This window comes from Allobosea sp. P5_A5 (assembly GCF_056400625.1).
The window spans coordinates 1-51,391 of sequence record NZ_JBFUKY010000017.1; the positions used below are offsets into that span (position 1 = coordinate 1).

General features: G+C 66.2%; 46 protein-coding genes, 3 pseudogenes and 1 riboswitch. Of the genes and pseudogenes, 20 read left to right on the forward strand and 29 right to left on the reverse strand.

The window, feature by feature from the left end:
• The first annotated feature begins 261 nt into the window (after positions 1-261).
• The 4 genes from AC1DR6_RS21825 to thiC all read left to right on the forward strand — a co-directional run bounded on the left by AC1DR6_RS21825 (position 262) and on the right by thiC (position 4,062).
• On the forward strand, positions 262-1,269 hold the full coding sequence (locus AC1DR6_RS21825; protein ID WP_476831376.1) for an OmpA family protein: 1,008 nt from the start codon (positions 262-264) through the stop codon (positions 1,267-1,269).
• A 114-nt stretch (positions 1,270-1,383) separates the two neighbouring features.
• Positions 1,384-1,629 (forward strand): hypothetical protein, encoded by a 246-nt coding sequence (locus AC1DR6_RS21830; RefSeq protein WP_476831377.1) that lies wholly within the window; start codon positions 1,384-1,386, stop codon positions 1,627-1,629.
• Between the two features lie 87 nt (positions 1,630-1,716).
• On the forward strand, positions 1,717-1,875 hold the full coding sequence (locus AC1DR6_RS21835; RefSeq protein ID WP_476831378.1) for a hypothetical protein: 159 nt from the start codon (positions 1,717-1,719) through the stop codon (positions 1,873-1,875).
• Positions 1,876-1,974: 99 nt separating this feature from the next.
• Positions 1,975-2,077, forward strand: a riboswitch (TPP riboswitch).
• Between the two features lie 77 nt (positions 2,078-2,154).
• The gene (gene thiC, locus AC1DR6_RS21840; protein WP_476831379.1) at positions 2,155-4,062 is read left to right on the forward strand and encodes a phosphomethylpyrimidine synthase ThiC; all 1,908 of its coding nucleotides are present in this window, start codon (positions 2,155-2,157) and stop codon (positions 4,060-4,062) included.
• A gap of 63 nt (positions 4,063-4,125) precedes the next feature.
• Here the strand turns inward: thiC and AC1DR6_RS21845 are convergent, their stop codons facing one another.
• On the reverse strand, positions 4,126-4,995 hold the full coding sequence (locus AC1DR6_RS21845; protein WP_476831380.1) for a hypothetical protein: 870 nt from the start codon (positions 4,993-4,995) through the stop codon (positions 4,126-4,128).
• A 334-nt stretch (positions 4,996-5,329) separates the two neighbouring features.
• On the opposite strand from AC1DR6_RS21845, the gene dnaK reads away from it, so the two are divergent.
• Both dnaK and dnaJ read left to right on the forward strand, forming a co-directional pair.
• Positions 5,330-7,243 (forward strand): molecular chaperone DnaK, encoded by a 1,914-nt coding sequence (dnaK, locus tag AC1DR6_RS21850; RefSeq protein ID WP_476831381.1) that lies wholly within the window; start codon positions 5,330-5,332, stop codon positions 7,241-7,243.
• Between the two features lie 154 nt (positions 7,244-7,397).
• Positions 7,398-8,531: a molecular chaperone DnaJ gene (dnaJ, locus tag AC1DR6_RS21855; protein WP_476831382.1), complete on the forward strand. Its 1,134-nt coding sequence runs from the start codon at positions 7,398-7,400 to the stop codon at positions 8,529-8,531.
• A gap of 78 nt (positions 8,532-8,609) precedes the next feature.
• Here the strand turns inward: dnaJ and AC1DR6_RS21860 are convergent, their stop codons facing one another.
• The 6 genes from AC1DR6_RS21860 to AC1DR6_RS21885 form a co-directional block, all read right to left on the reverse strand.
• Complete coding sequence (locus AC1DR6_RS21860; RefSeq protein WP_476831383.1) at positions 8,610-8,801, reverse strand: CsbD family protein; 192 nt, start codon at positions 8,799-8,801, stop codon at positions 8,610-8,612.
• Positions 8,802-9,101: 300 nt separating this feature from the next.
• Positions 9,102-9,896, reverse strand: coding sequence for a MetQ/NlpA family ABC transporter substrate-binding protein (locus AC1DR6_RS21865; RefSeq protein WP_476831384.1), 795 nt, complete (start codon positions 9,894-9,896; stop codon positions 9,102-9,104).
• Between the two features lie 169 nt (positions 9,897-10,065).
• Positions 10,066-10,731: a methionine ABC transporter permease gene (locus AC1DR6_RS21870; protein ID WP_476831385.1), complete on the reverse strand. Its 666-nt coding sequence runs from the start codon at positions 10,729-10,731 to the stop codon at positions 10,066-10,068.
• The gene (locus tag AC1DR6_RS21875; RefSeq protein ID WP_476831386.1) at positions 10,721-11,845 is read right to left on the reverse strand and encodes a methionine ABC transporter ATP-binding protein; all 1,125 of its coding nucleotides are present in this window, start codon (positions 11,843-11,845) and stop codon (positions 10,721-10,723) included. Before AC1DR6_RS21875 ends, AC1DR6_RS21870 begins: the two co-directional genes overlap by 11 nt.
• Positions 11,846-11,852: 7 nt before the next feature.
• Positions 11,853-12,020, reverse strand: coding sequence for a hypothetical protein (locus AC1DR6_RS21880; protein ID WP_476831387.1), 168 nt, complete (start codon positions 12,018-12,020; stop codon positions 11,853-11,855).
• Positions 12,017-12,262 carry a hypothetical protein gene (locus AC1DR6_RS21885; RefSeq protein ID WP_476831388.1) on the reverse strand — a complete coding sequence of 82 codons (246 nt, stop codon included), beginning with the start codon at positions 12,260-12,262 and terminating at the stop codon, positions 12,017-12,019. The genes AC1DR6_RS21880 and AC1DR6_RS21885 overlap by 4 nt, the downstream gene beginning before the upstream one ends.
• 419 nt (positions 12,263-12,681) lie before the next feature.
• Here AC1DR6_RS21885 and AC1DR6_RS21890 point away from each other — a divergent pair, with 419 nt between their 5' ends.
• Positions 12,682-13,071 carry a hypothetical protein gene (locus AC1DR6_RS21890; protein WP_476831389.1) on the forward strand — a complete coding sequence of 130 codons (390 nt, stop codon included), beginning with the start codon at positions 12,682-12,684 and terminating at the stop codon, positions 13,069-13,071.
• A 101-nt stretch (positions 13,072-13,172) separates the two neighbouring features.
• Entirely contained in the window at positions 13,173-13,658 is a 486-nt protein-coding gene (locus AC1DR6_RS21895) for a copper chaperone PCu(A)C (protein ID WP_476831390.1), read from the forward strand.
• A gap of 100 nt (positions 13,659-13,758) precedes the next feature.
• Here the strand turns inward: AC1DR6_RS21895 and AC1DR6_RS21900 are convergent, their stop codons facing one another.
• Positions 13,759-14,688 (reverse strand): dihydrodipicolinate synthase family protein, encoded by a 930-nt coding sequence (locus AC1DR6_RS21900; protein ID WP_476831391.1) that lies wholly within the window; start codon positions 14,686-14,688, stop codon positions 13,759-13,761.
• Between the two features lie 24 nt (positions 14,689-14,712).
• Complete coding sequence (locus tag AC1DR6_RS21905) at positions 14,713-15,399, reverse strand: fumarylacetoacetate hydrolase family protein (protein ID WP_476831392.1); 687 nt, start codon at positions 15,397-15,399, stop codon at positions 14,713-14,715.
• Positions 15,400-15,612: 213 nt separating this feature from the next.
• Here AC1DR6_RS21905 and AC1DR6_RS21910 point away from each other — a divergent pair, with 213 nt between their 5' ends.
• Entirely contained in the window at positions 15,613-15,822 is a 210-nt protein-coding gene (locus AC1DR6_RS21910) for a cold-shock protein (RefSeq protein ID WP_476831393.1), read from the forward strand.
• 233 nt (positions 15,823-16,055) lie between these two features.
• On the opposite strand, the gene AC1DR6_RS21915 is transcribed toward AC1DR6_RS21910, so the two are convergent.
• Both AC1DR6_RS21915 and AC1DR6_RS21920 read right to left on the reverse strand, forming a co-directional pair.
• Complete coding sequence (locus AC1DR6_RS21915) at positions 16,056-17,294, reverse strand: multidrug effflux MFS transporter (protein WP_476831394.1); 1,239 nt, start codon at positions 17,292-17,294, stop codon at positions 16,056-16,058.
• Between the two features lie 142 nt (positions 17,295-17,436).
• A complete protein-coding gene (locus AC1DR6_RS21920) occupies positions 17,437-18,066 on the reverse strand; it encodes a glutathione S-transferase family protein (RefSeq protein ID WP_476831395.1) in 630 nt (209 codons plus the stop codon).
• 123 nt (positions 18,067-18,189) lie between these two features.
• Between AC1DR6_RS21920 and AC1DR6_RS21925 the strand changes: the two genes are divergently transcribed.
• Positions 18,190-18,954 (forward strand): hypothetical protein, encoded by a 765-nt coding sequence (locus AC1DR6_RS21925; RefSeq protein ID WP_476831396.1) that lies wholly within the window; start codon positions 18,190-18,192, stop codon positions 18,952-18,954.
• A 1-nt stretch (position 18,955) separates the two neighbouring features.
• On the opposite strand, the gene AC1DR6_RS21930 is transcribed toward AC1DR6_RS21925, so the two are convergent.
• The 3 genes from AC1DR6_RS21930 to AC1DR6_RS21940 form a co-directional block, all read right to left on the reverse strand.
• The gene (locus AC1DR6_RS21930) at positions 18,956-19,930 is read right to left on the reverse strand and encodes a lysylphosphatidylglycerol synthase domain-containing protein (protein WP_476831397.1); all 975 of its coding nucleotides are present in this window, start codon (positions 19,928-19,930) and stop codon (positions 18,956-18,958) included.
• A gap of 195 nt (positions 19,931-20,125) precedes the next feature.
• Positions 20,126-22,411 carry an NADP-dependent malic enzyme gene (locus AC1DR6_RS21935; protein ID WP_476831398.1) on the reverse strand — a complete coding sequence of 762 codons (2,286 nt, stop codon included), beginning with the start codon at positions 22,409-22,411 and terminating at the stop codon, positions 20,126-20,128.
• 113 nt (positions 22,412-22,524) lie between these two features.
• The gene (locus tag AC1DR6_RS21940; RefSeq protein WP_476831399.1) at positions 22,525-24,384 is read right to left on the reverse strand and encodes a methyl-accepting chemotaxis protein; all 1,860 of its coding nucleotides are present in this window, start codon (positions 24,382-24,384) and stop codon (positions 22,525-22,527) included.
• Positions 24,385-24,455: 71 nt separating this feature from the next.
• On the opposite strand from AC1DR6_RS21940, the gene mutS reads away from it, so the two are divergent.
• The gene (mutS, locus tag AC1DR6_RS21945) at positions 24,456-27,182 is read left to right on the forward strand and encodes a DNA mismatch repair protein MutS (RefSeq protein ID WP_476831400.1); all 2,727 of its coding nucleotides are present in this window, start codon (positions 24,456-24,458) and stop codon (positions 27,180-27,182) included.
• A gap of 216 nt (positions 27,183-27,398) precedes the next feature.
• On the opposite strand, the gene AC1DR6_RS21950 is transcribed toward mutS, so the two are convergent.
• From AC1DR6_RS21950 to minC, 4 genes are all read right to left on the reverse strand, one after another.
• A complete protein-coding gene (locus AC1DR6_RS21950; protein ID WP_476831401.1) occupies positions 27,399-28,835 on the reverse strand; it encodes a M20 family metallopeptidase in 1,437 nt (478 codons plus the stop codon).
• A gap of 154 nt (positions 28,836-28,989) precedes the next feature.
• The gene (gene minE, locus AC1DR6_RS21955; RefSeq protein ID WP_476831402.1) at positions 28,990-29,253 is read right to left on the reverse strand and encodes a cell division topological specificity factor MinE; all 264 of its coding nucleotides are present in this window, start codon (positions 29,251-29,253) and stop codon (positions 28,990-28,992) included.
• The gene (gene minD, locus AC1DR6_RS21960; RefSeq protein WP_476831403.1) at positions 29,250-30,068 is read right to left on the reverse strand and encodes a septum site-determining protein MinD; all 819 of its coding nucleotides are present in this window, start codon (positions 30,066-30,068) and stop codon (positions 29,250-29,252) included. Before minD ends, minE begins: the two co-directional genes overlap by 4 nt.
• Positions 30,069-30,102: 34 nt before the next feature.
• Positions 30,103-30,840, reverse strand: a complete 738-nt coding sequence (gene minC, locus AC1DR6_RS21965; RefSeq protein ID WP_476831404.1) for a septum site-determining protein MinC — start codon at positions 30,838-30,840, stop codon at positions 30,103-30,105.
• A 155-nt stretch (positions 30,841-30,995) separates the two neighbouring features.
• On the opposite strand from minC, the gene AC1DR6_RS21970 reads away from it, so the two are divergent.
• Positions 30,996-33,323, forward strand: coding sequence for a heavy metal translocating P-type ATPase (locus AC1DR6_RS21970; RefSeq protein ID WP_476831405.1), 2,328 nt, complete (start codon positions 30,996-30,998; stop codon positions 33,321-33,323).
• 25 nt (positions 33,324-33,348) lie between these two features.
• On the opposite strand, the gene AC1DR6_RS21975 is transcribed toward AC1DR6_RS21970, so the two are convergent.
• The 4 genes from AC1DR6_RS21975 to AC1DR6_RS21990 all read right to left on the reverse strand — a co-directional run bounded on the left by AC1DR6_RS21975 (position 33,349) and on the right by AC1DR6_RS21990 (position 36,247).
• Positions 33,349-33,570, reverse strand: coding sequence for a hypothetical protein (locus AC1DR6_RS21975; protein ID WP_476831406.1), 222 nt, complete (start codon positions 33,568-33,570; stop codon positions 33,349-33,351).
• Positions 33,571-33,979: 409 nt separating this feature from the next.
• Positions 33,980-35,290 carry a sensor histidine kinase gene (locus AC1DR6_RS21980; RefSeq protein WP_476831407.1) on the reverse strand — a complete coding sequence of 437 codons (1,311 nt, stop codon included), beginning with the start codon at positions 35,288-35,290 and terminating at the stop codon, positions 33,980-33,982.
• Positions 35,283-35,945, reverse strand: coding sequence for a response regulator transcription factor (locus AC1DR6_RS21985; protein WP_476831408.1), 663 nt, complete (start codon positions 35,943-35,945; stop codon positions 35,283-35,285). Before AC1DR6_RS21985 ends, AC1DR6_RS21980 begins: the two co-directional genes overlap by 8 nt.
• The gene (locus AC1DR6_RS21990) at positions 35,942-36,247 is read right to left on the reverse strand and encodes a PepSY domain-containing protein (protein WP_476831409.1); all 306 of its coding nucleotides are present in this window, start codon (positions 36,245-36,247) and stop codon (positions 35,942-35,944) included. Before AC1DR6_RS21990 ends, AC1DR6_RS21985 begins: the two co-directional genes overlap by 4 nt.
• 119 nt (positions 36,248-36,366) lie before the next feature.
• Between AC1DR6_RS21990 and AC1DR6_RS21995 the strand changes: the two genes are divergently transcribed.
• Positions 36,367-37,203: a hypothetical protein gene (locus AC1DR6_RS21995; protein WP_476831410.1), complete on the forward strand. Its 837-nt coding sequence runs from the start codon at positions 36,367-36,369 to the stop codon at positions 37,201-37,203.
• 121 nt (positions 37,204-37,324) lie between these two features.
• On the opposite strand, the gene AC1DR6_RS22000 is transcribed toward AC1DR6_RS21995, so the two are convergent.
• On the reverse strand, positions 37,325-38,293 hold the full coding sequence (locus tag AC1DR6_RS22000; protein ID WP_476831411.1) for an ornithine cyclodeaminase family protein: 969 nt from the start codon (positions 38,291-38,293) through the stop codon (positions 37,325-37,327).
• Between the two features lie 143 nt (positions 38,294-38,436).
• Positions 38,437-39,045, reverse strand: coding sequence for a TetR/AcrR family transcriptional regulator (locus AC1DR6_RS22005; RefSeq protein ID WP_476831412.1), 609 nt, complete (start codon positions 39,043-39,045; stop codon positions 38,437-38,439).
• Positions 39,046-39,239: 194 nt separating this feature from the next.
• On the opposite strand from AC1DR6_RS22005, the gene AC1DR6_RS22010 reads away from it, so the two are divergent.
• From AC1DR6_RS22010 to AC1DR6_RS22025, 4 genes are all read left to right on the forward strand, one after another.
• Positions 39,240-39,734, forward strand: a complete 495-nt coding sequence (locus AC1DR6_RS22010) for a (2Fe-2S)-binding protein (RefSeq protein ID WP_476831413.1) — start codon at positions 39,240-39,242, stop codon at positions 39,732-39,734.
• On the forward strand, positions 39,731-40,789 hold the full coding sequence (locus tag AC1DR6_RS22015; RefSeq protein ID WP_476831414.1) for an FAD binding domain-containing protein: 1,059 nt from the start codon (positions 39,731-39,733) through the stop codon (positions 40,787-40,789). Before AC1DR6_RS22010 ends, AC1DR6_RS22015 begins: the two co-directional genes overlap by 4 nt.
• Positions 40,779-43,052: a xanthine dehydrogenase family protein molybdopterin-binding subunit gene (locus AC1DR6_RS22020; RefSeq protein ID WP_476831415.1), complete on the forward strand. Its 2,274-nt coding sequence runs from the start codon at positions 40,779-40,781 to the stop codon at positions 43,050-43,052. Before AC1DR6_RS22015 ends, AC1DR6_RS22020 begins: the two co-directional genes overlap by 11 nt.
• A gap of 172 nt (positions 43,053-43,224) precedes the next feature.
• Positions 43,225-43,608 carry a hypothetical protein gene (locus AC1DR6_RS22025; protein ID WP_476831416.1) on the forward strand — a complete coding sequence of 128 codons (384 nt, stop codon included), beginning with the start codon at positions 43,225-43,227 and terminating at the stop codon, positions 43,606-43,608.
• Between the two features lie 918 nt (positions 43,609-44,526).
• Here the strand turns inward: AC1DR6_RS22025 and AC1DR6_RS22030 are convergent.
• Both AC1DR6_RS22030 and AC1DR6_RS22035 read right to left on the reverse strand, forming a co-directional pair.
• Positions 44,527-44,670, reverse strand: coding sequence for a hypothetical protein (locus tag AC1DR6_RS22030; RefSeq protein WP_476831417.1), 144 nt, complete (start codon positions 44,668-44,670; stop codon positions 44,527-44,529).
• Between the two features lie 274 nt (positions 44,671-44,944).
• A pseudogene (locus tag AC1DR6_RS22035) lies at positions 44,945-46,306 on the reverse strand (MFS transporter).
• 92 nt (positions 46,307-46,398) lie between these two features.
• On the opposite strand from AC1DR6_RS22035, the gene AC1DR6_RS22040 reads away from it, so the two are divergent.
• Positions 46,399-47,295, forward strand: coding sequence for a LysR family transcriptional regulator (locus AC1DR6_RS22040; RefSeq protein ID WP_476831421.1), 897 nt, complete (start codon positions 46,399-46,401; stop codon positions 47,293-47,295).
• 289 nt (positions 47,296-47,584) lie between these two features.
• Here the strand turns inward: AC1DR6_RS22040 and AC1DR6_RS22045 are convergent, their stop codons facing one another.
• Complete coding sequence (locus tag AC1DR6_RS22045; RefSeq protein ID WP_476831418.1) at positions 47,585-48,514, reverse strand: amidohydrolase family protein; 930 nt, start codon at positions 48,512-48,514, stop codon at positions 47,585-47,587.
• A 10-nt stretch (positions 48,515-48,524) separates the two neighbouring features.
• On the reverse strand, positions 48,525-49,823 hold the full coding sequence (locus AC1DR6_RS22050; RefSeq protein ID WP_476831419.1) for an MFS transporter: 1,299 nt from the start codon (positions 49,821-49,823) through the stop codon (positions 48,525-48,527).
• Between the two features lie 267 nt (positions 49,824-50,090).
• Here AC1DR6_RS22050 and AC1DR6_RS22055 point away from each other — a divergent pair.
• Both AC1DR6_RS22055 and AC1DR6_RS22060 read left to right on the forward strand, forming a co-directional pair.
• A pseudogene (locus AC1DR6_RS22055) lies at positions 50,091-50,198 on the forward strand (helix-turn-helix domain-containing protein); the annotation flags it as partial.
• A 76-nt stretch (positions 50,199-50,274) separates the two neighbouring features.
• A complete protein-coding gene (locus AC1DR6_RS22060; RefSeq protein ID WP_476831420.1) occupies positions 50,275-51,009 on the forward strand; it encodes a LysR substrate-binding domain-containing protein in 735 nt (244 codons plus the stop codon).
• Between the two features lie 147 nt (positions 51,010-51,156).
• Here the strand turns inward: AC1DR6_RS22060 and AC1DR6_RS22065 are convergent.
• Positions 51,157-51,391, reverse strand: a pseudogene (locus tag AC1DR6_RS22065) (IS5/IS1182 family transposase); the annotation flags it as partial.

The following is a 51,391-nucleotide window of genomic DNA, read 5'->3' on the forward strand; positions in this document are numbered from 1 at the left end:
GCCCCCGCACCGGGTCAACCTGCTCGCCCCGTCCCGCCCGTGGGTCAGCCCGGCGGCCCCGCTCGGCCGGGAGCCGCGGCCCCTCTTGCTCCGCCGCCGGGGGCCGCTCCGCCACCGGCCGGCCAGCCGGGACGCCCGACTCCGCCTGAGGGTCAGCCTGGCGCGCCGGGGGCTCCCGTTGCGCCCGGCATCGCGCCCCAGGGTTCGGTTCCGCCCGGGCCGCCTCCGGGTGCTCTCGCGCCGGGTCAGTCGCCGGCTGGGTTGCCCGGCCAGCCGCCTCAGCGCGAGAGCCGTCGTGGCTTCTCGCCGGGCGTCGCGGCTGCGATCGGCGCGGGCGCTGGTCTCGTCGGCGGCATCATGGCGAGCCAGGGCGCGCAGCGTTTCGACGATATCCGTGCCAGCCGGCAAGAGCAGCGCGAGGGTGACGTCACCATCATCCGCGAGCCTGGCCGCACGATCATCCGCGACGATGACGGGACCGCGATCATCCGCCGCGACGAGGATCAGCGCTTCCGCGATCTCGGCTGGCAGGGCCGCTCCGAGCGCCGCGACGGCGAGACGCGCACGATCTTCGATCGGCCCGACGGCACGCGCATCGTCACCGTCACCGACGATCAGGGCCGGCTCGTCCGCCGCGTCCGCATGCAGCCTGATGGCCGCGAGGTGGTGATCATCGACAACACGATCCGGGGCGGCGGACCCGACCGGTACGGCGACGACATCGTCGTCCTCCCGCCACCGCCGCTGCAGATCCCGCGCGACCGCTACATCGTCGATGCGGACCAGGCCGATGAAGGGCTGATCTACGAGACCTTCGCGGCTCCGCCCGTCGCGCCGATCCCGCGTCGCTATACGCTGGACGAGGTGCGTTACTCGCCGGATCTGCGAGCCCGTATGCGCAGCGTCGATATCGACACGATCAACTTCGACAGCGGCTCATGGCAGATCCCGCAGGATCAGGCGCAGCGCCTCGCGGTGCTGTCGGCTTCGATCAAGCAGGTGCTGAAAAGCTCGCCCAACGAGGTCTTCATGGTCGAGGGCTACACCGACGCCGTCGGCTCCGACGTCGACAACCTGTCTTTGTCGGATCGTAGGGCCCAGTCGGTCGCCGAGGTCCTGACGCGCGACTTCCAGATTCCGCCGGAGAACCTGACCACCCAAGGTTACGGCGAGCAGTATCTGAAAGTGAACACGCAGGCCGCCTCACGCGAGAACCGGCGTGTCACGCTCCGGCGCATCACGCCGCTGCTGAACGGGCAGGGCGGCTGACCGTAACGCCGTCGCACCGAAAGAGGCCGCCTCCGGGCGGCCTCTTTTTTGGGTCGGAACCGGAGCACCGATTGCCTCGTTTCCTTGTCGAGGAAGCAAAAAGGAGGCGAGACCGTGAAATTCACTACCCTGTCCCTCGCCGGCGCTTTGGTCGCCGGCTCCTTCATCGCTCCGGCGCTGGCCCAGCCGCAGACCCCGTCACAGCCGCAGCCGCAAGTCAGACAGCGCGCGCCCGGCGTGCCGATGGCGCCCCGCGCCGATGTTGCGAGGTTGCGCGACCAGGGCGATCAGACGGAGCGCTCGCAGTCCGAGCGCAGCCCGCCGATGCCACGCGGCGTGCCATCGATCATCGCACCTTGAGCGTTTTCGTTCAGGGTTGAGAAAGATCGCGCTGGTATGCCCAAGCGCATGAGCGACAGCATCTCCACCGCGACGAGTTTGGTTGGCATGTCGAGCGCCGCAACGCAGCAGTCGCTCGGGCTGGAGATGGTCAAGCAGAACGCCCAAGCCGAGCAGAGCGTCGTCGACCTGCTCCAAAAAGGCGCCGACCAGGCGAAAGCGCTTTTGCCAGTCGGTCAGGGTGCGCAGGTCGATCTCTTCGCCTGACATCCTCGCCTGATATCCCTTGGTAGTGTTTGTGCAGCCGGCCTGGTCAGGCCGGCTTTTCTTTGTCGGTTGCGCAGTCTCGCCAAAAGCCTAATCTGGAACCGTTCCGAGGGGTGCTCGCAAGGGCTGAGATGGCGATAAGCCGAACCCATCGAACCTGATCCGGGTCATACCGGCGGAGGGACTGGAACGCGGATTGAGGCTCGTCCTCGCCCGCAGACAGCGACTGGACCGCTTTCGAACCCGGATCTCCTGACCTGACCAAGGAGGAGATCCCAGATGAACGTTCACACCAAGCCGCAGAAGAACAGCGTCAAGACGGCCCCGCAAAGCGTCACCACCGGCCCGATCATCGGCTCGCGCAAGATTTATGTCGCGCCGCCTGAGGACCCGACGATGCGGGTGCCGTTCCGCGAGGTGCAGCTGACGACCGGTTCCGAGACGCCTGTCCGGATCTACGATTCCTCGGGCCCCTTCACCGAGACCGATATCGCGATCGACCTGAATGCCGGCCTGCCGCAGCCGCGTCGGGCCTGGCTCGACCGGCAGGGTTTCCAGGTCGTCCCCGGCCGCATCGTCACCGGCGCCGATAACGGCCACATCAGCGCCGATCAGCTCGTCCCGGCCTGCCCGGCGCAGCGTCCGATTCTCGAGGCGAAGCCCGGCCAGATGGCGACGCAATACGAGTTCGCCAAGGCCGGCATCATCACGCCCGAGATGATCTATGTCGCCCACCGCGAGAATCTCGGCCGCACCGCGATGATGGAAGGCGCCCGCGAGCGCCATGCCGATGGCGAGAGCTTCGGCGCCGCCGTGCCGGAATTCGTGACGCCGGAATTCGTCCGCAGCGAGATCGCGCGCGGCCGCGCCATCATCCCGGCCAACATCAACCATCCCGAGCTGGAGCCGATGGCGATCGGCCGCAATTTCCTCGTCAAGATCAACGCCAATATCGGCAACTCGGCCGTGACCTCGGGTGCGGCCGAGGAGGTCGAGAAACTGGTCTGGGCGATCCGCTGGGGCGCGGACACCGTCATGGACCTGTCCACCGGCCGCAACATCCACAACATCCGCTCGTGGATTTTGCGCAATTCGCCGGTGCCGATCGGCACGGTGCCGATCTATCAGGCGCTGGAGAAGGTCGGCGGCGATCCGATCAAGCTCGACTGGGAGGTGTTCAAGGACACGCTGGTCGAACAGGCCGAGCAGGGCGTCGACTACTTCACCATCCATGCCGGCGTGCGCCTGCCTTACGTGCCGCTGACGGCCTCGCGCGTCACCGGCATCGTCTCGCGCGGTGGTTCGATCATGGCGCGCTGGTGCCTGGCGCACCACAAGGAGAGCTTCCTTTACGAGCGCTTCGACGAGATTTGCGACATCATGCGCAAATACGACGTCTCGTTCTCACTGGGCGACGGCCTGCGTCCGGGTTCGATCGCCGACGCCAATGACCGCGCCCAATTCGCCGAGCTGGAGACGCTGGGCGAGCTGACGCAGGTCGCCTGGAATAAGGGTTGCCAGGTCATGATCGAGGGCCCCGGCCATGTGCCGATGCACAAGATCAAGGAGAACATGGACAAGCAGCTGCGCGAATGCGGCGAAGCGCCGTTCTACACGCTCGGACCGCTGACGACCGACATCGCGCCGGGCTACGACCACATCACCTCGGGCATCGGTGCGGCGATGATCGGCTGGTATGGCTGCGCCATGCTTTGCTATGTCACGCCGAAGGAGCATCTCGGCCTACCCAACCGCGACGACGTCAAGACCGGCGTCATCACCTATCGCATCGCGGCGCACGCGGCCGATCTCGCCAAGGGCCATCCGGCTGCGAAAATCAGGGACGATGCGGTCTCCCGCGCCCGTTTCGAGTTTCGCTGGGAGGACCAGTTCAATCTCTCGCTGGATCCCGACACGGCGCGCTCGTTCCATGACGAGACGCTGCCGAAAGACGCCCACAAGGTCGCGCATTTCTGCTCGATGTGCGGGCCGAAATTCTGCTCGATGAAGATCACGCAGGATCTGCGCGCCGAGGTCCTCGCGATGAGCGACAACGAGCGCGCCAATCTCGAAGCGATGGCCTCCGATCAGGCATCGCGGAGCGAAATCCAGAAGGAAGGCATGGCGGCCAAGTCGAAGGAGTTTCTCGAAAAGGGCGCCAGCATCTATCTACCGGCAGCGGAATAAGCACCGGAACGGCTGCGGCACGCGTTGCAGCCGGCTGGAGCGGTGGCGTAAGGCCGCCCGCGACTATTCCGTCGGGACGGGCGATAGCGGCAATGGTTTGGGAGCCGCCGGGCGCGGCTTCGGCTTGCTCGCCGGCTTCGGCGCGGTGTCGAGGCCGAGCCGCGTGCGAAGTTCTGCGGCGCGGGCCTCGGTCAGTCGCGCGGTGCAGAAGCCGTATTGGGCCTCGCGCTGGAAATCGCGGCAGGCCATCTCGCGCTCGCCGGAAAACCCCGCCTGCTCGCGCGCGATGCTGCGCTGGTCGACGGCGTTCGCCTTGGCCGTGACGGTGCGATAGCCTTCGCGCACCGCACGCTCGGCCGCACCGCGTGCGCGCTCGGTCGCCTTGGCCTGCGCCGCCACGCTCGCAAGGTCTGGCCCCCAGAGTCCGCGCGGGTCGATCCGGCATTGCGCGGCTTCGACGACGCAGGGCTCCGTTGGCTCGACGACAAGGAATGCGCCGTCAAGCACGTCGAAGACGATCGGGCAGATCGGGGCTTCAAGGCGATAGCGCGGCACGCCCGCGGGGCGCCCCAGCGCGGAGAGCGCAACCGGCGCATCGCCGAAGGACACCGCACAAGGTTCACTGAGATTGGGAGGCTGGAAGCCGTCGAGATCGAGCTTCAGCCCATAGCCGGTGCCGATCTTCGTCAGCGTGGCAGAGCCGTGATTGCCGTTGCGGTGCAGCACCTTGCCGAGGAGGTCCTGCTCGGTCGCAACCCGGATCGCCGGCATGCTGTGCGTGCGCGGAGCCGCCGGCGCGCCCGGGGACGGAGGCAGGGCTTGCTGGGTGCCGGGCGCATTGAAGGGCTGCGCGCCCGGCAGTTGCAGCGGCTGCGCATTCGCGCCCGCGCCAAGCGCGATGAAAGCGGCCAAGCCTGCGAAGAGGTGCCTCACAGTTCGCATCGGATCCCTGCAAAACCTCGATCGGACAGGCTTGATCCCCCGCAGCGGCCTTCGCAAGGGCCAGCGGGACACACCGGCGCGGGAAATGGCGGTAATCGCCGCTTAAGCTCGCTTTCGGCTCGTGCTTTCTTAATCGGCTCGCCTGTCTTGCAAGGGCGGGAACACCCTCACTATATACCGGCCCAAGGGGCGGTCTGAACCACCGTCAAACGTGGAATGCCGGTTCGTTCGCCGCTGAAGCGGGGACGGGGCGGTCCATGGGCCGGCAAGCGCTGCACATCGCGGCGCGGGCCGGCGATCTGCTCAATCGAAAGGGATCCCATCCATGGGTAAAGTTATTGGTATCGACCTCGGCACGACCAACAGCTGCGTTGCAGTGATGGAAGGCTCGACGCCGAAGGTCATCGAGAATTCGGAAGGCGCCCGCACCACCCCGTCGATCGTCGCGATCACGGACGATGGCGAGCGCCTCGTCGGCCAGCCGGCCAAGCGCCAGGCGGTCACCAATCCGGAGCGCACCTTCTTCGCGATCAAGCGCCTCATCGGCCGCACCTACGACGATCCGATGACGCAGAAGGATTTGAGCCTCGTTCCCTACCGGATAGCCAAGGCGCCGAACGGCGACGCCTGGGTCGCGGCGGACGGCAAGGATTATTCGCCCTCGCAGATCTCGGCCTTCATCCTCACCAAGATGAAGGAGACGGCGGAATCCTATCTCGGCACCCCGGTGACGCAGGCCGTCATCACCGTTCCCGCCTATTTCAATGACGCCCAGCGTCAGGCCACCAAGGACGCCGGCAAGATCGCCGGCCTTGAAGTCCTGCGCATCATCAACGAGCCGACCGCGGCTGCGCTCGCCTACGGTCTCGACAAGAAGACGACCGGCACGATCGCGGTCTACGACCTCGGCGGCGGCACCTTCGACGTCTCGGTGCTCGAGATCGGCGACGGCGTGTTCGAGGTGAAGTCGACCAATGGCGACACCTTCCTCGGCGGCGAGGACTTCGACATGCGTCTGGTCGAGTATCTCGCGGACGAGTTCAAGAAGGAGCAGGGCATTGACCTGAAGAAGGACAAGCTCGCCCTTCAGCGCCTCAAGGAAGCGGCCGAAAAAGCCAAGATCGAGCTTTCGACCACGGCCCAGACCGAGATCAACCTGCCCTACATCACGGCCGATGCATCCGGTCCCAAGCACCTCGCCATCAAGCTCTCGCGCTCCAAGTTCGAGAGCCTGGTCGATGATCTGGTCCAGCGCACCATCGAGCCTTGCCGCAAGGCGCTCAAGGATGCCGGCATCTCGGCGGGCCAGATCGACGAGGTCGTGCTCGTCGGCGGCATGACGCGCATGCCGAAGGTCCAGGAGGTCGTGAAGCAGTTCTTCGGCAAGGAGCCGCATAAGGGCGTCAACCCGGACGAAGTCGTTGCCATCGGCGCCGCGATTCAGGCCGGCGTCCTCCAGGGCGACGTCAAGGACGTGCTGCTGCTCGACGTGACCCCGCTCTCGCTTGGCATCGAAACGCTGGGCGGCGTGTTCACCCGCTTGATCGACCGCAACACCACGATCCCGACCAAGAAGAGCCAGGTCTTCTCCACCGCCGAGGACAACCAGAACGCGGTGACGATCCGGGTCTTCCAGGGCGAGCGCGAGATGGCGGCCGACAACAAGGTGCTCGGCCAGTTCGACCTGATGGGCATCCCGCCGGCCCCGCGCGGCATGCCGCAGATCGAGGTGACCTTCGACATCGACGCCAACGGCATCGTCTCGGTGACGGCGAAGGACAAGGCCACCAACAAGGAGCAGCAGATCAAGATCCAGGCTTCCGGTGGTCTCAGCGATGCCGACATCCAGAAGATGGTGAAGGATGCCGAGGCCAATGCGTCGGAGGACAAGAAGCGCCGCGAGGTGGTCGAGGCGAAGAACCAGGGCGAAAGCCTGGTGCATTCGACCGAGAAGTCGCTGAAGGACTATGGCGACAAGGTCTCGCAGGCCGACAAGTCGGCGATCGAGACGGCGGTCGAGGAGCTTAAGGCTGCACTTGCCGGGGACGACGCCGAGGCGATCAAGACCCGCACCAACGAGGTCATGCAGTCCTCGATGAAGCTTGGCGAGGCGATGTATGCCGCCAGCCAGACCGAGGGTGCTGCGGCCGAAGATGGCCATGCCGAGGAAGCCAAGAAAGACGACGTCATCGACGCCGACTTCAAGGACGTCTCGGACGACAAGAAGAAGAGCGCGTAATCGCGCGCTGATCGACGAGGACATGATGGCCGGGCTTGACCCGGCCATTGCGTTCGCAGATGGCGTCGCTGCATGGGCGATGATGCCTTGAACGACAGGGCCGGGCCGGCGAGCCCGGCCCTGTCGCGCCAGGCCACAAGGACACAACGTTTCGATGTCGAAGCGCGATTATTACGAGGTTCTCGGCGTCAGCCGCACGGTGACGGAGGTTGAGCTCAAGGGCTCCTTCCGCAAGCTGGCGATGCAGCATCATCCCGACAAGAATCCGGGAGACGTGCAGGCCGAGATCAAGTTCAAGGAAATCAACGAGGCCTATCAGGTCCTCTCCGACGGCCAGAAGCGGGCGCTCTACGACCGCCATGGCCACGCCGCCTTCGAGAATGGCGGCGGGGGTGGTGCCGGCGGCAATCCGGATTTCTCCGACTTCATGTCGGACATCTTCGATTCCTTTTTCGGCGATGCCCGGCGCGGCGGCGCGAAGGGCGCCAACGGCCGCGAGCGTGGGGCCGATCTGCGCTACAACCTCGAGGTCGGGCTGGAGGACGCCTTCACCGGCAAGAACGCCTCGATCCGCGTCCCCACCTCCGTATCGTGCGAATCCTGTTCGGGGACCGGCGCGAATCCCGGCTCCAAGACGCGGCAGTGCCCGACCTGTGGCGGCCATGGCCGGGTGCGGGCCAATCAGGGCTTCTTCTCGGTCGAACGCACCTGCCCGACCTGCAATGGTCGCGGCGAGGTGATCGACGACCCCTGCAAGAACTGCCAGGGCGCAGGCCGCGTCACGCGCGAGCGGACGCTCTCGGTCAACATCCCGGCCGGTGTCGAGGACGGAACGCGCATCCGGTTGGCAGGGGAGGGCGAGGCCGGCTTGCGCGGCGGGCCGGCGGGCGACCTCTACATCTTCCTGTCGATCAAGCCGCACGCGATCTTCCAGCGCGACGGCGCCGATTTGTTCTGCAGGGTGCCGATCGGACTGGTTTCGGCCGCGCTCGGGGGCGAGATCGAGGTGCCGACGCTGTCGGGCGAGCAGGCACGGGTCAAGGTTCCGGAAGGGACCCAGACCGGCAAGCAGTTCCGCCTGAAGGGCAAAGGTATGAGCGTCCTACGCTCACGCGAAACCGGCGATCTCTATATTCAGGTCGTGATCGAGACACCCCAGAAGCTCAACGCGCGGCAGCGCGAACTTCTGGAGGAATTCGAGCGTGAAAGCTCCCACAACAACCATCCGGAAACCGCCGGTTTCTTCGGGCGCGTGAAGGACTTTCTGGGCGGCCTCGGCACCGCCTGACCGCCGCCGCCTTGAGAGACACACAACGAAAAGGGCCGCCCTGCTGGGCGGCCCTTTCCGATTCTAGTCAGGCTTGGATCAGGCCTTGTCGACGACGTTCTTCACGGCGTCCTTGCCCTTGCCGACGGCCTGCTGAGCTTCGCCCTTGAGCTCCTGCGCCTTGCCCTCGGCTTCCCATTCCGGCTTGTTCACGGCCTTGCCAGCAGCCTGCTTGACGTTGCCAGCGGCTTCGTTGGCCATGCCCTTGATCTTGTCGGTCGTGCTGCTCATGGCACTTAATCCTTCAATTCGAATGCCGCCCCTGCGGCTTGCCGCTAAGAAACCTGCCTGCCCGAAAAAGGTTCCGGCGCGCTTTGGGCAGGTCTTCGTTCGCACCCTGTCGCGGCTGTCGAACCCGAGAGACGTCGATGCTTACGGAAAACGAGACGCCGGATCATCGTGGCACTGCGGCCGCTGGGCCGGTCATGGCGATCAGACGTCCCGGTTGCTGACCAAGCAAAGAAAAGCCCCGGATGCGGGTCGCATCCGGGGCAGGTGCCCGGCCGATCGGGGCCGGGTGGGGAGGAGAGGTTACCAGCCCGCCAGCACGGCGCCCTTGAAGCGCTCGGCGACGAAGGCCTTGATCTCGGGCGTGTGGTAGGTGTCGACCAGCGTCTTGACCCAGGGCTTGTCCTTGTCGACGCTGCGGACGGCGATGACGTTGACATAAGGGCCTTTGGCGTCCTCGCGCAGGATGGCAGAGGCCGGGTCGATCTTGGCGTCGACCGCATAGTTCGTGTTGATCGCGGCAGCGGCGACGTCGGCGAGCGAGCGCGGCGTCTGAGCGGCCTCGATCTCGATGATCTTCAGCTTCTTCGGGTTGGTGGTGATGTCGGCCGGACCCGGCTTGAAGCCGACACCGTCCTTGAGCTTGATGATGCCCTTGTCCTGCAGCAGCAGCAGCGAGCGCCCGCCATTGGTCGGGTCGTTCTGGATCGCGACGCTGGAGCCATCCGGCACCTCGGCCCAGCTCTTGTACTTCGACGAGTAGATGCCGAGCGGAAAGTTCACGGTCAGGCCCACGCTCTCGATCTTGAAGCCGCGATCCTTCACCTGATTGTCGAGATAGGGCTGGTTCTGGAAGGAATTCGCCTCCAGCTCGCCGGCGTCGAGCGCCTGGTTAGGCACCACATAATCCGAGAATTCGATGATCTTGAGATCGATGCCCTTCGCGGCGAGAAGCGGCTTCACCTTCTCGAGGATTTCAGCATGAGGACCCGGCGAGACGCCGATGCGCACGATCTGCGGGGTCTGGGCCAGCGCCGGCGTGGCAAGCGTCAAGGCTAGGCCGGCGGCGAGCGTGGCGCGGCGGGTGAAGGTGGACATGGGCTGTTCCTTTATGTGGGGGATGTCTTTCAGCCCTCATCCTGAGGAGGCCCATAGGGCCGTCTCGAAGGAAGGTTCAGGAGTCTCTGGAACCATCTTGAGCATCCTTCGAGACGCGCTCTACGAGCGCTCCTCAGGATGAGGGCTGAGTGTGGTTTGGCATGGAAGTTCAGACGTGGCGCAGGCGCTTGTTCAGCCGGCGCGAGAGACGGTCGCCGAGGCTTTGTACGGCCTGGACGAGGACGATCAGCACGGCGACGACCGCAGCCATCACCTCGGGCATGAAGCGCTGGTAGCCGTAGCGGATGCCGAGATCGCCCAGTCCGCCGCCGCCGACCGCGCCGACCATGGCGGAGAAGCCGATCAGGCTGACGATGGCGAGCGTCAGGCCGAGCACGATCGCCGGCAGCGCCTCCGGCACCAGCACCTTGCGCACGATCTGGACGGGGCTCGCTCCCATGGCGCGGGCCGCCTCGACGAGACCCTGGTCGACCTCGCGGATCGCGCCTTCGATCAGCCGGGCGATGAACGGAATGGACGCGACCGTCAGCGGGACGATTGCTGCCGTGGTGCCAATCGAGGTTCCGGCGACAAGCCGGGTGAACGGAATGATCGCGACGACGAGGATGATGAACGGCGTCGAGCGCGTCGCGTTGACCAGTGTGCCGAGCAGCAGGTTGGCGGCAGGCGCCGAGAACAGCTCGCCACGACGGCTGGTCGCAAGGAAGACGCCGAGCGGCAGGCCGACCAAAGTGCCGATCCCGGCCGCGATCGCGACCATCGTCAGCGTGTCGAGCGTCGCCTGCCCGATCAGGCGGATGATCTCAGGAGACATGGCCGACGACCTCCGCCTTGAGTTCGAGGTTCTTGAGGGCGGCCAGCACCGCCTCGCTCTCCGGCAGCCGCGCCGGAACCGAGACCAGCAGACTGCCGAAGGGCCGCCCGGCAATGGCATCGATCCGGCCGGCCAGGATGTTGACGTCGACGCCCACCACCGAACTGAGCCGGCTGATGACGGGCGCCGTGGCATTCTCGCCGGTGAAGGTGATGCGCAGCACGAGGCTGTCCCCCGCCCGTGTCTGCTGCCTGATCCGGCCTTCGAGATGCGCCGGAAGTTCGACGCCGGTCACGGCCTCGACGAAGCGCGCGGTGGTCGGGTGTTGCGGATCGGTGAAGACGGAGAAGGTCTCGCCCTCCTCGACGATGCGCCCGTCCTCGATCACCGCGACCCGGTCGCAGATTTCCTTGATGACCGGGATTTCATGGGTGATCAGCAGGATGGTGATGCCAAGGTCGCGGTTGACCTGGCGAAGCAACGTCAGGATCGAGCGCGTCGTCTCCGGGTCGAGCGCCGAGGTCGCCTCGTCGCAGAGCAGCACCTTAGGGTCAGTAGCGAGAGCCCGAGCGATACCGACACGCTGCTTTTGCCCGCCGGAGAGCTCGGCAGGATAGCGCCCGTGCTTGTCGGAAAGACCGACGAGCGCCAGCAATTTCTCGACCTTGGCCCTGATCGCGGTCTTCGGTGTCCCGGCGATTTCCAGCGGCAGCGCGACATTGTCGAACACAGTGCGCGACGACAGCAGGTTGAAATGCTGGAAGATCATGCCGATCCGACGGCGCTGGCGGCGCCAGTCGCGCTCGTCGAGCCCCGTGACGTCGTCGCCATCGATCGACAGACGGCCTTCGGTGGCTTTTTCCAGCCCGTTCACAAGCCGGATCAGCGTGGATTTCCCGGCGCCCGAGCGGCCGATGACGCCGAAGATCGCGCCCGCCGGCACCGACAGGTCGATGCTGGAAAGCGCGGTCACGTCGGGCTGTCCGCCACGTCCCGGATAGGTCTTGCCGACCTGCTCGAAACGGATGGCGGGTTTCGCGAGGGCGAAGGGCTCCGCTCCAGCTAAGGGTTTGGCGCCGATGCCGAACGCATCGGGTTTGACGGGGGCGTTCATCATGACCTCAGAAATGCGGATGGCAGGGCCACTCGCTGTCGCGGAGCTGCTCCAGCGTCACGGCCCGCAGAGCGTGCCGACGGGCGTCGTCCATCGAAGCCGGCACGCGAACCGGCTGGGCGAACCAGCCGGTCGCGGCACGCCAGAGGGCGAGGAGGGCGGAGATCCGGCTCACGACGCCAACCGGAAACCGAGGGCCCGGCTAGGGCTCGCCAGCAACCGCGCGGCATGCTCGGCCGCGCCCGGCGTGGCGAAGCGGTGCCCGTCCAGCGCGCGGAAGCTGGCATCGGCCGCGATGAAGGTGAAGAACAGCTCGTCCTCGCGTCGGTTGACGAGCCCCGCTTGGGTCTCGCCGACCTCGATGACATAGGCCTGCTGTGCCGGACTGTGCCGGCTGGTCGAAGAAAGAGCTGTCATGGATTTAGCCTCTGCGCCGCGTGGCGGCCTCGATGATGAAGACGGGGGACTAGAAGGCGGGCGGGTGGCCCGGCTGTCTCAGCGTCGACAACAGCGGCAGAAGCGCAAAGGGTTCGGAAAATTCTGTACAATGGTCATGTTCGTCTCCTCGATCTGGAGCCCACGACCCGGTCGTGGCGCTTTAGCATTTGGTGACGCGGTGCAAGCTGCTCGCTCAAATCTCCGCGGCTGACGGGTAACCCCGCAAGCACATCCAATCTGGAACGAGGCGTCCTGTTTGTCAATCTCGTCGTTCTTTTAAAGAAACGGGCTCTCGGAGAAGATTATTCTCTGCCGCTGGTTGCAAACGTCATGTCGGGCTGAAACGGCGGGGCATCTCGCCGCTTGACGGCACGGCGAAAGCGAAGGCTATTGCGCGCATGATCGCTGCCCGCGACAGCCTGCTGGCCCGCCTGCGCCGCTCCGTCCTCGGAGCCTGGCTGGCCTGCGCCTATGCGCTGGCGGTCCTGGCGGCCGCGCTGTCTCCGGTACCGGCACTGGCCTTCGGGATGGAGCCCGGCGCCGTGCTCTGCTCGGGCGCGCCGATCCCTGACGACGGGGGAAATGGTGCGCCATCCGCGCCGCTCGGTGATCTCGGCCATTGCAAGGGCTGCTCGCATAACCCGGTTCTCGCCGCACCGCCGGTGCTGGCGGTCGGAATCGCAATGCGGCAGGCGCATGATCTTGCGCCGCTGCCGTTCGTCTCTGCGAGCCTTCCTCAGGGTTCGGTTCGCGGCCTGCCGCGATCGCGCGCGCCGCCTTTGGCCTGACGCGCATTTTCTTCGTTCGCTGACACCATCCCGGACGATGCGCGCTGCGCAGTCCGGCTCCCGTTCACGGCCGCCTCACGGCCGGCTTCAAGGATATTACAATGAATTATGCTCGTTTCGCCGCGGTAGGCGCCTTCGCGCTCGCGGCCTCCTGCGCCTCTCTGGTCGCCTCCGCTCACAGCTTCAAGGCCGGTGCCCTGCAGATCGGCCACCCCTGGTCGCGCGCCACGCCCAATGGCGCCAAGGTCGGCGGCGGCTATCTCTCGATCGAGAATACGGGCTCGACGCCGGACCGGCTGGTTTCGGTCTCGGTGCCCTTCGCCGCCCGCGCGGAGATTCACGACATGCAGGTCAAGGACGGCGTCATGACCATGCGCCCGATGGAAAAAGGCGTCGAGATCGCGCCCGGCCAGAAGGTCGAGTTCAAGCCCGGAGGCTACCACATCATGTTCATGGACCTGAAAGAGCCGCTCAAGATGGGTGAGATGATGAAGGGCACGCTCACCTTCGAAAAGGCCGGCACCGTGGATGTCGAGTTCAAGGTCGACTCGATCGCCGCCAAGGGCGACGAGCACAAGGGCCACTAGCCGAAACGCAAGGCGTCATGCTCGGGCCTGACCCGAGCATCTCTTGCCGGAGTTTCTCGGGTCGCTGCTCGGCAGCGCCCGAGAATGACGGCCCGGTCGTTCAGATCCTCGCCCTCGAATCGTGCCTGGCGATACGCCCGAGCAGATAGTCAACCTCGGCCCGCGCGGCCGCACTCAAGCTGGAGCCAGGCTTGCGTTGGGCGTCGTGGGCGAGGATGCCCCGCTTCATCATCGTGTATTTGCGAACCGCCAGCCCCACGCCCTGCTGCTGCTCGTAACGCATCAGCGGCAGATGCGCGTCGAAGATGTCATGCGCCGCGTCGCGCTGGCCGGCCTTTTGCAGCCGGACCACATCGATCAGCAGCTCCGGGAAGGCATAGCCGGTATTGGCCCCGTCGACGCCGCGCTCCATTTCGAAATCGAGGAAGAGCCCGCCATTGCCGGTCAGGATCGAGATCGGCCGCAAGCTGCCCTCCGCCTGGAATTTGCGCAGAGTCGAAATCTTCTCGAGCCCCGGCCAGTCCTCGTGCTTGAGCATCACGCAGGATGGGTTGTCCTGCACGATCCTGCGGATCACCGCAGGTGTCATCACCACCGACAATGTCAGCGGATAATCCTGGATGACGAAGGGGATATCGCTGCCGATCGCCTCGACCGCCTGCGCATAGTAGCCGGTGATCTGGTCGTCGGTGCGAAGCGAGGTCGGCGGCGCGATCATCACGCCGCCGGCGCCCAGCTCCATCACCTGCCGGGCAAGCGAACGCATGGCCGCAAAGCCCGGCGCGGAGACGCCGACGATGATCGGCTTGCCCGAAAGCCTGGCCACGGCACGCTTCACGAGCTCGACCGATTCCTCCGGTTCGAGCTTGGGCGCCTCGCCCATGATGCCGAGAACGGTGGCGCCATCGGCGCCGATCTCGCGATAGAAGTCGAAGAGCCGGTCGGCGGACATCCAGTCGATGCTGCCGTCCGGGTTGAACGGCGTCGGCGCGATCGGGAAGACGCCCGAGGCGTCGGGGGTCAGGGCCATGGGTTCAAATCCTCGCGCTTGCGATCAGGCGATGCGGGTGCGCACGGTGCCGACGCCGGCGATCTCGCCTTCCAGCACGTCGCCCTTGTCGACGGCGGCGACGCCCTCGGGCGTGCCGGTGAAGATCAGGTCGCCAGGCTTCAGCTCGACGAGGCTGGAGAGATAGCTGATCGTCTCCTCGACGTTCCAGATCTGCTTGGCGAGGTCGGAGGTCTGCCGCACGGTGCCGTTGACGGTGAGTTCGATCTTGCCCGCGCTGGGGTGGCCCGACTGCGCCGCCGGCACGATCTCGCCGACAGGGCCGGAAAGGTCGAAGCCCTTTGACATGTCCCAGGGGCGTCCGGTCTTCTTGGCGGCGTTCTGGAGGTCGCGGCGCGTCATATCGAGCCCGGCCGCATAGCCGTAGACATGCGCGAGCGCCTCCGATTCCGGGATGTCCCTGCCACCCGTGCCGATCGCGACGACGAGCTCCATCTCGTGGTGGAGGTCCTTCGTCTTGGTCGGATAGGGCATGTCGGCGCCGTTGATCAGCAGCGCGTCGGCCGGCTTGGTGAAGAAGAACGGCTCCTCGCGGTCCGGGTCACCGCCCATTTCGCGGGTGTGCTCGGCATAATTGCGACCGACGCAGAACACCCGGCGAACCGGGAAGGCTCCGCCGCCGGCGACCGGGACCGAGACGATGGCGGGCGGATCGATCACATAGTTGGTCATGGCGGCTCCCTTGGGCTGGCCTGCGTTCATGCGGGAGAGCCATCGCGCCCGCAAGGTCTGCCTGTTCGCAGCGGGGCTGCGCTGCCGGCAACCCGGCCGACGCTCTTCGCACTCGCGGAAAGGTTTGTGCGGCGCGGCATTGCAACCGGCGCGGATTGCCTCATAGACTGCCTTGCCGGGATGGTCCGGCAGCTATGACCGGAAGGAATGCAAGTGAGCACGGGAACCGTCAAATGGTTCAACGAGACCAAGGGCTACGGCTTCATCACGCCCGATGAGGGCGGAACCGACATCTTCGTCCATGTCAGCGCCGTCGAGCGCTCGGGCCTGCGCAGCCTGAACGAAGGCCAGAAGATTTCCTTCGACCTCGAGCCCGATCGCAAGACAGGCAAGAATGCGGCAGTGAATCTCAAGGTCGCGTGAGCGATCCTGTTATGCGGGACTGCGAACGGCGGCGACATCGCGTCCCGAGCCACGGCGAATCCTGAACGCTTCGGCTAGAGCATCGGACCGAAAAGGGGAATCCACTTTTCGGAGAAATCCGATGCTCCAGCGATAGGATAGAGCATCGTGACCGCGTCCGTTGGACGCGCGATGGTCTGAGACGATTCCGGGCAGATCCGTCGCCAAGGGCGGCGGAAGGATGACAAAGCGGCTCAGCTGCGCCCCGGCGCCGGGTTGAACAGGCGCCCTTTCTCGACGAACAGCACGATCGCCAGCGCGACCAGGCCGCAGAGCGAGAAGCCGAGCGTGATCGGCACGATCGTCCCGTCGAAATGCTGGCCGATATAGAAGCCGAGCAGCGCTCCGACCACGGTCGTGACGAAGCCCTGGATCGAGGACGCCGTGCCCGCGACATGGCCGAGCGGATCCATCGCAAGCGCCCCGAAATTGGGGCCGATCAGGCCGAAGCAGAACATCGCCGCACCTTGGAACAGCGCGAAGCTGACGAGCGATTCATGGCCGGACAGCGCCAGCAGCGCATGGGCGCCGGTCAGCACGATGTAGCCGATCAGCGCGCCATGCGAGACGCGGCGCATGCCCAGCCGTCCGACGATCTTGGAATTCACCAGAGAGGCCGCCGCCATGAACAGCGCAATGCCGGCGAAGATCGTGGTGAACAGCTCCGGCGCATGGAACACGTCGACGAAGACCTGCTGCGCCGAATTGATGAAGCCGAACAATCCGCCGAGCACGAAGGCCATCGCCAGCATGTAGCCGACGCCGACGCGGCTCGTCAGCGTGGTGCGGAACGCAGCCGAGACATTGGCGAAGTCGATCGCCTTGCGGTCCTCGATCCGCTGGGTCTCGGGCAGCTTGAACAGCACCCAAATCATCACAACGCTCGCGAAACTGGTCAGAATGCCGAAAATCCAGCGCCATGGCGCGACCCAGAGAATCGCCTGGCCGATCGAGGGGGCCAGGATCGGCACGGCCAGGAAGACGATCATCGCCAGCGACATCACCCGCGCCATCTCGCGGCCTGAATAGCAGTCGCGCACGATGGAGACGACGAGCACCCGCGTCGCGGCGGCGCCGACACCCTGCACCACGCGCGCGACCATCATGGTCTCGAACGAACCGGCGAAAGCGGCGGCCACGCTGGCCACGATATAGACCGCCAGCCCCGTCAACAGCACCGGCCGGCGGCCGTAACGATCCGAGATCGTGCCGTAAAAAATCTGCGAGACGCCGAAGCCGAGCAGATAGGCCGTGATGATCCACTGACGCTGGTTGGCCTCGGCGATGCCGAGCGCTTCCGCCATTTGCGGCAGCGCGGGCAGCATCGAATCGATCGCGAGCGCGTTCGTCGCCATCAAGGCGGCGGCGAGACCCACGAAAGGATAAAAGCCCATGCCGTGGCGCGGCCGGGCGATGGCGGACATGTCGTTCATGGCTAATCTTGCTTGGGGGCCGCACGAAACGGTGCAGACAGGGGCTGAGGCCCCACGATTCCCTGAACTCTAGATCCGCTGCCGGCGAGCGGCAAGTCGCCAGGCGGGCGGCTTGCCATGCGCTGCACGCGCTGCGCGTGGCTCATCCGGCCTTTTTCATCGCGGCCATGGCGGCCTCGTCGATCTCATGGGCTCGCCGTGCGGCCTGTCGTTGGGACAGCCTCGATGCATAGGCCTCGAAGGCGGGCCGTTTCGCGATGGAGCCAAACTGCAGGCCCCACTGGATATGCGAGCCGACATAGACATCCGCCGCGCTGAAGCGGTCGCCAGCGATGTATTCGCTTTGCGAAACCGCCTCTTCCAGCGTGTCCATCACGGTCGCGAAGCTGCCGTAGCCGATCGACATTTCCCGCTCCGGCGGCACCTCGAACCCGAAGGCCTTGTTGGTCACGGCCGCCTCCACCGGTCCGGCGGCGAAGAACATCCAGCGATAATAGGCGCCGCGGTCGCCAGTTGCCGGCGCCAGCCCCGCCTCGGGAAAGGCATCGGCGAGATAGGCGCAGATCGCGGCGCATTCGGTCACGACGGTCCTGCCATGAACGAGGGCCGGCACCTTGCCCATTGGGTTGATCGCTTTGTAGGCAGGGCCTTTCATCGCATCGCCATAGCCGAGGATCTCGGTGCGGTAGGGCTGCCCCACTTCCTCCAGCATCCAGCGGGCGATACGTCCGCGCGACATCGGGTTGGTGTAGAGAACGAGTTCCTCGGCCATGCGGTCCTCCCAGGTTGAATGGTGTGAGGCCGCTTTTAGAGCGGCTGCGGCCCGATGCCGTCAGGAGCAGACCTGACGCTCTCTGGCCAAGCTGCTATCCTCGGGGCGAAGCAGGGCGGAAGCATGGACGAATCACAGCCGGCGCGCATGACCGTCGCCGACGGGCACAGCACCACCGAAGGCTTCCCATCCGGCTATGTCCAGGATCTCGCGCGGCCGATTCTGCTGGCGGGAAACGCCCTGCGATTCGTCGGCGGCTATGCCAGCCGCGACGGAAGGCTCGATGATATCCGGCGGATCGAGGCCGATGCCCGGATCGTCGATGGTGGCCTGCGCCGTCCCGGCCGCGAGGGCACCGCGACCCGGCTCCGGCTGACTCTGCGACCACTCTTGAATGCTGGCGAGGAATCGCGCTTGCTGCTGCTGATCGGCTGGCGCGAGGACGCCTCCGACATGCCTGCCTTCGCCGAGGCCTTTGTGCCCTCCACCGTATTTGAGGCGCTGAAGGCCGATCTCCTGGCTGGGCTGGCGCATGAGGTCAGCTTGAGCGCGACCACCAGCCTTTGGCTCCGCGAGCGCGACCGCGACCGCCCTGTGGACGCGTCGATCGATCGTTATCTTGGGCCCGATGGCGACGGGGCGGGCAGCATGCCGGCGCGCGGCTTCGTCGAAAAATTGGAATGGTCGGCACCGCCGCAGGGCGACATGGCGGCGGCGTCGAGCGTGTCGGAGTCTGTGCCGCAGCCCATTCCGCCGGTCCATGTGCCTGCGGCAGGGGATGTCGAGGAGGAGGAAGCGGTGGCCGACGAGCTGCGCCGCATCAACTGGAGCTTCCGTCAGTTCCTAATCCTGCTCGCTTTCCTGCTGATTATCCTGGCGATCAAATAGCTCAGCGCTCGCGCACGCGGATGCGGCGGAACATCTCGTTCAGCGCAAGCATGACCAGCGCGAGAATAAAGGGCAGAAGGTAGTAGATCACCCGAAACAGCAGCAGCGCGCCGAGCACCTGCTCGAAAGGGATGCGGTTGAGCGCGACCAGCATGGTGGCCTCGAAGACGCCGAGCCCGCCCGGCGAATGGCTGGCGATGCCGATCAGGCAGCCGAAGATATAGGCGGCCAGGAAAGTCGGGTAGTCGAGTTCGTAGCCGCCGGGCAGCAGTACGAAGAGCACGGCTGCCGCGGCGCAGACCTCGCAGGCGCCCAGCATCATCTGGCCGAGCGTGATGCCAAGACCGGGCAGCGGCAGGTTCCAGCCCCTGACGCGGACGGTGCGTTCGTCGGTCGCGACCCAGGTCAGATAGCTGAGGATCGCGGCCAAGATCGCTCCTCCCACGATATGCACGATAAGCGGCGAGGTGCGCGCCAGCACCGCGACCGATTCCGCCGAATAGAACAGGCTGACGCTGAGAATGGCGCCGAGCCCGAGCCAGAAGGTCAGCCCCGCGATCACGGTCAGGCTGGCGATCTCCGAGGCGCGGATGCCTTTGGGCGCATAGATCCAGTAACGCACGGTCCCGCCGGTCACGATCGGGAAGCCGAGGGTGAAGGACACCGAATAACTTGTGAACGAGGCCAGCGCCGTGGTGCGGTAGGGGATCGAGAGGCCCAGCCGGCGCAGCGCCAGCGCGTCATAACCGGTCAGCAGGAGGTAGCTCAGCGCGGTGAAGGCGCAGGCGAGGCCGAGCTGCCGCAGGCTTGCATGCTGGAAGGCGGCGGTGAGGTCGCCGGGCTTCATCTGCCCGATGATGTGCCAGAGCACGACGAGCGAGGCGCCGAAGATGGCGACGCTCGCGAGCGGGCCGAGCCACCACCAGCGACTGCGTCTGCGCAGGGGGGCACCTGGCTCGTGCGGGCCGAAGGACATGCGCGCTCTTGTCGGTTGCGCGCCGCCGGGCGGCGGCGCCATGGGACGAAAGGACACGCCGGCAGCGCACCTGCCGCAGACATAGCGCTTCGACACCGATGCACAAGCCGCCGCGGCAACAGAACGCGCGAGGAGGGCGCCGGGTCCGCCGGCCGGCCAGAATCACGCAGCGCTGGTGCCGCCTCGTGATCGTGATCAGCCGCCGATGTTGAAGGCCGCCAGCGCCGCCATGTTGACGATATCGGTGTCCTTGGCGCCGAGCGGCACGATCTGAACCGGCTTGTCGAGGCCGACGATCAGCGGGCCGATCACGGTTGCGCCACCCAGTTCCTGCAGCAGCTTGGTGGAGATCGAGGCGGAGTGGAACGCCGGCATCACCAGCACATTGGCCGGGCCGCTCAGCCGGCAGAACGGATACTGGCTCATCAGCTCGCGGTTCAGCGCGACATCGGCCGCCATCTCGCCGTCATATTCGAAATCGACGCGCTGCCCGTCGAGGATCGCCACGGCCTTGCGCACCTTCTCCGAGCGCTCGCCGGCGGGATGGCCGAAGCTCGAAAAGGCCAGCATCGCGACCTTGGGCTCGTAACCCAGCCTGCGACCGACACCGGCGGCCTCGATCGCGATCTCGGACAGTTCCTGCGCCGTCGGCATCTCGGTGATCGCGGTATCGGCGACCAGCACGGTGCGCTCGCGCGAGATCACCACGGAGACGCCGATCAGCCGATGGCCGGGCTTCTCGTCGATGACGCGGCGAACCTCTTCCAGCGCGATCGAGTAGTTGCGGGTCACGCCCGTCACCATCGCGTCGGCATCGCCGAGTGCGACCATAGCGGCTGCGAAATGGTTACGGTCTTGGTTGATCAGGCGCTGGCAGTCGCGGAAGAGATAGCCCTGCCGCTGCAGGCGCTCGTAAAGATACTGCGCATAGGCCGAATTGCGGTGCGAGAGCCGGGCATTGTGGATCTCGATGCCCTTGCCCTCCAGATCGACGCCGAGAAATGCCGCCGTCTCCTGAATGCGCTCGTCGCGGCCGACGAGGATCGCCTGGCCGAGCCCCTGGGCCACGAAGGAGGCGGCAGCGCGAATGACCTGCTCCTCCTCGCCCTCCGCGAAGACGACGCGCTTGGGATAGCGCCGGACGCGCTCGAAGATGCGGTTAAGCGTGCCCGCGATCGGGTCGCGGCGGCCGGCGAGCTGCGCCTTGTAGGCCTTGGTATCGACGATCGGCTTGCCGGCGACGCCGGACTCCATCGCCGCCTTTGCCACCGCCATCGGCACGACATGGATCAGGCGCGGGTCGAACGGCACCGGGATGATGTAGTCCTTGCCATAGCGCGGCCGCGAACCCTGATAGGCGGCGGCGACCTCATCGGGCACGTCCTCACGGGCGAGAGCCGCCAGCGCCTCGGCCGCCGCGATCTTCATTTCCATGTTGATCGTGGTGGCGCGCACATCGAGCGCGCCCCGGAAGATGAAGGGGAAGCCCAGCACGTTGTTGACCTGGTTGGGATAGTCCGAGCGCCCCGTCGCCATGATGGCGTCGTCGCGGATGGCGTGGACTTCTTCCGGTGTGATCTCGGGGTCGGGGTTGGCCATCGCGAAGATGATCGGATTCGGCGCCATCGAGGCGACCATCTCGGGGGTCACCGCGCCCTTTTGCGACAGGCCGAAGAAGGCGTCCGCCCCGTCCAGCGCCTGCGCCAGCGTGCGCCGGTCGGTGATCGCGGCGTGGGCCGACTTCCACTGGTTCATGCCCTCGGTGCGGCCCTGGTAGATCACGCCCTTGGTGTCGCAGAGGATGACGTTGTCGGGCTTGAAGCCCATCGCCTTCAGCAGTTCGATGCAGGCGATGGCGGCGGCGCCCGCGCCGTTGATCACGAGCCGGGTCGATTTGATGTCGCGGCCGGTAATGTCCAGCGCGTTGATCAGGCCGGCTGCGGCGATGATCGCGGTGCCGTGCTGGTCGTCATGGAAGACCGGGATATCCATCAGCTCGCGCAGGCGTTGCTCGATGATGAAGCACTCGGGGGCCTTGATGTCCTCGAGGTTGATGCCGCCGAAGGACGGGCCGAGATAGCGCACCGCGTCGATGAACTTGTCCGGGTCTTCCGTATCGACCTCGAGATCGATCGAATCGACATCGGCGAAGCGCTTGAACAGGACCGCCTTGCCTTCCATCACCGGCTTGGAGGCGAGCGCGCCGAGATTGCCGAGCCCCAGGATCGCGGTGCCGTTGCTGATGACGGCGACGAGGTTGGCGCGCGCGGTGTAGTCGTAGGCCCTGCTCGGATCTTCTGCGATCGCAAGCACCGGCACGGCGACACCGGGGGAATAGGCGAGCGAAAGGTCGCGCTGCGTCGCCATCGGCACCGTCGCCACGATCTCGAGCTTGCCCGGGCGTCCCTCCGAATGGAACAGCAGCGCCTCCTGGTCCGTGAAGGTCGGGCGGGCGCGTTTCGTCGTCGGGCGGTCGGTCATGGCAGGCATCTTCTTCTTGAGCGTTTCCTCGGCAGGACCATAGGGCACTGCCCCGCCGCATCACAAGAAGCGTTGGATCAGGAAGCGACCTGGCGGCGAAGGCGAGCGGCTGCTCAGAGCCTGTTGCGGACGCGCCTGGCGAAATCGCCGACATAGCGGTCGAGCGCCTCGGCCTGGTCGTCCACCTTGCGCGCCGCATCGGCGACCCGGAGCGCCGCATCTCCGGTGATGCGCGCCTCGGTGCCGACCGCGCCGATATTCGTGCTGACGCTGTCGGCGTTCGCGACCACGGCCTGGGCATCGGTCGCGATCCCGCTGGCGAGGTCCGCCTGCCGTGTCACCACGCTGGCGATGGCGCCGGAGGTCGCCTCGATCGTCGTCATCGTCTCCTGGATATGGCTGACCGCCTCGAAGGTCGTGGCGGCGGCCCGCCTGATTTCCGCCAGCGTTGCCGCGATGTCGCGGGTCGCCTTTTGCGTCTGCTCCGCCAGCGTCTTCACCTCGCCTGCCACGACCGCGAAGCCGCGCCCGGCGGCGCCCGCACGCGCCGCCTCGATCGTGGCGTTGAGCGCGAGCAGGTTCGTCCGCGAGGCGATCTCCTCGATGAAGTTCAGCACGGCGCTGACCTTGTCGGCGGCCTGAGCAAGCCCGGTCATGTCCTGCCGGGTGCTGCGAACATAGCTCGCCGCGGCGCGGACGGTTTCGTCGGCATGCCGGGTCTGGAAGGTCAATTCACGGATCGAGGCCTCGATATCCTCCGCCGCCATCGCGACGCTGCCGACGCGGCGCGACGCGCTGCCGGCTTCCTGCGTCGCCTCGTCGGCGCGGCCCGTGGTCTTGTTGGCGCTCTCGACCATCAAGCCGGCGGCCGCCTGCATGTCGCGGATAGCGATCCCGACATCGCCCAAAGCCTGGCCGACGGTGCGCTCGAGATCGCCGGCGAGCTCGCCGAGCGCGGTCTTGCGCAGAGCCTCGATCTCGTCGCGCCGGACCTCCAGCGTCTTCTCGGGCGTGACATCGAGCAGGATGCCGTCCCAGACATAGCTGCCATCCGACAGCCGGCGCCGCGACGATTCGCTGCGCAGCCAGAGAATGCCGCCATCGACCCGATGGTAACGGCCCTCGAAACGCCATGTCGGATCGTCGTGCGGCTTGTCGCGCTCCTGGCGATCGAACCGCTCGCGATCCTCCGTGAACATCTTGCCGAGCCAGATTTCCGGATCCTGCTCGGCCTCCTCCTTCGTGACGCCTAGCGCCTTGTCGATCCCGAAGGAGGCGAAGCGATAGGAGCGCTTGCCGTCCGGCGTGAGCATGCGCTGGTAGAGCATACCGGGCGCCCTCTCGATCATGGTCCTCAAGCGGTAGGCCGTCTCGCGGCGGTCATTGTCATTGATGATCACTATGCCCGTCAGCATGATGCCAATCGTGCTGACCAGTATCATCGCGGGCACGGCGTCGTGCAGGAAAGTCTCCCCGGCCGCGCCGGGAATGAACGGTGTCGAGCCGAGCAGGCAGACGGCGTCGATCGAGCTGAGCAGGATCATGTCCTGCGCCCTCAACGGCCGGCGCCGCTGACGCAGCCAGATCGAAAAGGCGATGCCGACTGCCATCCGGATCAGCACGCCACTGATCCCCGTGGCCATGCCGACACCGCCGGCCATGGCCCGCGCAATAACTAGCGGCACTGCGGTAATAATGGCAGCGAGCGGCCCGCCAATAGGTCCGGCCAGAATCACGAAGGTGTTGCGCGAATCGATCAGCAGTCCGGGATAGATTTCGACCGGGTTCGCCATGCCGACCAGCGCGCCGGCTGCGAAGAGAACCCCGACCGCCCACGGTCGCAGCCAGTCGCGCCCGGTGAAGGCAGGTGCGACCATTGTTAGCACCAGCCCGGCGAAGAGGAGGAAGAACAGGCTCTGGACGAGGTTGATCAGCAACGGGGCGGCCTTCCGCCGATGGGGAATCCCTGTCATCCTCGTTTCAATTGTTGAAAGCCGTCCTAACGGCTGGCCTCGGCCGCGCATTTTGCTAGCGTGCGCGACTCATGCGCCATAGCCCCCCCAGCGATGCGATCCGCGCCGCCAGCCCTGCGGGGGCTGCGCCCGAGCGCGTCACGCCGATGATGGCGCAGTACGTCGAGATCAAGGCCGCCAATCCCGACTGTCTGCTGTTCTACCGCATGGGCGATTTCTACGAGCTGTTCTTCCGCGATGCTGAAATCGCCTCGCGCACGCTGGGCATCGTGCTGACCAAGCGCGGCAAGCATCAGGGTGACGACATCCCCATGTGCGGCGTGCCTGTGGAGCGCGCCGACGATTATCTCCAGCGCCTGATCGCGGCCGGCCATCGCGTTGCCGTCTGCGAGCAGACGGAGGACCCGGCCGAGGCCAGGAAGCGCGGCCCCAAATCGGTGGTCAAGCGCGACGTCGTGCGCCTCGTCACGCCCGGCACCATCACCGAGGAGCGCCTGCTGGAGCCGGGACGCGCCAGCCTGTTGCTGGCAGTCGCGCGCCGCAAGACCGGCGAGGCGGCCTCGCTCTACGGGCTCGCCGCGATCGACATCTCGACCGGCCGCTTCACCGTGATGGAGACGCCGCAGGAGCGGCTCGCGATCGAGTTCGCACGTCTGGAGCCGCGCGAGATCGTCTGCCCGGACGCGATCCATGACGACCCCGAACTCAAGGAATTCTGGCGCGAGAACGCGATTCCCGTGACGCCGCTGGCCCGTGATGGGCTCGACGCGGCCTCGGCCGAGCGGCGGCTGAAGGAATTCTTCGGTGTCGCGACGCTCGATGCGTTCGGCGCCTTCAGCCGGGCCGAGATCGCGGCGGCTGGCGCTGCGTTGGCTTATGTCGAGCGCACCCAGTTCGGCGCGCGGCCGCCTTTGTCCCCGCCGGTGCGGGATGCCGGCTCGGCGACGATGCTGATCGACGCCGCCACGCGCGCCAACCTGGAACTCACGCGCACCTTGGGCGGCGAGCGGCAAGGCAGTCTGCTTGCCGCGATCGACCGCACCGTGACGCCGGGCGGCGCCCGCTTGCTGGCGGAACGGCTGGCAGGCCCGCTGACCGAACCCGCCGCGATCGCCGCGCGTCATGACGCAGTGGCGGTCCTGGTGGCCGATGTGGCCTTGCGCGAAAATCTGCGCCGCGCGCTCGACAAGGTGCCGGACATCGCTCGTGCCCTGGCGAGGCTCTCGCTCGACCGTGGCGGCCCGCGCGACCTTGCCGCGCTCGGGGTTGGTCTCGATGCCGCCCGCGAGATCGCGGCGATGCTCGTCCGGTCGGGCGATCTCCCGGCTGATCTGGCCCACGCCATGCATGCGCTCGCGGCCAGCGATCCGGATCTGCCGCTGGCGCTTGGCGCCACCCTTGCCGACGAATTGCCGCTCAATCGCCGCGACGGCCGCTTCGTCCGCGAGGAGCACGACGCCAGGCTGGACGAGCTACGTCTGCTGCAGGTCGATTCGCGCAAGGTGATCGCGCAATTGCAGGCCCGCTACGCCGCCGAGACGGACTGCCGGACGCTGCGCATCAAGCACAACGCCATGCTCGGCTACTTCGTCGAGGTGCCGCAGGCCGCCGGCGAGACCTTCCTGAAGGAGCCGTGGCGGGCCGTCTTCGTGCATCGCCAGACGATGTCGGACGCGATGCGTTTTTCCTCTATCGAGCTCGGTGAACTGGAGGCCAAGATCGCCTCGGCCGCCGACCGGGCGCTGAAGCTCGAACTCGCCATCTTCGCACGCCTGGCCGAGATGGTTCTGGCGCAGTCCGAAGCGATCAAGGCTGCGGCGCAGGCGCTGGCCGAACTCGACGTCGCGGCTGGCCTGGCCGATCTCGCTGCTGTCGAGGGCTGGACCCGTCCGCAGATCGACGAGAGCGTGGCCTTCAGCATCGAGCGCGGCAGGCACCCCGTCGTCGAGAACGCGCTGAAGCGCGACGGAAAGCCCTTCGTCGCCAACGATACCGAGCTATCGCCACCGGGCATCGATGCCAAGGGCGGGCGCATCTGCCTGATCACCGGTCCGAACATGGCCGGTAAATCGACCTTCCTGCGCCAGAACGCCTTGATCGCGGTGCTGGCGCAGATGGGCGCCTTCGTGCCGGCGGACCGCGCCCATATCGGCATCGTCGACCGGCTGTTCTCGCGCGTCGGCGCCGCCGACGATCTGGCGCGCGGGCGCTCGACCTTCATGGTCGAGATGGTCGAGACCGCCGCGATCCTGAACCAGGCCGGACCGCGCGCACTCGTCATCCTCGACGAGATCGGCCGGGGTACCGCGACCTTCGACGGGCTCTCCATCGCCTGGGCCGCGATCGAGCATCTGCATGAGATCAACCGCTGCCGCAGCCTGTTCGCGACGCATTATCATGAGTTGACGGCGCTGGGCGACCGGCTGGAGCGCGTCACCAACGCGACCGTTCGGGTCACCGAATGGAAAGGCGAGGTGGTCTTTCTGCACGAGGTGGTGCCGGGCGCGGCCGACCGCTCCTACGGCATCCAGGTCGCCAAGCTCGCGGGCCTGCCGCTCGCTGTGGTCGAGCGCGCCCGTGCCATCCTCGGCGAATTGGAGAAGACAGAGCGCGAGAAGCCGGTCGCCTCGCTGGTCGATGATCTGCCGCTCTTCGCCGTACCGCAGCGCCGGCCGGCACCACTGCCCGATACGGACGAACCGGACGGCTTGCGCGAGGCGCTCGACGCGCTCGAACTCGACGAGATGACGCCGCGCGCGGCGCTGGACGCGCTTTACCGGCTGAAAAGCCTGGCCTGAGCCAGAGCTTGCAGGCTTTCCGTAGCCCTCATCCTGAGGAGCCGCACAAGCGGCGTCTCGAAGGATGCTCACGGAGGCTCCGGAACCACCTGGAGCATCTTTCGAGACGCGCCTATGGCGCTCCTCAGGATGAGCGCTCGGGGCCCCAGCGGAATTTCAATGCGCGGCCATGTCGAGCGGCGGCTCGACATCGCCGCTCGGGGCCCCAGCGGAATTTCAATGCGCGGCCATGTCGAGCGGCGGCTCGACATCGTCGCCGATCGGGTTCTGGAACGGGTTTTTGGCGCGGAAGGCGGCGAAGTTGTCCTTCGCAGCTTTCAGTAGCTCCGGCTGCGACAGCGCATCGACCGCGACGCCCGCCATGGCCTTGGCTGCCAGCGCCAAGCCTTTATGGGCGGCCGGCGCCTTGCCCTGAGCCACCAACTGCCAGGAATGGCCAGGCGTGCCGATGGCATAGCAAGCGGCGCGACACTGCACGGTCGGCACCACCCAGCTCACCGTGCCGACATCGGTCGACCCGACCGAGAGATCGGTCTTCGCGTCGAGCGGATAGATCTCGTCGCTGAGGGATTCGCCCTCGCGCAGCGGCAATCCGGCGCGGCCATAGGAGGCCCGGATGTCGTCCTGCGAGAAGGTCTTCTGGAATTCCGCCGCAAACGCCCGGTCGGCCGCATCGAAGCCCGGCCCGCCGAGGCGTTGGAGATTGGCGTGCATCGCCTCCTCCAGAGGCCGGTTGCCGACGAGGTTGGCATCGCCCGAGAGCTGGCGTGCCACGACCTTTGTCTCGGTCATCAGCGCGGCGCCGTCCGCGATTGCTTTCACCCGCCGCACGAGATCCCACATCTCACCGAGCGTCAGTGCGCGGATCAGATGGCGCACGGTCGCTTGCGCCTGCACGACATTGGGGGCGATGCCGCCGGCGTGGATATAGGCGTAATGCACTCGCGCCGAGGCCGGCATGTGCTCGCGCATGTAGTTGACGCCGATATTCATCAGCTCGACCGCATCGAGTGCGCTGCGTCCCAGATGCGGGGCCGCGGCGGCATGCGAGGCGCGGCCGTGGAAGGTGAATTCGAACTCGACGCAGGCGAGCGAAACCGGGTTGTTGACGCCGGAGAAGGCGGCCGGGTGCCAGCAGATCGCGATATCGACATCGTCGAAGACGCCGGCCCGCACCATGAAGCCCTTCGACGAGCCGCCCTCTTCGGCGGGGCAACCATAGTACCGCACGCGTCCGGGCTTGCCGGTCGCAGTGAGCCAGTCCTTGACGGCGGTGGCCGCTAGAAGCGAGGCCGAGCCCAGCATGTTGTGGCCGCAGCCATGGCCGTTGCCGTTATTCACCAGCGGGCGATGTTCGGCGATGCCGGCCTCCTGGCTCAAGCCCGGCAGCGCGTCGTATTCGCCGAGGATGGCGATCACCGGCCCGCCTTCGCCGGCCTCGCCGACCATCGCGGTCGGGATGCCGGCGAGGCCGGTTTCGACCTTGAAGCCCTGCTCTTCCAGCATCGTGCGGTGCTGCGCGGCCGAGCGTTCTTCCTGATAGTTCAGCTCGGGCATCTCCCAGATCCGGTCGCTAAGCGCGAAGAACTCGGGCGTTTTGGCATCCGCGAGGCGCCAGATTTCGGCGGAGTTGGAGGATGCGTCGTTGCTCATGGGTCAGGCCTGCCTATTCAAGCTGGCGCTCTCCCGAAGGAACTCCTTGAGAGCGTCAGAAAGTGCAGCCCTCATCCTGAGGAGCGCTTCGCAGAAGCGCGTCTCGAAAGACGAGGGCTGAGGGTCTTTTCAAATGGATTGTCGAAGGCGGCCTTCAGGCCGCCTTCTTGCCCGCATCGAACGGGATTTCGATGTCGACCGCAAGGGTCGAGACCTGCGCGCCGCGTTCCATGCGGACGGTGACCTTGTCGTCGTCGACCTGCATGTGCTTCGAGATCGCACGCAGGATTTCGTCGCGCAGTTTGGTGATGAGGTCGGAGTCACCCACAGCGGCGCGCTCATGCGCGAGCAGGAGCTGAAGGCGTTCGCGCGCAGCCGGAGCCGACTGACTGCGGGAGAAGAAGCGAAGCAGGTTCATGCCGCTTTCCTTCCGAAGAACTTGCCGAAGAAGCTGCCGCGACGCTCGCCGGGGATTTCGATTGGCAGGGTTTCGCCCTGAAGCCGGCGGGCGGCGTCGAAATAGGCCAGTGCAGGCGCGCTCTTCTCGTCGGCCAGCGTCACCGGCGAGCCGACATTGGAGGCGCGCAGCACGTCCATGCTCTCGGGAATGATACCGAGCAGCGGGATCGAGAGGATTTCGAGCACATCGTCGACCTTGAGCATGTCGCCGCGCTCGGCTCGGACGGGATCGTAGCGGGTGAGCAGCAGGTGCTTCTCCATCCGCTCGCCATTCTCGGCCTTCAGCGTCTTGGAATCGAGCAGGCCGATGATGCGATCGGAATCGCGCACCGACGACACTTCCGGATTGGTGACGACGATGGCGATGTCGGCATGGCGCATCGCCAGCGTCGCGCCGCGCTCGATGCCGGCCGGGCTGTCGCAGATCACCCAGTCGAAGGCATGGCGCAGCGCGCCGATCACGGTCTCGACGCCCTCGGCGGTGAGGTTGTCCTTGTCGCGGGTCTGCGAAGCCGGCAGCAGGTAGAGCGTCTCCAGCCGCTTGTCGCGGATCAGAGCTTGGGTCAGCTTGGCCTCGCCCTGGATGACGTTGACGAGATCGTAGACGACGCGGCGTTCGGCCCCCATCACCAGGTCGAGATTGCGCAGGCCGACGTCGAAGTCGACGACCACCACCTTGTCGCCGTTGCGGGCCAGCGCCGCGCCGAGTGCGGCGGTCGACGTCGTCTTGCCGACGCCGCCTTTGCCCGATGTGACCACGATGACCTTGCCCATAGACCTCTCCCCGTTATGCGTGAACGCGCCTTGGTCAGGCGAGCGATTCGATCTTGAAACTGTCGCCTTCCAGCCAAAGCTGGACGGCCTTGCCGCGCATCGCGGGATCGAGATCCTCGGCCGTCTTGTAGTAGCCATCGATCGCGACGAGCTCGGCCTCGAGCCTGCGGCAGAAGATGCGGGCCTCGGCATTGCCCATGGTGCCCGCCATCGCCCGGCCACGCAGCGTGCCGTAGACATGGATAGACCCGCCGGCGATGACCTCGGCGCCTGAGGCGACCGAGCCCAGGATGGTGACGTCGCCTTCGGTGAAGACCAGTGACTGGCCCGAGCGGATCGGCTCGGTCACGACGAGGGAGGTTGGCGCCTTCTGCGTCGCCGGAACGGGTGTGACGCTGATGGGCGCCGCCATGGCTGGCTCGCTTGGCTCGGCGGCGGCTGGAGCCTCGACATCCGGGGTCGCGCGGCCATCGCTCAATGCCGGCGGCAGATCGGCGCCGAGCATCGAGGGGCGGGCGCCTTCGATGCCCATGATTCGCACGTTTCGCGCGGCGAGCTTGGCGATGAGGTCGCGCAGCTCGGTGCGGTCGATCTCGAGCCCGCTGATGTCCAGCACCGCCGGGCGCCGCATGAAGAAACCGGCCGAAAGCGAGGCCAGATCGTCGAGCCGGACGAGCCAGTCCTCGAAGGGCAGCTCCGGCGCAAGCGCCAGGGCGAGAAAGCTGCGCCCTTTCAGGCGAATGGGCCTTGGTTGCGTTAACACTCTGGTCATCTTGGTAAATTTTCGGTTTCTTCGCTTAGCAAGCGAATGGTTAACAGTCGGTAAATCATCGCGCCGCTACCGCCATATCCTGTCAGCAAGAAAGCGCTTGAACCTGAAGTGGCTAGAGGTTGTAGGGAGTGTGTCTCGACATGTAGGAGACGAACATGGCCGCAACCGATGACCGCAAGACGCCCGTCCTGGCCTGGACGGTGGGCGGCATGGATTGCGCGAGCTGCGTCGCCAAGGTGCAAGGCGCGGTCGAGAGGATGCCGGGCGTCGCCGATGTCAGTCTTTCGCTGATGTCCGAGACGCTGCGTCTGCGCCTCGACGGCGGCGAGACCTCGCCGGAGGCGGTCGAAAAGCGGGTTTCAGGCCTCGGATACCGAATCGCCCGCATCGGTGCCGTACCGGCCGCCGAGACGAATCAGCCGGGCGCGCACCGGCACGATCACGCCTGCTCCGGCGACCACGATCATGACCACGCCAGCCATGACCACGCCAGCCATGACCACGCCGGCCATGACCATACACACGAGGCGGTGCCGCAAACGAAGAACCAGCCGGCCGCCGCCGATCATGGGCACGGCCTCCCCGGCCATGTCCATGAAGCCACCCCGGCAGGCACGGCCTGGTACCGGACCGCCAAAGCCCGCCTGGTCTTCCTCACCGGCGCCTTGCTGGCTGGCGCCTGGGCGGCGAGCCTGGTCTGGCACGGCGCCTCCTACTGGCTGTTTTTCGCAGCCTGCCTGATCGGACTCGTGCCGGTGGCGCGCCGCGCCTTTGCGGCGGCGATGGCCGGCATTCCCTTTACCATCGAGATGCTGATGACCATCGCCGCGACCGGCGCGCTGGTGATCGGCGCGGCCGAGGAGGCGGCTTTGGTCGTCTTCCTGTTTGCCGTGGGTGAGGTTCTGGAGGGCGTCGCTGCTGACCGTGCCCGCGATTCGATCCGCGCTTTGGGCAAGCTCGTGCCCAAGACGGCGATCGTCGAGGAGGGGGGCGCGTCCCGGCCAGTCGATGCGGCTTCGCTTGGCATCGGCCAGATCGTGCTCGTCCGTCCGGGCGACCGCATCCCTGCCGATGGCGAAATCGTCTCGGGCGTTTCGGGCGTCGACGAGAGCCCCGTCACCGGCGAATCGATCCCGAAAACCAAAGGCATCGGCGAGCCCGTCTTCGCCGGCTCGGTCAACCGCGAGGCCGCCCTGCGGGTGAAGGTGACCCGTGCCGCGCAGGACAACACCATCGCCCGCATCATCCGGCTGGTCGAAGAGGCGGAGGCCGCCCGCGCCCCGACTGAGCGCTTCATCGACCGCTTCTCGCGGATCTACATGCCGATCATCGTCGGACTCGCGGTCCTGGTCGCGCTGGTCCCGCCTCTGGCTTTCGGCGGCGTCTGGGACGTCTGGATCTACCGCTCGCTCGCTTTGCTGCTGATCGGCTGCCCTTGCGCGCTCGTCATTTCGGTGCCGGCGGCGATCGCCGCTTCGCTCTCCACCGGCGCACGTCAAGGCCTCCTGATGAAGGGCGGCGTTGTGATCGAAGCCGCAGCCAAGGCCGGCCTCGTCGCCTTTGACAAGACCGGGACGTTGACGGCGGGCACGCCGCGCGTGACCGAGATCGTCGCGCTGGGAGCCGATGAGGCCCGCGTGCTGGAGCTGGCGGCGGCGGTCGAGACCGGGTCGAGCCATCCCCTCGCGCTCGCCGTGCTGGCCAGCGCGAAGGAGAAGGCCGTCTCCGTCCGCCCGGCCGACGATGCCTTGGCGGTCGCCGGCCAGGGCGTCACCGGCAAGCTCGACGGCGTCGCGATCTTCGTCGGCGCGCCGCGCCATGCGGTCTCGCGCGCATCCTTCAGCGCCTCGGCAACGCAAGCCACCGACCGGCTCGAGGCGGCTGGCAACACCGTCGCCGCAGTGGTCGCCGATGGAGCGCTCGTCGGCTTGATCGCGCTGCGCGACGAGCCGCGCGAGGATGCGGCCGCCGCCATCGCCGAACTGAAAGCGATGGGCGTGCGCTCCCTGATGTTGACCGGCGACAATGCCCGCACCGCCGCCGCCATCGCCGGCTCGCTCGGACTGGAGCACAAGGCCGAGCTGATGCCGGACGACAAGGTCGCCGCGATCCGCGAGGCCGCCCGCACCACTCCCGTCATGATGGTCGGGGACGGCATCAACGATGCACCCGCGCTCGCTACCGCCAGCATCGGCGTCGCCATGGGGTCGGGAACCGACGTCGCGCTTGAAACAGCCGATGCCGCGATCCTGAAAAGCCGCGTCCGCGATGTGCCGGCGATGATCCGGCTCGCGCGCGCCACGATGGGCAACATCCGCACCAATATCGCCATCGCGCTTGGCCTGAAGGCCGTATTCCTGGTGACGAGCGTGCTGGGTTATACCGGGCTGTGGGTCGCGATCCTCGCCGATACAGGCGCGACGGTGATCGTCACGGCCAATGCGCTGCGGCTGCTTCGTTTCAACGCGACGAAGGCCAGCTGAGGCGAGCCGACTGGCTTGCCGTGGTCTACGCTGTGTTAGCGCTGGCAAGCCCGGCAATGTCGTCCTGGCTCAATTCGCGGCGGCCGACCGTCATGCTTTCCACGCGACCGGCTGCGAGGTCGGTCGCGATTTCACGGAGCGCGGTCGCGAGATCCGGATACTCCATCTGATAGGTGGCCATCAGCTCGCCGCCGCGCTTCACGCTCTGGCGCAGCATCACCACGACCTCGCCATCCTCGATCGGCATCAATCCTCGCAACGGGTCAGAGTGGCCCCGGTCGGGACGATCGTGAAGAAGCAATCATCCTCGTAATGCACGGCGGTGCCGTCCTCCAGGGTGTAGGACGTCATCGGAAGGCTTGGCCAGTCGCGCCAGACGACGACCTTGTGGAGGTTACCCTCCGAATCTCGGCAGCGCTCCGTGCGGATCACCTTTTTGACCGGATGAGACGGTCTGGCGGCCTCGGTCGATCTCCACATCGCAACCATCGCACACCTCACACAACGCAACCCATGACCCTCAACCGGCGAAGGTCGAAAGCGGTTCCGAGCGGATGACGGCCTGGCCTCGACAATGCGACGAGCGCAGGACAGGGCAGGATGGATCCGTTGACCCCGGTCAGGCGACGGGCGCACGAAAAAGGGTGCCGCTTGCCTCAGGCTTCGGCCAGCGGCAGCGACAGCACGACGCGTAGGCCGGGTTCCCCGGCTTCCAATGTCAGCTCGCCGCCATAAAGCGCCGCGATCTCGTGGGTGATCGGCAGGCCGAAGCCCGAACCGGCGACGGCCTCGTCGAGCCGTCCCCCCCGGCTGAGCGCGATGTCGATGTCGCGCGGTTGTAGCCCGGGCCCGTCGTCACGGACGCGGATGATCGCCATCCGCTGGTTCCGCTCCGCGGTGATCTCGACGACGGTCGCGGTCCATTTGCAGGCGTTGTCGAGCAGATTGCCGCACATTTCGTTGACGTCATGACCATCGCAGGCGACGTCGATGTCGTCGGGAATGCCGACCACGAAACGCAGCTCGCGTGCGGCGTGGATCTTCGACAAGGCCAGCACGAGATCGGCAATCTGTGGCGCGAGCCGCGTCCTGACATGGCGTCCGCCGAGCAAAGCCGTTGACCGGGCACGGCGCAGGTGATGGCCGATGCGCCGGTCCATCGCGGCAATGGCCGCCGCGAGGGTTTCGCGGTCCACCGTGTGGCCGTCCCGCAGCTCTGCCGCCAGTGTGGCGAGCGGCGTCTTCAGGCCATGGGCGAGATTGCCGATATGAGCCCGCGCCCCGGCGATCTGGTCGGCGTTCTGGGCAAACAGCGCATTCAATTCGGTGACGAGGTCGTGCACTTCGGCTGGCTGCCGCTCCGGCACGCACCGGGCGCGACCGGCGCGCACATCCGCAAGCGCGAGCGATAGTCGTCGCAAGGGCCGCAATCCCAGGAAGACCTGCGCCGTCACGGCCGCCAGCAGCGCCAGCGCCAGAATGCCCAGCGTCAGGGCCAGCATCCGCCGGGCGGTGCGCACGGGTGCGACAAGCTCCTCCTGCGGCGCGGCGGCGACGAGCTGGAAGGGCGAATCCGCGCCCGCTAGCCGAATGCTGCGGCTGCGCAGATGAAGCGGCTCGCCGCGCGGTCCGTGGACCGGTTCCTGCGCGGACAGGCCGGCGCCGCCGAGCGAGCGCGACTGCAACGCCACGCCGTCGCCCGTCACCTGCCAATACCAGCCGGACAGAACCCGATCGTAAGGCGGCAGATCGAGGTCCCGCCGTAAGCCCACCTGCCCATCCGGCCCGATCGTCAGGGCCGAGGCGAGCGCCAGCAATTGGGCATCGAGCCGCTGGTCGATCTGCAGGGCGGTGAAGCGATCGAGCGCGCGGTCGATCGCGAAGCCGGCCACCGACAGCGCCAGAACGATGAACAGCATCGCGGCAAGCCAGAGCCGGCGCGCCAGGGAAGGCCCGCGTTCAGCCATCGCAGACGAGCCGGTAGCCGAGACCGCGCAGGGTTTCGATGCGCTCCGTGCCGATCTTCTTGCGCAGGCGCGCGACGATGACCTCGATGGAGTTGGAATCGACCATCGCATCGCCCTCATAGACCCGCTCCAGCAGGTCCGCGCGTTGCACCACCACGCCCTTGCGCAGCATCAGTGCCGAGAGCACGCGCCATTCCAGGGCGGTCACCTTCAGCGGCAGCCCTTCGAAGCTGAAGGTGCCAATCTGCGCGTTGAAACTCAGCGGGCCGCAGACGATCTCGGGGTTCGCATGCCCGGCGGCGCGGCGCACCAGCGCGCGCAGGCGCATCGCCACCTCCTCGATGCGGACCGGCTTGACGAGGTAGTCGTCCGCGCCGGCCTTGAAGCCCTCGACCTTGCTCGTCCAGTCGTCGCGCGCGGTCAGGATCAGCACGGGCAAGGCGCGCTGCATCCCTCGCCAGGCCGCGATGACCTTCAGCCCGTCGACCTTGGGCAGGCCGAGATCGACCAGCGCGGCGTCATAGGTCTCGGTCTCGCCGAGATGCTGCCCGTCCTCGCCGTCGCGGGCGAGATCGACGGCCCAGCCCTCGGCGCGCAGGGCGCCGCAGAGCGCCTTGGCGAGCGCGGCATCATCCTCGATGACGAGCAGCTTCATGGCACGCTCCGTGGAGGCGCCGCCCGGACAGCCCCGGCGAGATCGCGCCCCTCCGCGCCGAGATAATCGCCCGTCTGCGCGGAGATGCGGATGGTCACGACATCCCCGGTGGAGGTCAGCAGCTTGACCTCGTAGACTTGGCCGGCGGGCTCGTCGCGTTCCGCATCGTCGAGGTCGACATCGATCACCTCGCCGGCGAAGCGTTCCAGCGCGGTCGCTGCGGCCTGTGCCGCATTGATCCTCGGCCGCGGCGCGGCGAAGGCCGTGGCGGCAAGGCTCCCGATCAGAAGAACGGCGATCATCCATCGCATGATGGCGGCACTATCTCGCGCGGCTGAACTGAAACTGAACGGGCAGGTTCAGCTTGGTGAGGGGCAGGTCGATGCAGGATACGCTCCATCGCAACAGGAGTTTCAGTCCATTGACCTTGAAATCATATCTCCCGCTCGGAATCCTCGCTCCCGCCGTGCTGGCCGCCGGGCTCTCGGGCATTCTGTCCGCCACCGCGCAGCCCGCGCCGCCGGCTCCCGGCGCTCCGCCACCGCCTGCCGCCAGCCAGGGCGTCGGCACCGCGCGCCTCGAAGGCGAGGTCCGCGAAATCTTCGGTGACAAGGTCATCGTCGAGGGCCCGTCGGGCCGCGTGCTGGTCGAGACGGGTCCGGAAGGCAGCCGGCGGACCGGGCTCGCCATCGGCGACAAGCTGACGGTCGAGGGCGCCCAGCGCGATGGCTTCGTCCACGCCTTTGCCGTCACCAAATCTGGCGGGCCGCGCATCGAGCTTGCGCGGGGGCCCGAAGGGGGCCCCGGCGCCGGCCCTGGCCCGCGCCCCGGTGGTCCGCTTGGCCGTGGACCGGAGATGGGTCCCGGCCCCCGTCCGGACGGCCCGCGCGGCCGCGATGAAGCCGGCTATCGTGAGCAGACGGTTCTCGATGCGGTGCGGCATGCCGGCTTCCGCGATGCGCGTGTCATCGACGTGAAGAAGCATCATGCGGAGGTCGAGGCCGTCTCGGCCGAAGGGCGCAATTACGAGCTGCATGTCGAATTCGACGGCAACATCAGGACGCGCGAGGACACCACCCTCGTCCGAGACGAGGCGGCGGTGCGCGGCGCGGTCGAAAAGGCCGGCTACACCTATGGCGGCCAGATGCGGCCCGAGAAGAAGCATGTCGTCGTGACCGCGACCAACGCGCGCGGCGAGCGCGTCGAGCTCGACGTTCATCGCGACGGCACCATCCGCAAGGAGCGGCGCGTCTTCTGACGCTGATTGCGAGGCCATTTTAACGCTACCGAGGCCGGCCGTGCTCGTCACCGCCGGCCTCGACCTGTCATCGCATCCTTCGCGTAACGGATGGTGCCGTTAGCGCGGAGAACACCCCTCGTCATCTCGGCAAGGCGAGGCCGATCCCGCGCTCTTTAGCCCGCGCCATGACCAGACGCGCCAGCGCCAGATCCGCCAGCGCGAAACCCCGAAAGCAGAAAAGGGACCGGGCATTTGGCGCGGTCGGATGAGCCGCGTTCGCCAGCGCGACGAGGTCGTGGCTGAAGCGTACCGTGCTCACCGGATTGCCGTCGACGTCGTACGGCGCTTTCGACTGCTCGAGACTGTCGGTCGCCAGAACGTCGAAGGCGGGCAGGCTCTCGGGGATCCAGCTTCGGCCGATATCGACCGCGCTTGCAAAGGCGGTCGCTTTCATTTTGCCGGCATCGAGAAAGGGCCTCAGGCCCGGCGCGCCCGGCACCATCGAGATCACGATATCGCTTCGCGCCAGCACGCTGTCAGCGTCGATCGAGATCTCCGCCGCGAGCCCATATCCTGTTGCGGCTTGTGCCAGTTGCTCGGCGGAAGACCGGCTGCGGCTGAAGGCCAATGCCGTGACGAGGCCGGGATAGAGGTCGCGGAAGGCGGCAAGATGAGCGTAGGCTTGCAGCCCGCAGCCGATGAAGCCGATGGTCTGCGGCGCGCTGGGCGCCAGATGCGTGGCGGCCGCCGCCGAAAGTGCCGCGGTCCGGATCAGCGTGATCTCGTCGCCGTCGAGAACCGCCAGCGGCGCGCCGCTGCGATAGTCGCTGACGCAGATCAGCGCGTTGATGCCCGGCGTTGGGCTGTCCGGCCCGACAGGGGCCATCGACACCCATTTCAGCGTGGCGATGCCATCGGCCTCCGACGCGGCGGTCATCGCCTGAAAGCCATGGCCGGGGCCGAGTCCGAGCGCGCTTTTCGGCAGGCTGCGGTTCAACCCGGCGGCATGGTCGCGAAAGACCTGAAGAACCGCCTCGCGCGCGTCGCCAGGCGCAATGGCAAGGTCTTTCACGTCGCCTCGCGAAAGATAAAGCAGCCCTTGGGTCATCAGGCGAATCTCCAGGCGCAATCGATAGCAGGGCCGCCGTATGAAGCGACTTCTGGCCGGGGTTGAATAACAGAACCCGGTACCCGTCGCGCTGAATTTCGAGGCTGCACAGACCGACGATCCCTGCGCCGATGTCGCTGTTTTCAGTATGCCGGGGCCGGGCCTTGACTGGCTGAGCAAACGCCTAGCCCATCGACGAACACGTTGACGAGCCGAATGACGGAATCCTGCCAACCCGGCTGATCGTGCAGATAACACATGCCGATTAGCGTCCGCAGCAGGTCCTCGGCGCTCACATCATCGCGCAATTCGCCGGCGGCGATGGCCCGTTGCATCAGCAGGCTCACGGCCTTGCTCAACCTGTCGAACGAATACGCATAGAGTTCGGATGGAGCGTGGGCCGCCAGAGCCAGCGCCGCGAGCATGCCCTTTTTGGTCGCCACGAGCCGGACATTGGCCTGCAGCCAGAGCCGCAGCGCTTCGACCGGCTCTGTCTTCAAGGCGAGTTCGGCCGCGAAACTGGCGAGTTGATCGACCTCATGTCGATAGACCGCTTCGAACAGGGCCTCGCGCGTCGGAAAATGACGGTAAAGCGTGCCGATGCCGACCTCGGCGCGGCGCGCGACGGCCTCCAGGCTGGCATCGGGAGCGCCGGCGCCGAACACGCTGCGCGCGGCTTCGAGCAGCCGGTCGCGGTTGCGGGCCGCATCGGCGCGCGGCTTGCGGGGGGGCTTGAGGGGACGGTCTGGCATCGTCTCGGCGGGATTGTTGTCTGGAACCCTTGTAAAGCGGAGGTCGCCTCCGTATTCTCTCTTCAGAGCCTGGGTCGATCTCGTCCGAAAGCGGCCGACCTCGACCTTGAGCGATGTTGCGAGCCGCGGCCGGGGACATGCCCCGCCCCGGAGACGATCGTGACAGGCCTACACGATATTGATCGGAGCAGTGCATGACTTTCTCCATCAGCTTCACCATCAACGGCGAGCTGCGCCAGATCGCGCTTGATGACCCGCGTGTGACGCTACTCGACCTCCTCCGCGAACGGCTCGACCTGACCGGCACCAAAAAGGGCTGTGATCGCGGCCAATGCGGCGCCTGCACCGTTCTCGTGGACGGCCGCCGGATCAATTCCTGTCTGGCGCTGGCGGTCAGCCATGACGGGGCCGCGATCGAGACGATCGAGGGCGTGGCCCGCGACGGCGCGCTGAACCCGGTGCAGGAGGCTTTCATCGCCCATGACGGTTTCCAGTGCGGCTTCTGCACCCCCGGCCAGATCATGAGCGCGATCGGCCTGATCCGCGAGGGCCATGCGGGAGACGACCCCGAGCGCGTGCGCGAAGGCATGAGCGGGAATCTCTGCCGCTGCGCCGCTTATGCGGGCATCACCGAGGCGGTGCTCGACGCGCAGAAGGCGATCTCCGCCGAACAGAGGAACGCGGCATGAAGACGTTCGATTATGTCAGGGCGGAATCGGTCACGGAAGCGGTCGCGGCGGCTTCGCAGGCCGGCGCGGCCTATCTCGCGGCCGGCACGAACCTGCTCGACCTGATGAAGGCCGGCGTCAGCCGCCCGGAACGGATCGTCGATGTGACGCGGCTGCCGGGGCTCGATCGTATCGAGCGCTTGCTCGATGGCGGATTCAGGATCGGCGCCATGGTCCGCAATGCCGACCTCGCCTATCATCCCGAATTCGCGCGGGCCTTCCCGATGGTTGCCGAAGCGCTTCTGTCGGGGGCGTCGGCGCAATTGCGCAATGCCGCGACCGTGGGCGGCAATCTGCTGCAGCGGACGCGTTGCGCCTATTTCTACGACACCTCCAGTGCCTGCAACAGGCGCGATCCCGGCACCGGATGCGATGCTTTGGAGGGCGAGAACGCTTCCCATGCCGTGCTGGGCTGGAGCCGCGCCTGCATCGCCACGCACCCCTCGGATTTCTGCGTGCCGTTGGTCGCCAGCGAGGCCGTCGTCGAAATCGAAACGCGCAGCGGCCGCCGCGACATCCCGCTCGAGGCGCTGCACTGCCTGCCCGGAGACCAGCCCGAGCGCGAGACGACGCTGGAGCCCGGCGATCTGATCGTCGCGATCCGGCTGCCGCCGGAAGCGGCGGCCTTCGCCGGCCATGCGCGATACCTGAAGCTGCGCGAGCGAACATCCTACGCTTTCGCGGTGGTTTCCGCCGCGGCGGCTTTGGTGCTTGAGGGCGACACGATCGTGCAGGCGCGGCTGGCGCTCGGCAGCGTCGCGGCGAAGCCCTGGCGTTGCCATGAGGCGGAAGCCGCATTGATCGGAGCCCGTCCGACGGTCGAGGCTTTTCGCCGCGCCGCCGATATCGCCTTGGCCGCAGCCAGCCCGTCCGGCGACAATGCCCACAAGATCGAGTTGGCGCGCCGCATTATCGTCCGTGCCTTGGGCGAGGCCGCAGCGGGTACGCCGGCGCGGCCGGCAGCGCTGCCCGCTTCCCCGTTCTCGACCCATCCTGGAGTTCTCCATGACGCTTGAGACCCCGCTCGGTCAGGCAGCCCCGCATCGGCGGCATGGCTCCAGCATCGGCCAGCCGCTGACCCGCCGGGACGGCTATCTGAAGGTGACGGGCGCCGCCCGCTATGGCGCCGACAACCGCCCCTCCGGCATGCTTTATGCCGTCATGGCGGTGGCCGGCATCGCACGCGGCCGCGTCGCCTCGCTGGATGTCGCGGCGGCGAAAGCTCATCCCGGCGTCGTCGACGTCATGACGCCGGCACACAAGCCGGATCTCGCCATGGATCCGGACGAGAAGACGAACCCGTTCATGTTCCGGCTCGATCTGCTGCAGAACGACCGCGTTCGTTATCCCAACCAGCCGATTGCCGTCGTCATCGCGCAGACGCTCGAGGCCGCCACCGAAGGCGCGGCGTTGCTGGCGCCGACCTATGACGTCGAGCCCGCGCGTGTCGGGCTCGACGGCGAGCGCTTCGTTCCCGCCGGCGTCGGTGTCGGCAATCCGGCCTCCGCCAGCCATGGCGACGTCGAGGCCGGTTTCGCCGCCTCGGTGCGGACGACCGAGGCGGTCTACGAGACGCCCTCGCAATATCACAACGCGATGGAGCCTCACGCCATCGTCGCCTCCTGGACGGACCAGGGTTTGCTGATCGATACGCCGAGCCAGGGCATGGCGATGGCGCAGGGCCGGATCGCCGGGCTGTTCGGCATTCCGCCCGAGACCATCCATATCCGAAGCCCGTTCCTCGGGGGCGGCTTCGGCTCGAAGGGGCTGGTTTCCGGCCCGCAGGTGCTCGGCATCATGGCGGCGAGGCTCGTCGGACAGCCGGTGAAACTCGTCATGCGTCGCGAGCAGATGTACGGGCCGGTCGGGCATCGCGCGCCTACACGCCAGACCTTGCGCCTTGGCACCGACGAGCAGGGCCGCTTGACCGCGCTCGATCACCACACGCTGACCACGTCGAGCACCTTCGACGATTTCTTCGAGCCGGCGTCGGACATCTCCCACACGCTTTACGCCGCCTCCGCCGTAGCGACCTCGCATGAGGCCGTCCGCACCGACGCGGGCACGCCGCTGTTCATGCGCGCGCCGGGCGAGGCGACGGGTTCGATTGCGTTGGAAAGCGCGATCGACGAGGCCGCCTTCGCCTGCGGCATGGACCCGATGGCCTTTCGTCTCGCCAATTATGCCGAGGTCGAGCCGATCTCCGGAAAACCGTTTTCTTCCAAGGCTTTGCGGGAGTGCTATGCGCAAGGGTCGGAGCGGTTCGGCTGGTCGAAGCGCCCGCTCGCTCCACGCATGATGCGCGACGAGGCCGGCTTCCTCGTCGGTTGGGGCATGGGCACGGCGACGTTCCCGGCTCTCATGTTCCAGGCCGCGGCACGGGCCATCGTCAAGGCCGACGGGTCCGGTCGCATGGAAATCGGCGCCCATGACATGGGGCAGGGCGCCTGGACCGCGCTGGCGCAGATCGCGGCGGATGGGCTCGGGCTTGATCTCGACGACGTCGAGTTCGTCTCCGGAACCTCGGACCTTCCCGATGCCGGCATTGCAGGCGGTTCGGCCCATACCGCGACCGCCGGCATGGCGGTCCATAATGCAGGCGCGGCGGTCATCGCCAAGCTGGCTGATCTCGCGACCGCCGACCAGCGCTCGCCCCTGTTCGGCGCGGGCAATGCGGGCGTCGTCGCGCGCGACGGCCGCCTCCACCGCCGCGACGACGAAAGCCGCAACGAAGCCTATGGGGAGATTCTCGCGCGGGCCGGGTTGGCCGAGATCGAGGCAAGCGGCAAGGCCGCCGCCGATCCCGCCGCACAGGAAAGCTATGCGATGCACGCCCACGGCGCCGTCTTCGCCGAGGTGAAGGTCGACCCCGATCTAGGCCAGATCCGTGTGAGCCGGCTGATCGGCGCTTTCGCGGCCGGCCGGATCATCAACCCCCATCTGGTGAAAAGCCAGTATTTCGGCGGGATGATCTGGGGCATGTCCTTCGCGCTGCACGAGCAGGCGATCATCGACAAGCGCTCGGGCCGGATCATGAACGGCGATCTCGCCGAATATCATGTGCCGGTCAACGCCGACGTGCCGCATGTCGAGGCGATCATGGTCGAGGAGCACGATCCTCACGTCAACGCGCTCGGTATCAAGGGCGTCGGCGAGATCGGAATCACGGGCTCGGCCGGTGCGATCGCGAACGCCGTCTGGCACGCGACGGGGGTGCGCTGCCGCCGCTTTCCGATCGGGCTGCACGACATCATCCAGCAGCCCGAGTTCCGCCCATAACATCCAGCCCGGACCGGCAGCGGCCACGCGCCGCTGCCGCAAATCCGATCGCGATCGGGGCGCTGCGAGTCTAGACTTCCTCAATAGGTGGCGGCAGTTTGGATGGATCCGGACGTGAGCAAACCGGGCACCCCATTCCGCCGAGTCTGATCGATCCCGCCGACTGGTCCTATTGCATCCCTTCCTCGACGACTATCCGGCCTTTCATCCCGACCACTACTTCGTCGAGAAGGATGGCGAGACGATCAAGGGCGTCGAGACCTTCGGCATGTACAGCGGCCCGTTCGAGATGTGGCTCTCCCCCGTTCCGAACCTGTCGGTGCCGATCAAGCGGGATGAAAGCTACCCGTTCGCGTTCGGCGCCGTGGCGAGCCTGCCCGACGGCACGAACTCCAATGCGCCCGCTTTCATGCAATTCAAGCCGCTCGAGAACGGGTTGGCGGTCAAGGCCGGCTGCTGCTTCCCTGCCAAGGCGCCCAAGGAGATGGTCGAGGGCCACAAGCTCCACCTGGTCCTTGAGTTTCTGGGCTTCGCCAAAGCGATCGCGGCGCGCTGAAACGCTAAAGAAGGATTGGACATGCCGACAGTTCTGATTACCGGCGGTCACGAGGGATCGGGCTCGAATGCAGCAAGCTTCTCGCCGGGTAGTACCGCACCAGCCTCGTGCTGGCTGGTCGCAGCCTTGATCGTATCGAGCCCGTCGCGCGCGACAAGCAACGACCTATGGCGTCAGGGTCGATACCCTGAAGCTCGACACGTCGCCGCTGGTCTCGGTGCGGGCGGCGGCATCCAAGTGCCGCGCCATGCTAGAGGATGGGACACTCGATTCCCTCGATGCCAATCTCTGCAATGCCGGCGTTCGTTTGAACGGTCCGGTGACCTACAGCGTCGACGGCTACGAGGAGACCTTCGCGACCAAATGCGTTGGGCATTTTCTGCTCGATCGTGTGACGAGCTACGGCCGCGTAGTGTATAAAAGCAGCGGAACCCATGATCCGATACGCCCGATGGGAGGATGGTCGGTGCCGCGGTCAAAGCCGACGCCATTGCTCTTGCCAACGATGGCAAGGACGGCAAGAAGCCGCTGTCTACCGGCGTGTGTTATTCAACATCGAAGCTTTGCAACATCCTCTATGCCTACGAGCTCGATCGGCCGTTAAGGCTCTCGGGTCTACGGTAGCTGCCCTCGCGTTCGATCCTGGCGCTACGATGGGTACAGGCTTCCTTCGGTCGATGCCGAAGCCCGTGCGGTGGCTGAGCAATTCAACATTGACGATTTGGTTGATGCGACGGCTCGGCGTCATGATCGGCAGTAAGGAGTTTTCGGGCGCAGGCCTCGCCAGGGTCGCCGTAGATCCCGCCTACGCCAACAGCTTCGGGGCGTATGTGCAGTCGAACGACGGCCAACTGATCACGACGCGACAAGCGGGATGCGCCAGTAGCTGCTGTTCGACATTCGCCAGGAAGCGGACGTTCAGGCTTGCGAGCTGGCGGCACTTTGCAGGCCGCCGCCGATCACGAACGTGCCTTGGTCCGACTGCTTGAAGGAGCGCGGGTGACCGACAACGCTGACGAGGGGCTCCAGCAGGGGCGTGAGGCGCTCGGTGACGATTGTCATGGACGCGCGCACGCCCAGCTCGATTTCGTTGCTGAACAGCGCAGCGAGCCGCGCCGCCCATGCGCCGGCGGCGTTGACGACAACGCGTCACTCTGAGGGCGCGGTGGCGCCGCCCCCACATCGGACAATCAGGAGCAACTCAGGCACGGATTTTCGGTTGAGGACGGCGAAACTGGTGAGGTCGCTCCCCGGCCGACCCACGCAAGATATCCATCAAGACATACCGCATCCATGCAGGCTTCCGTTCCAGCCGATGAGCGAACAAAATTGCCCTTCAGCTTAAACTCTCATGGCGCACGCGCCCGAGGCTGACGAGCGCGGAGAGGCCTGCGAAGGCTGCGGCCAACACCAGGGCAACCTCCGGAGCCATCGCAGGCGGGGCGACCTGGAAGATAGTGGCCATCGCGACGGACCCGAGCGTCTGTCCGGTCAGCCGCGCCGTGCCCTGCATGGCCCCAGCTGCGCCACTGCGGGCCTTGGGCGCCGAGAGAAGCAAGACGCGGTTGTTCGGGCTCTGGAAAAGGCCGAAGCCGAGGCCGGCGATGACCGTGCTCACGATGAAGGTCGCTTCGTGCGGACCGGCCGGCAGCAGGCCGACCCCGGCAAGTCCGAGTGCCAGCAGAAAGCCACCCATGGCGCAGAGCCAGGCCGTCTTCACGCGTTGGGCCAGCCATCCGGATATCGGCGCAATCAATGCGACTGCCGCGGGCCAGGCCATCATGTAAAGGCCCGCCTGGGTCGCCATCATGCCGAGCCCGTGCTGGGCAAGGCGAGCAAGCCCAGCATCTGGCCGGTAAAACAGCAGACCGATGCGATGACGGAGACACGGAAGGCCGGGGCGGCGAAAAGATCGGTCGGCACGAGCGGCGCGGCTTTCCGACGTTCGATCCGCAGCAGCAGGACGAGGCAGGCGACCGACGCAGCGATCAGGAGGCCACCCGTTACCGGTGACTGCGCGACGCGGTCGGCACCGAGGAAGAACAGGACGAACATCAGGCTGTTGGCGGCCATCGCCCCGCCATCCAGCCGGCGGGCCACGCCTTTCGTCCGGACCAGAACGGCGCCCGATGCCAAGACGACGATACCGAGCGGGATGTTGACGGCGAAGAGCCAGGGCCAGCTCGCGATCGCGAGGATAGCGCCGGCAATGCCAGGTCCTGCGGCCGAGGCGATGGCAATCGTCATCGCATTGACCCCGATGATCGTGCCGAGGAGGCGGTGCGGCACGCAAAGCCGCAAATTCGTCACGCCAAGGGCCATCACCGCGCCGCCGCCGAGACCCTGCACGAACCGCGCCGCCACCAGCATGGGCAGCGTGCTAGAGAGGGCGCAGGCCGCCGAGGCCAGGTGAAGAGCGCGACGCCCGCGAGGAAGACTCGCCGAGGCCCGACCATCTCGCCGATGGCGCCGCAAGGCAGCAGAGCAACCAGGACAGCGAGCTGATAGCTCGAAACGACCCAGACGGCATCGCCTGGGCTGGCGTGCAGCGAAGCGGCGATCGAGGGCAGAGCGATGTTGGCATGGCGCCGTCGAGCACGACGAGCACCAGGGTGAGGAGGAGGACGGCTATCGCGAAATAGCGGCGTGGCGCAGGCAGGCCGTCATCATGGGGATCGAAAGCAGGTTGCAGCAGCATAGGGGCGTTCCGTGTTAGCTTCCATTCTGGTAAGCCGCAGCCTGAGTTTGCACCAGACGCAACAAAATCAACTGATGCTTGCACTGGACGCCATGCCTGACATCGATCTGAACCTGTTGAACGCCCTCGATGTCCTGCTTCAGGAACGCAGCGTGACGCGAGCTGCACTCAGGCTTGGGCTAAGCACCTCCGCAATGAGCCGGACCCTGTCACGGCTCAGGGAGGCGCTCGGCGATCCGATCTTGGCGCCGGCCGGCCGTGTGCTGGTGCCCACACCTCATGCCGAGGCCATCGCCGAACAGGTTCGCACGTTGCGTCTGGGCGCGCAGACCGTGTTGCGGCCGCCGAAGCCGATCGACCCGAAGAGCATGGAGCGCGAGTTCATCATCCGCGCCAACGACGCCTTCACGCAGCTCTATGCGGCAAAGCTAAGCGCGGCGGTGTCCGCCCTGGCACCTGGTGTGCGGCTGCGCTTCGTGGCGAAGCCCGACAAGGATATCGGGCCGCTACGAGACGGCCCGGTCGATCTCGAAATCGGTGTGATCCCCGCGAACGGGGGCGAGCTTCGTACCCAAACCCTCTATCGCGATACCTATGTCGGCGTAGCGCGCCCAGGCCACCCGATCCTTGATACGCCGGTCACGCCGGAACGCCTGTGCGCCTGGGGCCATGTGGTGTTCGCGCGGCGGCGGGGTCGGTCGGGCCCCGCGGACGAGGCGCTGGCACTCCACGGGCTTTCCCGACGGGTGGTCGTCATCGTTCCGGGCTTTTCGGCGGTGATCGCAGTGGTCTCGGCCTCAGATCTCCTCGGCCTCGTTCCCCGCTCGGCTTGCCTGGCCTTGGCGGGATACGACATGGTGCTATTTGACCTGCCGATCCCGATGCCGGAGATCGTTGTGTCGCAGATCTGGCACCCGCGGATGAATGCCGATGCCGGCCATCGCTGGCTGCGTGGGCTGGTATTCGAGGCGTTCCGCGCGGGTCCTTGACCGCGTCGGAAGTTGCCGACAGTACCAAGTGACCTTGAGGCCGAAGATCAGCGTTAACCTCCCATCACGTCTTTCAGCACGGCGCCACTTTCGGACGTTCGTCCTCTGCCGAAAAGCAGACGCTAATTCAAAGAATTCCGTACGGGCCCATGACCGCGTGTGAAGCTATCTGCGGCTGTTGCTCCGCGACACGCACGAATGCTTTCCTGAACAGGAGCGCCGAGCGAGGATAACTGAGAACCGGCACGTTGCGCTCGATGCACGCAAGATAATAGACCGCATTTTCTGGTTATCGCGCTGCGACGGGCGGCAAACGATAGGTCTCGCGCGCAGTGTCGCAAAATAGACGTCGCTGTTGGGCCAAGGTGTAGCGTGCGGCAATCTGCTTGAAGCTGGCGTAGATCGTGTCGAACGAGGCGCACAGGCTGTCGACGGGGAAATTGCTGGCAAACATTGCTCGCTCGGCCCCGAACATGGCGACGATCTCCTCGACAATCCAGCGATTGGCCTCGATGGTCCAGGGAATACCAGCCTGGCCCAAGCCGGATATCTTGACACGGACATTGGGGCAATCGGCTAACCGCGCCATGGCTCCGTGCCAGCATGTCAGGCCCTCCGCGCTGCGATCCGACGGCAAGCCGGCATGATTCAGGATGATCGTGGTGTCGGGAAACGAGCGCGCCAGGTCGCATGCCTCAGGAAGATTCCACCAAGGCGTCTGGAGGTCGAAATGCAGGTTATGGTGCTTTAGAGTCTCGAAGCCGCGACGCCAGCGCTCGTCGCCCATGAGCGTCCGCTCCGAACCCACCGTATCGGGATAGGCCGGCCCGCCGGGCTTGTGGCGCACACTACGTACGAGCGGACAGGCTGCTTGGCCCGCAATAACGATCTCTGCGTCGTCCCGGTCGAGCCAGGCTTGGGCCACGATGGCGTTGGGCACCCCGAAGCGCTTGGCGATGGTCGTGGCATAGGCAGTTTCCCCAAGTGGGTCGCGATCATCCCACTCCGTTTCGACATAGACGGTCTGGCGGACATCATGCTCGGCGGTGTCACCAAAGTAGTCGTCCGGCAAATAGCGCCGCTTGATGGCGGAGTAGTCGCCGTAGCGGAATGGGATTTTCGCGTCCGGCTTGAGCCAGGGATGTGGATTGGTGATCGGGTCCCAGAAATGCTGATGCGCGTCGACGATCGGACCTGTCCAGATGCTGCCTTCCTTCACGGCTCGCCCCTTAACTCGCCGGTGCGCTTTTGAAGTCGATCATCATGGTGCCGATGACGTAGAGCGCGGCGCATCCTGCGAAGTAATAAAGCACCATGAGATAGGTCCCCGTCGCCTGCAGGATCAGCCCGGCGATGATCGGAATGGCGATGCCGCTGGCGCTTCCGGCGAAGTTCATCGTGCCGCCGACGATACCGACCTTGTCCTTGGAGGTGAGGATAGCGGGAAGGCTCCAGTACAGGCTGCCGAAGTAAAGCAGGAACAGCGTCACGGACAGCAGGGCGACGGCTGCAATTGGATCGGCCACTTGCGGCAAGGCCAAGAATGCCAGCATCACGCCGAGGCCGCTGATGCCGAGCGCCAGCTTGTAGACCTTGCCGCGCGCCATGCCGCGCTCCTGCAGCTTGTCGACGAGGAACCCGCTGCAAAGCGAGCCGAACATGCCTGACAGGAAGATCACGAAGGTCGCGCCGCCCATCTGCTTCAGGTCGAAGCCGCGCGCCTGAGAGAGATAGCTCGGCCCCCACGTCAGGACGCCGAAATTGATCATGGCCCAGCTCATCCGACCGAGCAGGATCGCGGCGAGAGAGCGCGGCGTGATGCTGCGTGAGGCTTCCGAGACAGCCAATTGCGGCGAACCGGCATCCTGAATGATGGCGAGCTCGGCGGCGTTGACGCCTGGATGCACGGCCGGATCGTCGCGCAGATACCGCCACGCGACGTAGCCGAGCAGGATCGTTGCTACGCCTGCTACCAAGAAGGCCGTGCGCCAGGAATCGAAGGTCAGGATCAACCATGCGATGATCGCGCCGCCGAAGGCCGCACCCAGCGGAGCGCCGCTGTCCATCAGCACAGCGCCGCGTCCGCGCTCCTTCGCCGAGAGCCACAAAGAGTTCAGCTTCGCGCCAGCCGGAAACAACGGCGCCTCAGCTGCGCCCAAGCCAATACGGCTGAGCAGCAGCGAGACTCCGCCGGTGGCAACACCCGCAACCGACTGGAAGATGCCCCAGCCGATGGTCGCGCCAGCTATCAGCGCGCGCGGTCCGAAGCGGTCGATCAGCCAGCCGCCTGGGATCTGCAGCAGCGCATAGCTCCAGAAGAACGCGCTCAGGATTAAACCCTGCATCGCCGGCTCGAGGCTGAACTCCTTGGCGATGGTGGGCATAGCGATCGAGAGTGCTGTGCGGTCGATCAGATTGATGACCACCAATACGAAGACAATTCCAAAGATGCGCCAGCGCACGCTGGTTGCCGCCGCCGTATCCAGGCCCGCGCCGAGATAGGTCCGAGTCTGCTGGATGCCTGCCATGGTGTTTCCCCTGCCGCTGGAAGGCGAACGTTGATTGACGAGGGGCGCGGGCAGGACACGTTTGCCTTGCCGAGAGCCGTTTCCTCATGTGGCCGGCGATACGTGCCGCAGGCCTTCTTAGGTCACAGAGATAGCTCGCTTCGGTATTCCCGAATAATCAAGAGTTACGATATGGTGATATGAAATTAGATATCGCTTGGACGCTAGGGCATGAGCAGTCTCGATCTCGCCGCTGTGGCAATCTTGAAGCGTATCAAAAGCCGTCAGATGCTTTTGCTGGTTGCGCTTGACGACGAGAAGAGCCTCCGCAAGGCAGCAGCAGCGCTGAACCTGACTCAGCCGTCGGCGACAAAACTCCTGCAGGATCTCGAGCGCACCATCGGCAAGTTGTTGTTCGATCGCGGCAGCAACGGCATGACGCCGACCATCTATGGCGGCGTGATGATTCGGCATGCTCGGCTGCTTCTGGCCGATCTCGACCGGGCGAGGCTCGAGCTTGAAGCGCTGGCCTCCGGCGCGGCGGGACAGGATCGGTGGCGTCATCAGCGCGGTTCCCTTTCTGCTCGCCCGAGCCGTCGCACGGCTGAAGCAGGAACATCCGAGCCTTGCCGTGTCGGTCGAGACTGGCACCAGCGACGCTCTGGTGCCAGCTCTCGCCAAAGGCGATCTCGACGTTCTGCTGGCGCGCCCCCTGGTGCTCGAAGGACGCCCCGAATTCGACTACACCGAGATGATCGAGGAGCCGCTCCATATCGTCTCGCGCATCGGACATCCACTCGCGGATGTCCTGCCGCTGACGCTGGGCGACCTCGCATCCTGGCCTTGGGCGCTACTCCCTGCGGGCAGTCCGATGCGTAAGGTCCTGGCGCCGGTCTTTGCTCTCATGGGTCCGCGTCAGCCGCAGGATCTGGTCGAGACGTCATCGATGATGATGATGGTGGCACTGCTGCGGGAAAGCGACATGCTGGCTGTGATGCCGGCCGACGTCGCCCATTTCTGCACAAGGAACGGATTGCTCATTCGGCTTCCCGTGCAGCTGCCGCCGATCATGGGCTCCTACGGCATCGTCACGCGCAGAGACCGGCCGCCGTCGCCTGGTGTACTTGCCTTCATCCGACATCTGCGCGACGCGATGGTCAGCCGTGACCGGCCTGCCCTCTCTTATATGCCCGATTCCGTCACGTGAGCGTACGACCGAAGAACAGGCGCCTCTGTTGATTCCGTCGTTCAGTGCCCTGTGGACATTTTGCGCCAGAAGCCGACGTTCAAGGGGGTTCGAATAGCAGACGTTGCAGGAGCAAGTTCTGGGAGCACCGCGGCTTAGGGTCTGGACTCATAACCAGTAGCTGACGGTCGCTGCGATGCAGACTGCTGCGAGGAAGTTGACGGCGTTTCGATCGTATCGCGTGGCGACGCGGCGGAAATCCTTGAGGCGGCAGAACATCCGTTCGATGGCGTTGCGGTCGCGGTAGAGGACCGGGGAGAAGCAGTTCTTCCAGCGCCGGTTGGCCTTGGGCGGGATGTTGGGCATGGTGCCGTTCTCCTCGACCTGCCGGCGGATGGCGTTG

Coding starts and splice junctions, on each gene's coding strand:
- AC1DR6_RS21930 (WP_476831397.1), bottom strand. CDS start 19,930: ATGTCCTTCGGCCCGCACGAGCCAGGTGCCCCCCTGCGCAGACGCAGT.
- minC (WP_476831404.1), bottom strand. CDS start 30,840: ATGACCAGAGTGTTAACGCAACCAAGGCCCATTCGCCTGAAAGGGCGC.
- AC1DR6_RS21970 (WP_476831405.1), top strand. CDS start 30,996: ATGGCCGCAACCGATGACCGCAAGACGCCCGTCCTGGCCTGGACGGTG.
- AC1DR6_RS21990 (WP_476831409.1), bottom strand. CDS start 36,247: ATGATCGCCGTTCTTCTGATCGGGAGCCTTGCCGCCACGGCCTTCGCC.
- AC1DR6_RS22005 (WP_476831412.1), bottom strand. CDS start 39,045: ATGCCAGACCGTCCCCTCAAGCCCCCCCGCAAGCCGCGCGCCGATGCG.
- AC1DR6_RS22010 (WP_476831413.1), top strand. CDS start 39,240: ATGACTTTCTCCATCAGCTTCACCATCAACGGCGAGCTGCGCCAGATC.
- AC1DR6_RS22030 (WP_476831417.1), bottom strand. CDS start 44,670: ATGACAATCGTCACCGAGCGCCTCACGCCCCTGCTGGAGCCCCTCGTC.
- AC1DR6_RS21905 (WP_476831392.1), bottom strand. CDS start 15,399: ATGACCAACTATGTGATCGATCCGCCCGCCATCGTCTCGGTCCCGGTC.
- AC1DR6_RS21870 (WP_476831385.1), bottom strand. CDS start 10,731: ATGTCTCCTGAGATCATCCGCCTGATCGGGCAGGCGACGCTCGACACG.
- thiC (WP_476831379.1), top strand. CDS start 2,155: ATGAACGTTCACACCAAGCCGCAGAAGAACAGCGTCAAGACGGCCCCG.
- AC1DR6_RS21890 (WP_476831389.1), top strand. CDS start 12,682: ATGATCGCTGCCCGCGACAGCCTGCTGGCCCGCCTGCGCCGCTCCGTC.
- AC1DR6_RS22040 (WP_476831421.1), top strand. CDS start 46,399: ATGCCTGACATCGATCTGAACCTGTTGAACGCCCTCGATGTCCTGCTT.
- AC1DR6_RS21940 (WP_476831399.1), bottom strand. CDS start 24,384: ATGACAGGGATTCCCCATCGGCGGAAGGCCGCCCCGTTGCTGATCAAC.
- AC1DR6_RS21835 (WP_476831378.1), top strand. CDS start 1,717: ATGTCGAGCGCCGCAACGCAGCAGTCGCTCGGGCTGGAGATGGTCAAG.
- AC1DR6_RS21900 (WP_476831391.1), bottom strand. CDS start 14,688: ATGGCCCTGACCCCCGACGCCTCGGGCGTCTTCCCGATCGCGCCGACG.
- AC1DR6_RS22060 (WP_476831420.1), top strand. CDS start 50,275: ATGCTCGGCTGCTTCTGGCCGATCTCGACCGGGCGAGGCTCGAGCTTG.
- AC1DR6_RS21975 (WP_476831406.1), bottom strand. CDS start 33,570: ATGCCGATCGAGGATGGCGAGGTCGTGGTGATGCTGCGCCAGAGCGTG.
- AC1DR6_RS21875 (WP_476831386.1), bottom strand. CDS start 11,845: ATGAACGCCCCCGTCAAACCCGATGCGTTCGGCATCGGCGCCAAACCC.
- minD (WP_476831403.1), bottom strand. CDS start 30,068: ATGGGCAAGGTCATCGTGGTCACATCGGGCAAAGGCGGCGTCGGCAAG.
- AC1DR6_RS21915 (WP_476831394.1), bottom strand. CDS start 17,294: ATGAACGACATGTCCGCCATCGCCCGGCCGCGCCACGGCATGGGCTTT.
- AC1DR6_RS21985 (WP_476831408.1), bottom strand. CDS start 35,945: ATGAAGCTGCTCGTCATCGAGGATGATGCCGCGCTCGCCAAGGCGCTC.
- dnaJ (WP_476831382.1), top strand. CDS start 7,398: ATGTCGAAGCGCGATTATTACGAGGTTCTCGGCGTCAGCCGCACGGTG.
- AC1DR6_RS22020 (WP_476831415.1), top strand. CDS start 40,779: ATGACGCTTGAGACCCCGCTCGGTCAGGCAGCCCCGCATCGGCGGCAT.
- AC1DR6_RS21980 (WP_476831407.1), bottom strand. CDS start 35,290: ATGGCTGAACGCGGGCCTTCCCTGGCGCGCCGGCTCTGGCTTGCCGCG.
- AC1DR6_RS21925 (WP_476831396.1), top strand. CDS start 18,190: ATGGACGAATCACAGCCGGCGCGCATGACCGTCGCCGACGGGCACAGC.
- mutS (WP_476831400.1), top strand. CDS start 24,456: ATGCGCCATAGCCCCCCCAGCGATGCGATCCGCGCCGCCAGCCCTGCG.
- AC1DR6_RS21895 (WP_476831390.1), top strand. CDS start 13,173: ATGAATTATGCTCGTTTCGCCGCGGTAGGCGCCTTCGCGCTCGCGGCC.
- AC1DR6_RS22050 (WP_476831419.1), bottom strand. CDS start 49,823: ATGGCAGGCATCCAGCAGACTCGGACCTATCTCGGCGCGGGCCTGGAT.
- AC1DR6_RS21860 (WP_476831383.1), bottom strand. CDS start 8,801: ATGAGCAGCACGACCGACAAGATCAAGGGCATGGCCAACGAAGCCGCT.
- AC1DR6_RS21935 (WP_476831398.1), bottom strand. CDS start 22,411: ATGACCGACCGCCCGACGACGAAACGCGCCCGCCCGACCTTCACGGAC.
- dnaK (WP_476831381.1), top strand. CDS start 5,330: ATGGGTAAAGTTATTGGTATCGACCTCGGCACGACCAACAGCTGCGTT.
- AC1DR6_RS21885 (WP_476831388.1), bottom strand. CDS start 12,262: ATGACAGCTCTTTCTTCGACCAGCCGGCACAGTCCGGCACAGCAGGCC.
- AC1DR6_RS22000 (WP_476831411.1), bottom strand. CDS start 38,293: ATGACCCAAGGGCTGCTTTATCTTTCGCGAGGCGACGTGAAAGACCTT.
- minE (WP_476831402.1), bottom strand. CDS start 29,253: ATGAACCTGCTTCGCTTCTTCTCCCGCAGTCAGTCGGCTCCGGCTGCG.
- AC1DR6_RS21950 (WP_476831401.1), bottom strand. CDS start 28,835: ATGAGCAACGACGCATCCTCCAACTCCGCCGAAATCTGGCGCCTCGCG.
- AC1DR6_RS21920 (WP_476831395.1), bottom strand. CDS start 18,066: ATGGCCGAGGAACTCGTTCTCTACACCAACCCGATGTCGCGCGGACGT.
- AC1DR6_RS21865 (WP_476831384.1), bottom strand. CDS start 9,896: ATGTCCACCTTCACCCGCCGCGCCACGCTCGCCGCCGGCCTAGCCTTG.
- AC1DR6_RS22015 (WP_476831414.1), top strand. CDS start 39,731: ATGAAGACGTTCGATTATGTCAGGGCGGAATCGGTCACGGAAGCGGTC.